This window comes from Chitinivorax tropicus (assembly GCF_014202905.1).
Lineage (GTDB): Bacteria > Pseudomonadota > Gammaproteobacteria > Burkholderiales > SCOH01 > Chitinivorax > Chitinivorax tropicus.
Window position 1 is genome coordinate 115,344 of record NZ_JACHHY010000003.1, and the last position, 56,070, is coordinate 171,413.

The 56,070-nt window shown below is 55.0% G+C and carries 59 protein-coding genes (2 of these 59 running past the window's edge); 37 read left to right on the forward strand and 22 right to left on the reverse strand.

The features are described 5' to 3' along the window. The 5 genes from trkA to tsaA all read left to right on the forward strand — a co-directional run. Positions 1-1,132, forward strand: the 3' portion of a protein-coding gene (gene trkA, locus HNQ59_RS03060) for a Trk system potassium transporter TrkA (protein ID WP_184035034.1). The gene continues 242 nt to the left of window position 1, outside the view; the window shows 1,132 of its 1,374 coding nt (coding positions 243-1,374); the start codon falls outside the window, past its left edge; its stop codon occupies positions 1,130-1,132. 6 nt (positions 1,133-1,138) lie between these two features. After that, positions 1,139-2,596, forward strand: a complete 1,458-nt coding sequence (locus HNQ59_RS03065) for a TrkH family potassium uptake protein (protein ID WP_184035037.1) — start codon at positions 1,139-1,141, stop codon at positions 2,594-2,596. 116 nt (positions 2,597-2,712) lie between these two features. Next, on the forward strand, positions 2,713-4,461 hold the full coding sequence (locus tag HNQ59_RS03070; protein ID WP_246490828.1) for a PHA/PHB synthase family protein: 1,749 nt from the start codon (positions 2,713-2,715) through the stop codon (positions 4,459-4,461). Positions 4,462-5,118: 657 nt separating this feature from the next. After that, entirely contained in the window at positions 5,119-7,140 is a 2,022-nt protein-coding gene (locus tag HNQ59_RS03075) for an NADPH-dependent 2,4-dienoyl-CoA reductase (RefSeq protein ID WP_184035040.1), read from the forward strand. A 113-nt stretch (positions 7,141-7,253) separates the two neighbouring features. Further along, positions 7,254-7,955, forward strand: a complete 702-nt coding sequence (gene tsaA / locus HNQ59_RS03080; protein WP_184035389.1) for a tRNA (N6-threonylcarbamoyladenosine(37)-N6)-methyltransferase TrmO — start codon at positions 7,254-7,256, stop codon at positions 7,953-7,955. 88 nt (positions 7,956-8,043) lie between these two features. Here the strand turns inward: tsaA and HNQ59_RS03085 are convergent, their stop codons facing one another. After that, positions 8,044-8,193 (reverse strand): hypothetical protein, encoded by a 150-nt coding sequence (locus HNQ59_RS03085; RefSeq protein WP_184035043.1) that lies wholly within the window; start codon positions 8,191-8,193, stop codon positions 8,044-8,046. 348 nt (positions 8,194-8,541) lie between these two features. Here HNQ59_RS03085 and HNQ59_RS03090 point away from each other — a divergent pair, with 348 nt between their 5' ends. Both HNQ59_RS03090 and HNQ59_RS03095 read left to right on the forward strand, forming a co-directional pair. After that, positions 8,542-9,558, forward strand: coding sequence for a Tim44 domain-containing protein (locus HNQ59_RS03090; protein ID WP_184035045.1), 1,017 nt, complete (start codon positions 8,542-8,544; stop codon positions 9,556-9,558). Between the two features lie 386 nt (positions 9,559-9,944). Next, on the forward strand, positions 9,945-12,056 hold the full coding sequence (locus HNQ59_RS03095; protein WP_184035047.1) for an AsmA family protein: 2,112 nt from the start codon (positions 9,945-9,947) through the stop codon (positions 12,054-12,056). A gap of 48 nt (positions 12,057-12,104) precedes the next feature. Here HNQ59_RS03095 and HNQ59_RS03100 read toward each other — a convergent pair whose 3' ends face one another. After that, entirely contained in the window at positions 12,105-13,298 is a 1,194-nt protein-coding gene (locus HNQ59_RS03100; RefSeq protein WP_184035049.1) for an ABC transporter substrate-binding protein, read from the reverse strand. Between the two features lie 325 nt (positions 13,299-13,623). Here HNQ59_RS03100 and mutY point away from each other — a divergent pair, with 325 nt between their 5' ends. The 6 genes from mutY (at position 13,624) to HNQ59_RS03130 (ending at position 19,367) form a co-directional block, all read left to right on the forward strand. Further along, entirely contained in the window at positions 13,624-14,676 is a 1,053-nt protein-coding gene (gene mutY / locus HNQ59_RS03105) for an A/G-specific adenine glycosylase (protein WP_184035391.1), read from the forward strand. A gap of 105 nt (positions 14,677-14,781) precedes the next feature. Further along, the gene (argJ, locus tag HNQ59_RS03110) at positions 14,782-16,008 is read left to right on the forward strand and encodes a bifunctional glutamate N-acetyltransferase/amino-acid acetyltransferase ArgJ (protein ID WP_184035051.1); all 1,227 of its coding nucleotides are present in this window, start codon (positions 14,782-14,784) and stop codon (positions 16,006-16,008) included. A 1-nt stretch (position 16,009) separates the two neighbouring features. Next, entirely contained in the window at positions 16,010-16,867 is an 858-nt protein-coding gene (locus HNQ59_RS03115) for an ATP-binding protein (RefSeq protein WP_184035053.1), read from the forward strand. Beyond that, positions 16,860-17,798 (forward strand): Nudix family hydrolase, encoded by a 939-nt coding sequence (locus HNQ59_RS03120; protein WP_184035056.1) that lies wholly within the window; start codon positions 16,860-16,862, stop codon positions 17,796-17,798. The genes HNQ59_RS03115 and HNQ59_RS03120 overlap by 8 nt, the downstream gene beginning before the upstream one ends. Further along, positions 17,795-18,184 (forward strand): hypothetical protein, encoded by a 390-nt coding sequence (locus HNQ59_RS03125; RefSeq protein ID WP_184035059.1) that lies wholly within the window; start codon positions 17,795-17,797, stop codon positions 18,182-18,184. Before HNQ59_RS03120 ends, HNQ59_RS03125 begins: the two co-directional genes overlap by 4 nt. A gap of 190 nt (positions 18,185-18,374) precedes the next feature. Beyond that, positions 18,375-19,367 carry a 2-hydroxyacid dehydrogenase gene (locus HNQ59_RS03130; protein ID WP_184035062.1) on the forward strand — a complete coding sequence of 331 codons (993 nt, stop codon included), beginning with the start codon at positions 18,375-18,377 and terminating at the stop codon, positions 19,365-19,367. Here the strand turns inward: HNQ59_RS03130 and yacG are convergent. The 7 genes from yacG to HNQ59_RS03165 all read right to left on the reverse strand — a co-directional run bounded on the left by yacG (position 19,360) and on the right by HNQ59_RS03165 (position 26,497). Beyond that, positions 19,360-19,548: a DNA gyrase inhibitor YacG gene (gene yacG, locus HNQ59_RS03135; RefSeq protein WP_184035065.1), complete on the reverse strand. Its 189-nt coding sequence runs from the start codon at positions 19,546-19,548 to the stop codon at positions 19,360-19,362. The two genes, HNQ59_RS03130 and yacG, sit on opposite strands and share 8 nt — an antisense overlap. A gap of 87 nt (positions 19,549-19,635) precedes the next feature. Further along, complete coding sequence (zapD, locus tag HNQ59_RS03140; RefSeq protein WP_184035069.1) at positions 19,636-20,394, reverse strand: cell division protein ZapD; 759 nt, start codon at positions 20,392-20,394, stop codon at positions 19,636-19,638. A gap of 82 nt (positions 20,395-20,476) precedes the next feature. After that, entirely contained in the window at positions 20,477-21,088 is a 612-nt protein-coding gene (gene coaE, locus HNQ59_RS03145) for a dephospho-CoA kinase (RefSeq protein WP_184035071.1), read from the reverse strand. Continuing rightward, positions 21,085-21,954 (reverse strand): prepilin peptidase, encoded by an 870-nt coding sequence (locus HNQ59_RS03150; protein WP_184035073.1) that lies wholly within the window; start codon positions 21,952-21,954, stop codon positions 21,085-21,087. Before HNQ59_RS03150 ends, coaE begins: the two co-directional genes overlap by 4 nt. A gap of 9 nt (positions 21,955-21,963) precedes the next feature. Further along, positions 21,964-23,190 carry a type II secretion system F family protein gene (locus HNQ59_RS03155; protein WP_184035075.1) on the reverse strand — a complete coding sequence of 409 codons (1,227 nt, stop codon included), beginning with the start codon at positions 23,188-23,190 and terminating at the stop codon, positions 21,964-21,966. 14 nt (positions 23,191-23,204) lie between these two features. Next, entirely contained in the window at positions 23,205-24,926 is a 1,722-nt protein-coding gene (pilB, locus tag HNQ59_RS03160; RefSeq protein WP_184035077.1) for a type IV-A pilus assembly ATPase PilB, read from the reverse strand. 770 nt (positions 24,927-25,696) lie between these two features. Further along, a complete protein-coding gene (locus HNQ59_RS03165) occupies positions 25,697-26,497 on the reverse strand; it encodes a cytochrome c biogenesis protein CcsA (RefSeq protein WP_184035079.1) in 801 nt (266 codons plus the stop codon). Positions 26,498-26,592: 95 nt separating this feature from the next. Between HNQ59_RS03165 and ffh the strand changes: the two genes are divergently transcribed. From ffh to xerD, 7 genes are all read left to right on the forward strand, one after another. Then, the gene (gene ffh, locus HNQ59_RS03170; RefSeq protein ID WP_184035081.1) at positions 26,593-27,936 is read left to right on the forward strand and encodes a signal recognition particle protein; all 1,344 of its coding nucleotides are present in this window, start codon (positions 26,593-26,595) and stop codon (positions 27,934-27,936) included. Between the two features lie 84 nt (positions 27,937-28,020). Next, positions 28,021-28,272 carry a 30S ribosomal protein S16 gene (rpsP, locus tag HNQ59_RS03175; RefSeq protein ID WP_184035394.1) on the forward strand — a complete coding sequence of 84 codons (252 nt, stop codon included), beginning with the start codon at positions 28,021-28,023 and terminating at the stop codon, positions 28,270-28,272. 2 nt (positions 28,273-28,274) lie between these two features. Next, a complete protein-coding gene (rimM, locus tag HNQ59_RS03180) occupies positions 28,275-28,787 on the forward strand; it encodes a ribosome maturation factor RimM (protein WP_343074194.1) in 513 nt (170 codons plus the stop codon). Next, positions 28,787-29,551 carry a tRNA (guanosine(37)-N1)-methyltransferase TrmD gene (trmD, locus tag HNQ59_RS03185; protein WP_184035083.1) on the forward strand — a complete coding sequence of 255 codons (765 nt, stop codon included), beginning with the start codon at positions 28,787-28,789 and terminating at the stop codon, positions 29,549-29,551. The genes rimM and trmD overlap by 1 nt, the downstream gene beginning before the upstream one ends. A 5-nt stretch (positions 29,552-29,556) precedes the next feature. Continuing rightward, positions 29,557-29,931, forward strand: a complete 375-nt coding sequence (gene rplS, locus HNQ59_RS03190) for a 50S ribosomal protein L19 (RefSeq protein ID WP_184035085.1) — start codon at positions 29,557-29,559, stop codon at positions 29,929-29,931. Positions 29,932-30,216: 285 nt separating this feature from the next. After that, entirely contained in the window at positions 30,217-30,699 is a 483-nt protein-coding gene (locus HNQ59_RS03195) for a methylated-DNA--[protein]-cysteine S-methyltransferase (protein ID WP_246490829.1), read from the forward strand. Next, entirely contained in the window at positions 30,671-31,573 is a 903-nt protein-coding gene (gene xerD / locus HNQ59_RS03200; protein WP_184035089.1) for a site-specific tyrosine recombinase XerD, read from the forward strand. Before HNQ59_RS03195 ends, xerD begins: the two co-directional genes overlap by 29 nt. A 53-nt stretch (positions 31,574-31,626) precedes the next feature. On the opposite strand, the gene clpA is transcribed toward xerD, so the two are convergent. The 6 genes from clpA to ftsY form a co-directional block, all read right to left on the reverse strand. Then, positions 31,627-33,921, reverse strand: coding sequence for an ATP-dependent Clp protease ATP-binding subunit ClpA (clpA, locus tag HNQ59_RS03205; RefSeq protein WP_184035092.1), 2,295 nt, complete (start codon positions 33,919-33,921; stop codon positions 31,627-31,629). A gap of 3 nt (positions 33,922-33,924) precedes the next feature. After that, entirely contained in the window at positions 33,925-34,233 is a 309-nt protein-coding gene (gene clpS / locus HNQ59_RS03210; RefSeq protein WP_184035094.1) for an ATP-dependent Clp protease adapter ClpS, read from the reverse strand. A gap of 279 nt (positions 34,234-34,512) precedes the next feature. Then, on the reverse strand, positions 34,513-35,379 hold the full coding sequence (rpoH, locus tag HNQ59_RS03215; RefSeq protein ID WP_184035097.1) for an RNA polymerase sigma factor RpoH: 867 nt from the start codon (positions 35,377-35,379) through the stop codon (positions 34,513-34,515). A 112-nt stretch (positions 35,380-35,491) separates the two neighbouring features. Beyond that, positions 35,492-36,391 carry a permease-like cell division protein FtsX gene (gene ftsX / locus HNQ59_RS03220; RefSeq protein ID WP_184035100.1) on the reverse strand — a complete coding sequence of 300 codons (900 nt, stop codon included), beginning with the start codon at positions 36,389-36,391 and terminating at the stop codon, positions 35,492-35,494. Continuing rightward, complete coding sequence (gene ftsE, locus HNQ59_RS03225; protein ID WP_184035103.1) at positions 36,388-37,041, reverse strand: cell division ATP-binding protein FtsE; 654 nt, start codon at positions 37,039-37,041, stop codon at positions 36,388-36,390. Before ftsE ends, ftsX begins: the two co-directional genes overlap by 4 nt. Further along, complete coding sequence (gene ftsY / locus HNQ59_RS03230) at positions 37,038-38,285, reverse strand: signal recognition particle-docking protein FtsY (protein WP_184035106.1); 1,248 nt, start codon at positions 38,283-38,285, stop codon at positions 37,038-37,040. The genes ftsE and ftsY overlap by 4 nt, the downstream gene beginning before the upstream one ends. Positions 38,286-38,450: 165 nt before the next feature. Here ftsY and rsmD point away from each other — a divergent pair, with 165 nt between their 5' ends. From rsmD to HNQ59_RS03245, 3 genes are all read left to right on the forward strand, one after another. Further along, positions 38,451-39,011, forward strand: a complete 561-nt coding sequence (rsmD, locus tag HNQ59_RS03235) for a 16S rRNA (guanine(966)-N(2))-methyltransferase RsmD (protein WP_184035108.1) — start codon at positions 38,451-38,453, stop codon at positions 39,009-39,011. Positions 39,012-39,085: 74 nt separating this feature from the next. Then, entirely contained in the window at positions 39,086-39,334 is a 249-nt protein-coding gene (locus tag HNQ59_RS03240) for a YfhL family 4Fe-4S dicluster ferredoxin (protein ID WP_184035111.1), read from the forward strand. Between the two features lie 125 nt (positions 39,335-39,459). Then, the gene (locus tag HNQ59_RS03245; protein WP_184035114.1) at positions 39,460-40,110 is read left to right on the forward strand and encodes a hypothetical protein; all 651 of its coding nucleotides are present in this window, start codon (positions 39,460-39,462) and stop codon (positions 40,108-40,110) included. 62 nt (positions 40,111-40,172) lie between these two features. Here HNQ59_RS03245 and HNQ59_RS03250 read toward each other — a convergent pair whose 3' ends face one another. Genes HNQ59_RS03250 through HNQ59_RS03275 form a run of 6 tightly spaced genes read right to left on the reverse strand, consistent with a single transcriptional unit; the run spans position 40,173 to position 46,020 of the window. Further along, on the reverse strand, positions 40,173-40,925 hold the full coding sequence (locus tag HNQ59_RS03250) for a LytR/AlgR family response regulator transcription factor (protein WP_184035117.1): 753 nt from the start codon (positions 40,923-40,925) through the stop codon (positions 40,173-40,175). Further along, positions 40,910-41,995, reverse strand: a complete 1,086-nt coding sequence (locus HNQ59_RS03255; protein WP_184035120.1) for a sensor histidine kinase — start codon at positions 41,993-41,995, stop codon at positions 40,910-40,912. Before HNQ59_RS03255 ends, HNQ59_RS03250 begins: the two co-directional genes overlap by 16 nt. 45 nt (positions 41,996-42,040) lie before the next feature. Next, entirely contained in the window at positions 42,041-43,276 is a 1,236-nt protein-coding gene (locus HNQ59_RS03260; RefSeq protein WP_184035123.1) for a hypothetical protein, read from the reverse strand. 3 nt (positions 43,277-43,279) lie between these two features. Beyond that, positions 43,280-44,014, reverse strand: a complete 735-nt coding sequence (locus tag HNQ59_RS03265; RefSeq protein WP_184035126.1) for an outer membrane lipoprotein-sorting protein — start codon at positions 44,012-44,014, stop codon at positions 43,280-43,282. Positions 44,015-44,074: 60 nt separating this feature from the next. Next, on the reverse strand, positions 44,075-45,292 hold the full coding sequence (locus HNQ59_RS03270) for an ABC transporter permease (RefSeq protein ID WP_184035129.1): 1,218 nt from the start codon (positions 45,290-45,292) through the stop codon (positions 44,075-44,077). Continuing rightward, complete coding sequence (locus tag HNQ59_RS03275) at positions 45,289-46,020, reverse strand: ABC transporter ATP-binding protein (RefSeq protein ID WP_246490830.1); 732 nt, start codon at positions 46,018-46,020, stop codon at positions 45,289-45,291. The genes HNQ59_RS03270 and HNQ59_RS03275 overlap by 4 nt, the downstream gene beginning before the upstream one ends. 175 nt (positions 46,021-46,195) lie before the next feature. Between HNQ59_RS03275 and HNQ59_RS03280 the strand changes: the two genes are divergently transcribed. Further along, positions 46,196-47,554 carry a cation:proton antiporter domain-containing protein gene (locus HNQ59_RS03280; RefSeq protein WP_184035132.1) on the forward strand — a complete coding sequence of 453 codons (1,359 nt, stop codon included), beginning with the start codon at positions 46,196-46,198 and terminating at the stop codon, positions 47,552-47,554. Between the two features lie 41 nt (positions 47,555-47,595). On the opposite strand, the gene HNQ59_RS03285 is transcribed toward HNQ59_RS03280, so the two are convergent. Then, a complete protein-coding gene (locus tag HNQ59_RS03285) occupies positions 47,596-47,946 on the reverse strand; it encodes a Mor transcription activator family protein (RefSeq protein ID WP_184035135.1) in 351 nt (116 codons plus the stop codon). A gap of 627 nt (positions 47,947-48,573) precedes the next feature. On the opposite strand from HNQ59_RS03285, the gene HNQ59_RS03290 reads away from it, so the two are divergent. The 13 genes from HNQ59_RS03290 to HNQ59_RS03350 all read left to right on the forward strand — a co-directional run. Then, the gene (locus HNQ59_RS03290) at positions 48,574-49,374 is read left to right on the forward strand and encodes a transcriptional regulator (protein WP_184035138.1); all 801 of its coding nucleotides are present in this window, start codon (positions 48,574-48,576) and stop codon (positions 49,372-49,374) included. 162 nt (positions 49,375-49,536) lie between these two features. Further along, entirely contained in the window at positions 49,537-49,941 is a 405-nt protein-coding gene (locus tag HNQ59_RS03295) for a M15 family metallopeptidase (RefSeq protein ID WP_184035141.1), read from the forward strand. A 2-nt stretch (positions 49,942-49,943) separates the two neighbouring features. Next, positions 49,944-50,141 (forward strand): hypothetical protein, encoded by a 198-nt coding sequence (locus HNQ59_RS03300; RefSeq protein WP_184035144.1) that lies wholly within the window; start codon positions 49,944-49,946, stop codon positions 50,139-50,141. Beyond that, complete coding sequence (locus HNQ59_RS03305; protein WP_184035147.1) at positions 50,138-50,743, forward strand: hypothetical protein; 606 nt, start codon at positions 50,138-50,140, stop codon at positions 50,741-50,743. The genes HNQ59_RS03300 and HNQ59_RS03305 overlap by 4 nt, the downstream gene beginning before the upstream one ends. Continuing rightward, a complete protein-coding gene (locus HNQ59_RS03310; RefSeq protein ID WP_184035151.1) occupies positions 50,730-50,951 on the forward strand; it encodes a TraR/DksA C4-type zinc finger protein in 222 nt (73 codons plus the stop codon). Before HNQ59_RS03305 ends, HNQ59_RS03310 begins: the two co-directional genes overlap by 14 nt. Further along, the gene (locus HNQ59_RS03315) at positions 50,948-51,331 is read left to right on the forward strand and encodes a hypothetical protein (protein ID WP_184035154.1); all 384 of its coding nucleotides are present in this window, start codon (positions 50,948-50,950) and stop codon (positions 51,329-51,331) included. Before HNQ59_RS03310 ends, HNQ59_RS03315 begins: the two co-directional genes overlap by 4 nt. A 402-nt stretch (positions 51,332-51,733) precedes the next feature. Further along, on the forward strand, positions 51,734-52,195 hold the full coding sequence (locus tag HNQ59_RS03320; protein ID WP_246490831.1) for a Gp37 family protein: 462 nt from the start codon (positions 51,734-51,736) through the stop codon (positions 52,193-52,195). Then, positions 52,192-52,383, forward strand: coding sequence for a hypothetical protein (locus tag HNQ59_RS03325; RefSeq protein WP_184035157.1), 192 nt, complete (start codon positions 52,192-52,194; stop codon positions 52,381-52,383). The genes HNQ59_RS03320 and HNQ59_RS03325 overlap by 4 nt, the downstream gene beginning before the upstream one ends. 27 nt (positions 52,384-52,410) lie before the next feature. Further along, positions 52,411-53,844 carry a phage tail sheath subtilisin-like domain-containing protein gene (locus tag HNQ59_RS03330; RefSeq protein ID WP_184035161.1) on the forward strand — a complete coding sequence of 478 codons (1,434 nt, stop codon included), beginning with the start codon at positions 52,411-52,413 and terminating at the stop codon, positions 53,842-53,844. Between the two features lie 2 nt (positions 53,845-53,846). Then, positions 53,847-54,371, forward strand: coding sequence for a phage major tail tube protein (locus tag HNQ59_RS03335; RefSeq protein ID WP_184035164.1), 525 nt, complete (start codon positions 53,847-53,849; stop codon positions 54,369-54,371). A gap of 161 nt (positions 54,372-54,532) precedes the next feature. Next, positions 54,533-54,838 carry a phage tail assembly protein gene (locus tag HNQ59_RS03340; RefSeq protein WP_184035167.1) on the forward strand — a complete coding sequence of 102 codons (306 nt, stop codon included), beginning with the start codon at positions 54,533-54,535 and terminating at the stop codon, positions 54,836-54,838. Next, the gene (locus HNQ59_RS03345; protein ID WP_184035172.1) at positions 54,813-54,920 is read left to right on the forward strand and encodes a GpE family phage tail protein; all 108 of its coding nucleotides are present in this window, start codon (positions 54,813-54,815) and stop codon (positions 54,918-54,920) included. Before HNQ59_RS03340 ends, HNQ59_RS03345 begins: the two co-directional genes overlap by 26 nt. A 71-nt stretch (positions 54,921-54,991) precedes the next feature. Then, on the forward strand, positions 54,992-56,070 hold the beginning of the coding sequence (locus tag HNQ59_RS03350) for a phage tail tape measure protein (protein WP_184035175.1). 1,339 nt of this gene lie beyond the right edge of the window; only the first 1,079 of its 2,418 coding nucleotides appear in the window; it begins with the start codon at positions 54,992-54,994; its stop codon lies off the right edge, out of view.

Here is a 56,070-nt window from a genome sequence, read left to right on the forward strand (position 1 = left end):
GGTTTGCCAGCTTTGTCGTGTGTTGTATCAAACCACCACCCGCATTGCCCGTGTACGCTCCAGTGGATTTGCCCGCTATGGCGAGGATTTCCTGCGGGAGCATTTCGGCGTCCACCGTGTCATCTGTCCGGAAGCGATCGTCACTGACTATATCGATCGTTTGTTGGATTACCCAGAGGCCTTGCAGGTGATCGATCTGGCTGGCGGCAGGCTGCGTCTGCTGGGTGTACGTGTCCGTTACGATGGGATGATGGTCGGTAAGAAATTGAGGGAAATCCGCGAGCATCTGGTCGACATCGATTGTCGGGTCGCGGTGATCTATCGAGGTGAACGGCCTATCTTCCCAAGTGGCGATACCAAGATCCAAGAAGGTGATGAGGTCTTTTTCATGGCCGCCACCGCCAATCTGGACAAGGTCTTGCGGGAATGGTGCGGCCAGCAGCGGCGGGTCAAGCGTGTCATCATCGCCGGGGGCGGTAATATCGGCTACCGCTTGGCCAAGCAGTTGGAGCGGGACTGCAATGTCAAATTGATTGAACATAACGCCAATCGTGCGACCTGGCTGGCGGAGCACCTGCATCAGGCGTTGGTGTTTCAGGGGGATGCGACCGACGAAAAATTGCTGGATGCGGAAAACATCGACGAAGCTGATGTATTTCTGGCATTGACCAATGATGACGAAGACAATCTGATGTCCGCCATGTTGGCCAAACGCATGGGAGCCAGGAAGACCATTTCGCTGATCAACCGTGCAGCTTATGTCGAGGTGGCACAGGGCAGTCGCATCGATATTGCCATTTCACCTGCGCAGCGCATGATTGGCCCGCTGCTCGCAACACTACGGCGCGGCGATGTGGTGGGGGTGCACAGCCTGCGGCATGGCTTGGCAGAGGTCATTGAGGCGGTCGTGCATGGTGATCAGAAGACATCTCACCTGGGGGGGCGGCAGATTGCGGATGTGGCACTGCCAACCGGCTGCGTGATCGGGGCGCTGGTGCGCGGCGATGAGGTGATGATGGCACATGGTGAGACTGTCATTGCAGACGGCGACCATGTCATTTTGTTTGTCGATAACCGGCGCATGATCCCGAAGGTGGAAAAACTGTTCCAGGTCAAACTTGGGTTCCTGTGATCCGCCATGCATAAGATTCTTCCGATTGCAAATGTACTGGGCAAGTTGATTGTCTTGTTCGGCACATTATTCGTCTTTCCCTTGTTGGTTTCCTATATCGCAGACGATGGGCAAGCCGCTGATTTCTGGGTTGCAATGGGGGTGGTGTTGCTGATCGGCGGCACGCTGTGGATCTGCACCCACCGCTATGTGCGTGAGCTGAAGCCGCGAGATGGATTCATGCTGGTGGTGCTGCTGTGGACTGGGTTTGCAGCAGTGGCGACGGTTCCGTTGATGCTGGCCATCGAAGGGCTGAGTTTCACCGATGCCTATTTCGAAACCATGTCCGCCTTGACGACGACTGGTGCAACAGTGCTGTCGGGGCTGGATCATCTGCCTGCTTCCATCAACTTCTGGCGACACTTTCTGAATTGGGTCGGTGGCATGGGCATCATCGTGTTGGCCGTCGCAGTGCTGCCACTGTTGGGCGTGGGGGGCATGCAGCTCTATAAAGCCGAGACACCCGGGCCGATCAAGGATTCCAAGCTCACCCCGCGCATCACCGAGACAGCAAAGAATCTATGGCTGATCTATGCGGCCCTGACCTTGTTATGCGCCCTTGCGCTGAAGCTCGCCGGCATGTCGTGGCTGGATGCAGTCTGCCATGCGTTTGCGGCCCTGAGTCTGGGCGGGTTGTCCACACACGATGCCAGCGTGGGCTATTTTGACTCCCCCCTGATCGAAGCGATACTGATCGTGTTCATGTTGCTGGCCGCCATGAATTTTGCAACACACTTCGTAGCCTGGCGCGAACGGCGGATCAGAGCCTATTGGCGGGACTACGAGGCCATGTCGATGCTGGTGCTCATTGGTATCAGCATCGTCGTGTTGGCCGTATACCTACGGTATTGGGGGCCATACGCGTATTTCCCCAATGCGTTGCGACACGTCGCGTTCAATCTGGTGTCGATTGCCACCGATTGTGGCTTTGTCAGTATGGATTATGACCGCTGGCCACCTTTCGCCCCATTGTGGATGCTGTTTCTCTCCTGTATTTGTGCCAGCTCCGGCTCGACGGGTGGAGGGATCAAGATGATCCGCACATTGATTCTGTCGCGCCAAGCCTCGCGAGAGATGTTGTCGCTATTGCATCCAGCAGTGGTGCATCCGGTCAAGATCGGCCCAGCCGTCATTCCCAACAGCGTGGTATCGGCAGTGTTGGGGTTCATCTTTGTCTATTTCATGAGCATTGCCACCCTGACATTCATGCTGACCGCCAGTGGCATGGATTTCGTATCGGCATTCAGCGCGATCATCGCATGTATCAACAACGCCGGGCCGGGTTTGGGGCAGGTTGGGCCCGCATTCAACTACCAGAGCCTGGGTGATGTGCAGACCTGGATCTGTACCCTCGCTATGCTGCTGGGGCGATTGGAAGTATTCACCTTACTGATTTTGTTCAACCCAGCTTTCTGGCGGCGTTAGGATTTGGCATCAAACAGTGCCCAAACGTCTTGGCGATGTTGCATTGCGCAAACTATGCTGAGATATGGAACTGAGGCATGACCCAGTTTGTCAACTTTGACTTTCAGGAGCCCATCATGACCGCTCGAGATTTCAACCCTGCCTGTGGCCCGCTAGACCGCGAGAGTTGTGAGCGGTTGATGTCCCTACAGCATCGGATCGGTGACGCGCTTGACCCTTTTGGCGTCTCCACCACGATCTTACGTGCGCAGCAAGCCTGGCTGGCACACCCCAAAGAGCTGACGGATGCCTGGTGGACATTCATGGCTGATCTGTCGCGGGTGCAATCGCATCTGATGGTCAGAGCAACCGGGCTGGCTGCGCCAGACGTGATCGATGTCAAACCAGACGATGCCCGATGGTCTGACCCGGTATGGGAGGAGCTGCCATTCTGGGATATCACCAAGGAATGGTACCTGATGTGCACCCACTGGCTTCAGGATGCCCTGTATCAAACTCCTGGCCTGCCGGAAGCGGAACGTAGCCGAGGCGCGTTCTGGATTCGCAAATGGTTGAATGCCATTGCACCGACAAATTTCTTTTTCCTCAACCCCGTTGCAATGCGTAAATTTTCCGAAAGCAACGGGGAAAGCCTGATCCGTGGTTTGAATAACCTGATTCAGGACATGCGGGAGGGTGACATCTCCATGACCGACAAGCGACCCTTTCAGGTGGGGAGCAATCTTGCTACCACGCCGGGCGCGGTGGTCTTTCGTAATCGGGTGCTGGAAGTCATTCAATATACCCCGACCACGGATCAAGTGCGGGCGGTGCCCTTGGTGATCATCGCGCCGTGGATCAACAAATATTACATTCTTGATCTGAACAGCAAGAAGAGCCTGGTCAAGCATTTTGTCGATCAAGGCTTCACAGTTTTCATCACCAGCTGGTGCAACCCCGGGGCAGACATGGCTGATGCCACATTTGATGACTACGTGGTGGATGGCATTGATAAGATCATCCAGGTCGCTCGCTCCGTCACCAAATCCGACCAGGTCAATGCGGTAGGGTATTGCCTGGGCGGCACAGGCCTGGCCATCTACATGGCGTGGCTGGCCAAGCGCTATGACAAGATCGATGATATGCCGGTGAAGAGCTGGACACTGTTCACGACCTTGACCGACTTTGCCCGACCGGGGGATGTCGAGGTCTTCATCAACGAAGCTGGCTTGCAAGCCATCGACCGGACTATTGACCAGAAAGGCTATCTGGATGGCAAGGAGATGGCCTTGACATTCCGCATGCTGCGCTCCAATAGCCTGATCTGGCACTATTGGGTGCACAACTACCTGTATGGTGAAACCCCGCCAGCTTTTGATGTGCTGTTCTGGAATGTGGACACCACCCGTATGCCGGGAGAGATGCACAAATATTATTTGCGGGAGTTCTATCTGCAGAACAAGCTGATCCAGCCCAATGCGTTGAACATCGCGGGGGAAAAGATCAATCTACGCGATATCCAAGTGCCTTTGTACGCCGTTGGTGCGGAGGAAGATCATATCGCGCCTTGGAAACAGACCTTTTCCTTGATGGGGCTGGTCAGCGGTCCGAAAACCTATACCCTGTCCACGTCTGGTCATATCCTGGGCATCGTCAACCCGCCAGTCAACCCACCCAAGCGCAGCTATTGGTCAGGCATACCCAAAGGAAATGAATCCGCCGATGAGTGGCGGGCCAAGCAGGCAAAAGTATCGGGTAGCTGGTGGGAGCACTGGACAGATTGGCTGACACCCCATGCGGGCGAATGGGTCAAGCCGCCAACCATGGGGAATCGTACCTACAAGAAGCTGGTGGATGCTCCAGGTACCTATGTCTTGGTGAAATAGGAAGTGATCACGAGCCCTTCAGTAAAGGGCCTCGCTGAGATCAGCGAGTTTGCTCTGATGTGGGTGCGGGCAAGCACTCGGGGTCAACCCATCTGGATGACTGTTCCATCTGGGCCAGTGATTCAAATGTGGTTGCCGATGCAGGCACTTCACATGGCGATTGCTCCCGATCTTGAATCCGCACGTATGCGGATGGGCTGGCGGTAAACCAGCTCACGGCCAAGACCGCACCAACCAGACGTAGGCCGGGGCGGGTTGAGTGAAAGTGAGATAGGCGTAAAGACCACTTCATGGGCCGGCACTTTGCCATATTTTTCTGCAATGCACAAATGAATGGTGCTAAATATATGCGACTAGGCTTTGGTGTCAGCTAACATGATGATTTTGCTTGTTGTCAATGTGGCTTCATATTTGCGAGTCCGGGTTGACATTTGCATCGTGGTGCCTTGTCTTCCCTGGTTATAATGCATATTCTGGCTTTTTGCACCGCAGCAAGAAAACAACGTTTTATGCACCCTGAAGACCAAGGTGCCGTGACAATAGCATCCAAGCCATATCGAGAATCCAGCCCTATCGATTGACAGCTTACTAACTAGTAAGTACATTTTTCTGATTGCACATCATCATTCCATCTCGTGATCGGAAAAAGGAGACACCATGTCCAACTACCCACACCTGTTGGCCCCGCTAGATCTGGGCTTTACCACTTTGCGCAACCGCACGCTGATGGGGTCGATGCATACCGGCTTGGAAGAGGCGCCCAATGGCTATGCGCGCATGGCCGCGTTTTACGCTGAGCGTGCCAGGGGCGGGGTCGGTCTGATCGTAACCGGTGGGATCGCGCCCAATGAGCAGGGTCTGGGCATGGCAGGCGGCTCCAAGCTTTCGACAGAAGCAGAAGCAGCGCACCACCGCGTCGTGACTGAGGCGGTGCATCGTGAGGGCGGGAAGATCGCTTTGCAGATCCTGCACACCGGTCGTTATTCCTATCAATTGAACCCTGTGGCACCCAGTGCGCTGCAAGCGCCGATCAACCCCTTTCCGCCCGTGGAGCTGACAGCGGAGCAGGTCGAGAAGACCATCGATGACTATGCCCACTGTGCCTGGTTGGCGCAATCGGTTGGCTATGATGGCGTCGAGATCATGGGCTCAGAGGGTTATCTGATCAATCAGTTCATCGCGGCGAAGACCAATAAGCGAACCGACCAATGGGGCGGCAGCTATGAGAACCGCATCCGGTTCGCAATCGAGATTGTCCGTCGCACCCGCGAGCGGGTCGGCCCGAATTTCATCATCATCTATCGCCTGTCGATGTTGGATCTGGTCGATGAAGGTTCGAATCTGGAAGAGGTCATCCAATTGGCGAAAGCGATCGAGCAGGCTGGCGCCACGCTGATCAATACTGGTATCGGCTGGCATGAAGCGCGTATTCCGACCATTGCGACCATGGTGCCTCGCGCCGGGTTTGCATGGGTGACCAAAAAACTCCGTGGCCATGTGACCATTCCATTGATCACCACCAACCGCATCAATACGCCAGAGGTTGCAGAGCAGGTGCTGGCGGATGGCAATGCGGACATGGTATCGATGGCTCGGCCTTTCCTGGCGGATGCCTTCTTCGTCAATAAGGCTGCAGCGGGCAAGGCAGACGAGATCAATACCTGTATTGGCTGTAATCAAGCCTGTCTGGATCATATCTTTGTGGCTAAGATGACCAGCTGCTTGGTGAACCCACGTGCTTGCCACGAGACGGAGTTGAACTACCTGCCCACCGCCAACAAGAAGAAACTGGCCGTGGTAGGAGCGGGCCCGGCAGGTTTGAGCTTCGCGACTGTGGCGGCGCAGCGCGGCCATGAAGTGACCTTGTTCGAGTCCCAATCGGAGATCGGCGGGCAGTTCAATATCGCTAAACAGATACCCGGCAAGGAAGAATTCTACGAAACCATCCGTTACTTCCGCCGTCAAGTCGAGCTGACAGGGGTCAACGTTCGGCTGAATACCCGTGTGACCGCACAACAGCTGATCGACGGCGGGTTTGATGAAGTGGTGCTGGCCACAGGCATTTCACCGCGCAAACTTGATCTGGCAGGGGTCGACCACCCCAAGGTGCTGAACTACATCGACGTGCTGCGGGACAAAAAAGCAGTTGGTCAATCGGTGGCGGTGATCGGGGCGGGTGGGATCGGCTTTGATGTGGCTGAATACCTGACGCACGAGGGCGTCAGCCCCAGTCTGGATATCGACAAATACCTGAACGAGTGGGGCATCGACCAGACCATCGAAAATCGTGGCGGCTTGAAGCGCCCACATATCGAGCAGAGCCCACGCAAGGTCTATCTGCTGCAGCGCAAGACCAGCAAAGTGGGAGATGGGCTCGGCAAGACCACCGGTTGGATTCACCGTACCTCGTTGAAAAACAAGCAGGTAGAGATGATTCCTGGCGTCTCTTACGAGAAAATCGATGATGACGGCCTGCATGTTACGGTCGGGGGCAAGTATCAAGTGCTGCCTGTGGACAATGTGGTCATCTGTGCAGGCCAGGAGCCGCTACGAGAGCTGAAAGACGCGGTGGAAGCGGCAGGCAAGACCGTTCATCTGATAGGCGGCGCGGATGTGGCCGCGGAGCTTGATGCCAAGCGTGCCATCAATCAAGGCACCCGTTTGGCGGCCAGCATCTGATCCAGGCCGACGTAGGTCAAACAACCCATGGCGTTGTGCCATGGGTTTTGTTTGACAGTATAGCCGCAGTTTCATGGGACAATATGGGCTGAATGACACTGTTCCGGCCCGCTATGCAACTCAACCTGTCCCCCATCGGGTTTATCGAAAGCTGCTTCAAAGAGAAATTCGGCATCCCCCGACAACCGGGGCTGGTCACGGCGGCGCGTGCCCGGCTCAAACTGATTGCGCCATATGATCGCGAAGAGGCGGTGCGCGGTCTGGACGGTTTTTCTCACATTTGGCTGATTTTTGGTTTTCATGGCACGGCAGAACAAGGCTGGAAGCCGACCGTGCGACCACCCAGGCTGGGTGGCAACAAACGCCTTGGCGTCTTTGCCACGCGGTCAACATTTCGGCCCAATCCGCTGGGGCTGTCGGTTGTCCGATTGTCGGCAGTGGATACAACCGCAGGCGTGGTGTTGTCGCTGAGCGGGGCTGATCTGCTGGATGGGACACCGGTGTATGACATCAAGCCTTATCTGCCCTATGCCGACATCCTGCCTGATGCAAGTGGGGGGTTTGCGCCGGATGAGCCCGATCAAAGCATGCCCATTCACTTCTCCGACCTGGCCTTGCAGCAGCTGGCGCAAGCCCGGTCGGCGTATCCAGACTTACAGGTGCTGATTGAACAGATGTTGCGCTACGACCCGCGCCCCGCTTATTTCGGGGCATCTGAGCGAGACAAGCCGTTTGGTGTTCGCCTGTATGAATTTGACGTGAAATGGCGCATTGAGGCGGGGGGGGCGCTGGTGCTGGCTGTTGAGCGTGTTTGAGTAGGCAAGGTGCCAGGGTCAAGCGGCGATCTGAAAAACAAACAGCCAAATCCGATATGCAGACTTGGCTGTCAGCAAGTATTCATGATCAACGTGACATCTTACGGCGATCGGGGTGTTTGCGCCGTTCGTGTCTGGTGTAGATGACAGTTGGCCAAGGGCTGCGCCGTTCACCAATCCGCTTGTCCTGAAGTGGCTGATTGGGGTCTGGCAGAACATGATGCCATTCTCGGGTCATGGGCTTTGCTCCTCTCTGATAGGCTGCGATCAAGCAGGGCGTGCATGCACGATGCTGTACATCGTATCAAGGTGTGATTGCCCTAACATCTTGATTTGATGTTAGTCGCTTTGTATGTATTTACAAGCGGTCTTGAAATAGGAACCAAACACCCGCATGTAATGTCTTAAAAGCTGTTTGCAAGTGGCGATGCAACCGTGATTAGGCGTCGGGCATTGCTCCGTGTCCTCGCGTATTGCATATCCGTCCCGGTGCAAGTGGGTGGCTTGTTTCTGCATGGCCATCGCTCGCGCCTTTTGCGCACAGCTTCTTAAACCATGAAATGTCATGTGCAAGGAGAGCACGTTAATGAAACCTAAATTGAACCTGTTGGTTGCTTCTTTGGCAGCTGCTGCCATGCTGGCCGCGCCTTTTGCCGAGGCCGGCAGGTTGGGTGGCGGCAAGAGCAAGGGTATGAGCCGCAGCACCACCGCACGACCTGCACCCAGCTATAATACGCCTGCGCCGCAGGCCATGCCCCAGCGCCCGATCGGGCAGCCTGCACGGGTGGCACCTGCTGCAAAAAGCGGCCCGGGCTGGGGTGGCGTGGCGGCAGGTGCAGTTGCAGGCGCTGCTGCGGGTTATATGGTCAGCGAGGCATTGAAAGATGATCCCAAGGCTGCACCGACCGCACAGCAGCCAGCAACAAGTGGTGCGGCGTTACCTGGCCCGGATACGGCACAGGCCAACCAACCCGCGCCCATTGCCCCAGCCCAATTGACCAATCCTTCTTCACCTGCTCCAAGCTCCTTCCCATGGGGCATGGCACTGCTGTTGGGTGGTTTGACCGTCGTTGGCTTCATGCTGTTCCGTCGTAAGGCGGGCGCACCGGCCATGGCAGGTGGCGCACCTTATACTCCGGCCATGGCCGGTAATGTGGGTGGCGCGGACAATCGCGTCTTCAAAATCGGTGGTGGTTTGGCACCGGCGGCGGCTAGTGCGTCGGCTGTAACAGGCCGTCTGACAGATGGCACCGAAGTACCTGCCTTTTTAAGGCAGGCCCGTGCGTCATTCATGCACCTGCAAACCCTGAACTCACCAGATAGCGTTGAAGAGTTGCGTAAGTACCTGACACCTGATCTATATGAATCAGTCAGGCTCGATGTGATGACCAACAAAGATGTGGCAGAGTTTCCGGAGCTGGATGCAGAGGTGATCGAAAGCACCATCGAATCGGGCCAGCATATTGCCACTGTCCGTTTCTATGGCCGTGTCAGCGAATCGCTGAACAGCCCAACTCAGCCGTTTGAAGAGTTGTGGCATTTTATCAAGCCGGAGCACAACAACACCGCCAAGTGGTTGGTGGCTGGTATTCAGCAGGTTTGATGGCTGTTGTATGAGCACTGGCCGTGCCGAGATCCGTGCACGGCTTGTGCGCTGAGAGGATACCGCGTAATTTTTGCCGGTCATGGATGCCATGAGTCGCAGTCTGTAAATGGCATCTGAGCGGCCCTGGAATGCGTCCGGCGCGGGTCAACACCGTGCCAACCCTGCCTGAACATAGAGAGATAGCACACCCAACCTTGGCAGTGTTGAGTTGTTCGCTACAATGACAGCTATCCAATTGATTCAACCGGCCACCCGCAACCGCTGACATGTTCGTTGGGTAGGCGGCGATCTTTGGCTGATCGCCAACGCTGGTGGCCGCTTGGCCGGACAGCGATAAAACAAGCCAATATGACCTGTTCTCATCTTCTTCTAGTGCTGTGCATTTGAAACTTCGTTCTGTCGTCTACCTCTTGATGTGTGCTGCTGGTGCTGCAACGGTTGCCAGCTGGGCATGGCCTCGCGTTGCTGATTTAAGCCGTTTTGCACCAGACCTGGCGGAAACTGTACGTGCGTCAACCAATCGCGAGCTATATGTGGGCGGGCCGATGACATTGAAACTGTTTCCGTTGGGGCTGCAGGTGGAACGTGTGACGCTGTCGGAACGAGATGGTAGTGAGGAATTCGTCAGCCTGGACAAGGCGCGCATATCCGTCCGGCCATGGGCGCTGCTGCATGGCCAGATCAGCATCAGTGAGGTGAGCGTGGACGGGCTGCGGGTCAATCTGCGGCGGATGCCTGATGACAGCAATAACTTTGATGATCTGCTGCAGATGCGTTCTGCTTCCAACATCGATTGGACATTGGATCAACTGATCGCCAAACAATCACAGCTGCGTTGGTACGACAACGATGGCAAGCCCCGCTGGGCGTTGCGCCATGCAGCGCTGCATGGTGATCGCGAAGAGGCGGATCAGCCGATGCAACTCAAGCTGGAAGGCGATCTGCTGCACCCGGGGTTTTCCGGGCGGGTGGCGGCATCAGGCTGGATGCGCCTGAATCCTCGCCTGCAGGAGCTGGCCTTGCCCAATCTGCGCCTGAAGTGGTCTGGGCAGGCAGAGCAGGCCCGGATTGGTCTCACTGTCGAAGGCAATGTGCGCTATGCCAGTGGCGTGGCTAGCTTGTCGGGTGCCAGGGTGAATTTTGACGCTCGAGCTGGCGCGATGGCCTTGACGGCCAATGGGCGAATGCCCAGTGCGCAGTGGGAAGCAGGGCGGTTCACCGCGCCAGAGCTGACGCTGAAAGGCGCGCTGAAGCAAAAGGCTGATAGCGGTGCCGTTGATATCCAATGGCACAACTTGATGGCTGAAACCAATGGCCTGAGCGCGGACAGTGTCATTCACTTCCTGGCCAAGCATGAACACTATGGCGTCAACGCCAAATTGGCCGGCCCGATACGGGTTGGAGCGGGCTTCAGTCGATTTTCGTTGCCAGAAGTCAAACTGGATGTCGGGCTGGTGCGGGATGGCGATGCCCAGCCGTTTTCTTTTCTGGAAGCCAAGGGCAGCGCGTCATTGGACTGGCCTGAACAGCTTGTCCAAGCCGAACTTGTCGGCCAATACGATGGTGGCGCGGCCAATGTCAGGCTGGCGATGCGGGACTTCTCGGCCCCGTTGTACGATTTGAATGCGGACATCGCCAAGCTGGATCTTAATCGTCTGGTGCTGGCGCCTGTCAAAGACAATAGCAAGCCCGGCGAGCAGGGCTCGGCACTGAATACCAGGATTGATCTCTCGCTGTTCCGGGACTGGACAGGTAAGGCCGAATTGCGTGTCGGTGAGCTGATTGCAGGCGGGTTAAGCTGTGGCCAGGTGCTGATGGGCATCAAAAGTGAACGAGGAGTGCTGGATATCGAGCCGTTCGCCGCCAGCATTTATCAAGGCACCTTGAGTGGGTCTGGTCGGGTGACATTGTCCGAGGTGCCCAGTTTTGAATTGCATCAACGGCTAGTTGGGCTCAACGTGCGCCCCCTGCTGCAGGACCTGATCAGCCTGGAGCGCCTGGAGGGAAAAGGCGAAGCAGAAGTGTCGCTGGCGGCAAGCGGTGACTCATTGAACGAGATCCGCAAGAGCCTGAATGGCAAACTTGCGCTCAAACTGGAGGATGGCGCGCTACGGGGCATCAACCTAGGTCGCTTGGTCGGCCACCCGGCAGGCTCGGGTCAGAACAATGCCGACGCACGCACCATGTTCAAGACCCTGCAGGCCACCTTTATGGTGGATAAAGGGGTTGCGGTGAATGATGATCTGAAGCTGGATGCGCCCATGCTGGCGGTGACGGGTCAGGGTCAGCTCGATCTGGTGAAGGATTCCATCAGCTATCAGATGGCTGCGCAATTGCCAACAGCCAGTAAGCCGACTAAAGGCAGCAAACAAAAGGCGGTGATCCCGGTCACGATCTCCGGGGCGTTGAGCTCCCCTCAATACCAAGTCGATATGCGCCCGTTGCTCGAAAAAATGGCGCATGACAGCCAGCCCAAAGCATCCCCTCAGAAATGACAATGGGCCGCGTGTCGGCCCATTTGTTTGGAAGTCAGCTGCGATGTGTCACCGCATCAGCTCACCTTCTCTGCCAATCACCGTGATATCCACAAACCTCGAACCACGACGTTCCTGGTCATTGAAATTGACGATATACCCGCCGACATCCTGGCTCTTCAAGCCTTCCAATGCCTCACGCATCTTGGCCCGACTGGTGCCGCCTTTTCTGACTGCTTCGGTGATGACCTTGGCAATGATGTGCCCTTCCATCGTCGAATAGGTCAAGGGCACATTCGGCGCAAATTCCTTCATGGTCCGCTGGTGCTCTTTCGAGACGGGCGTCAGCGAATTCCACGGCATGGGCACGACCTGCGAAATCCCAACCCCTTGTGTCTTGCTCCCCAGTGCTTTCACCAACGATTTATAGCTCACGGCTGACAAGGCAAACAGCTGCGCACCGGGGTCAACCTCCCGGTACTGTTGCACAAAAGCCTGGGCTGGTTCGCCGGTTGCAATGATCACCACGCCTTGAGGCCTGGGTTGGTTGATGGTCTTGACCGCCTCTTTGACATCACCCGTCTTCAGATTGTAGATACCCTTGGAGGCCAGCTCCAGATTGTGTTCCCGTAGGGCGGCGGAGACTGCGGCCAAGCCGGATTTGCCAAAGGCGTCGTCGGAATACAGTACGCCCATTTTCTGCATGCCCAGGCTGACGGCTTGTTTGACGATCTTGCGTGCTTCGTCGCCATAACCCGCACGGATATGGAACAGCTGTGGAACGTAGCCTTCCTGAAAGGTATCGCCTTCCAGCTTATAGTTGCCCTGTCCGGCGGCTTTTTCCTCTGTGCCAAAGGGGGCGCGTAAGCTGTCCGCACCTGTCATGGGGCCAACAAGCGATAAGTCGGCATCCTTTAATTTTTTGGTGCGAACCAGCAGGGCGACGTTTGCGGTGCCAGTGTAACCCGCCAATACCGCCACACCATCGGTGATGAATGCCTGGGTGTTCTGGAGGGTTTTGGCGGGCAAGCTGGCATCGTCTTTGACGAGCAGCGAGATTTTCCGGCCATTGACCCCACCCTTGGCATTCACGGAATCAAAGTAGGCTTTCATGCCAGCGGAAAGCTCTTTGCCGTTCTCGGCAAGCGGGCCGGTCAGCGCGACAGATTGGCCGACGACGATAGTATCGTCGGCTGCCAGGGCATGGTTGGCAAAAGCTAGACAGACTGCAAAAAGCGACGCGCGGGAAGCGTATCGGATCATATTGGGCACCACCTGTGACAAGACTAAATTCGCAAGCAAACTTGCATGATGGCGAATAAATCTACCGAATTGCAATAGCATCTTCTAAATAATTTTATGATATTAAGAGATATTTTACTAATGCATTGTTAGAATATGGTAGTTGAGAACGGCCCGTAGTGCCATGGTGTCGTGGCAAATGTCAGGCTTTTTCAGCCGCTGGCAGCGATCCTCGACAAATTTCTGTCAGATCAGGGCCAGCCTGAATGGCAGATCAAGTAAGCGACTGGTTACGTTGATGAATATGAAACGTAATCAGGCTGATTCCATACCCGATGTCTATTGCATGTCTACACAACAAAGCCCTACTTTTTCGACGCGTCTGATCGAGTGGCAGCATGTCCATGGCCGCCATGGTCTACCTTGGCATAGCAGCAACCCATACCACGTGTGGTTGTCCGAGATCATGCTGCAACAGACGCAGGTTAACACTGTTATTCCTTACTATCAGGCTTTTCTGGCGAAATTTCCAACCATTCTGACTTTGGCGGAGGCTGGCTCAGATGAGGTCATGGCAGCCTGGAGTGGGCTGGGGTATTACACCCGTGCCAGAAACCTGCACCGGGCGGCGCAGTTGATTGTGGCTCAGCATCAGGGGCAGTTTCCAGATGATGTGGAGCAGGTCATGGCGTTGCCTGGCATTGGTCGCTCGACTGCCGCCGCAATCTGCGCTTTTGCATTCGGGCAATGTCGGCCCATTCTGGATGGCAATGTGAAGCGGGTGTTGGCGCGTTGGGCTGGCATAACGGGCTTTCCTGGTGACAAAAAGGTCGAGGCCGCCATGTGGGTGCTGGCTGAGCAGCTGGTCCCCCAAGCTGATATTGAAACCTATACCCAGGCCCAGATGGACTTGGGCAGCTTGGTCTGCACCCGTAGCAAACCACGTTGTGATGTCTGCCCGGTGGCGGCGGATTGTGTGGCGCGGCAGACAGGGCGGACAACATCGTTGCCGACGCCAAAGCCCCGTAAAGCCATTCCAACCCGCGCCACCACCATGCTGCTGATCTGGCGTGGTGATAAGCTGTTGCTGCAAAAGCGGCCAGATCGGGGAATCTGGGGTGGGCTATGGTGCTTGCCAGAGGTGGATACCAGCCTGGATGCCGAGGCGTGGTGTGCCCGGCACGGCATGGCTTTGGAGTCCACAACTTGTCTGCCAGCGTTTGAACATGTCTTCACTCATTTCAGACTGACCATCAGCCCGGTGGCTTGTGAGGTGAGTGGCCCTGGGCTCACTCCAGATGAACAGTGGCAATGGTTCGATCACAAGTCGGCGCTGGCGGCGGGTATTCCCCAGCCGCTCAGGCGTTTGCTGACCAACCGGCAGGCAGTTTTATTGTAGAGGCGGGCCCAATTGGGTGTCGCTGTCATGGCGGATCATGCGGCGGCCATGTTCTGCGGTAAAATGCCGCATCATTTTGCAGCCCGTTTCGACAAAGGATTTGTTATGCCAGTCAATCTGCCCGCCCTTGATCCTGCTCACCTGTTTCCCGTGCCTGGCGTCGAGCTGGGTTATGCCTGCGCAGGCATCAAAAAGCCGAATCGCAAAGATGTCCTGCTGTTCCGTCTCGGTGCCGGTGCGACGGTGGCTGGGGTTTTCACCCAAAACCGCTTTTGCGCGGCACCAGTAATCCTCTCCAAAGATCATTTGTCGCACGGTGATATTCGTGCGCTGGTGATCAACACAGGTAATGCCAATGCGGGAACGGGTGAAAAAGGATTGTTGGATGCGCGTGCAGTGTGTGAGGCGGTAGCCAGCCAGTTGGGCGTCAAATCGGCCCAGGTGCTGCCTTTTTCGACGGGCGTGATTCTGGAGCCCCTGCCTGTGGAGAAGATCTTCGCGGGGCTGCCGCAGGCCAAGGCTGATCTGAAAGAGGACAATTGGGCGAACGCGGCAGAGGCGATCATGACCACCGATACGCAGCCCAAGGCGACATCTCGCCGGGTCGTGATCGCTGGACAGACCATTACCATCACCGGTATTTCCAAGGGTGCTGGCATGATCCGCCCGAATATGGCGACCATGCTGGGCTTTGTCGCGATGGATGCCGCCGTGCCACAGGCAGTGCTGCAGGAGTTGGTCGGCTATGCTGCCAATCGTTCATTCAACCGTATCACGATTGATGGCGACACCTCGACCAATGATTCCTTCATCATGATGGCCTCTGGTCGGGTACAGATACCGGGCTTTGCCGATACCAGCAGTGCGGAATTCCAAGCACTGCGGGACGCTGTGACCGAAGTATCCACCTGGTTGGCGCAAGCCATTGTGCGGGATGGAGAGGGGGCGACCAAATTCATCTCGGTGCAGGTCGAAGGCGGACGTGATGAGGCTGAATGCGCCGCAGTGGCCTATGCGATTGCACATTCACCGCTGGTCAAGACAGCATTTTTTGCCTCTGATCCGAACCTGGGCCGTATTCTGGCGGCGATAGGGTATGCGGGGATCGGTGATCTGGATGTCAGCAAGATCGATCTGTACCTGGACGACGTGTGGGTGGCCAAGCAAGGTGGGCGCAACCCGGATTATTGTGAGGAAGATGGCCAACGTGTGATGAAACAGTCCGAGATTACCGTGCGGGTGCTGCTGAATCGTGGCGATGCCCGCACAACTGTTTGGACATGTGATTTTTCTTACGACTACGTTCGCATCAACGCAGATTACCGTAGCTGACATGACTGATATCGCTGCCATACTGACCCGCACCGAGCAGTTGTTGACACGGCTGGAGGCCATGCTGCCTGCCCCGACCCCTGCAACCGATTGGCAGGCTGAGGCGTTCCTGTGGCGTAGCCACCAGGGGCGCGGCTATCTGCAGGCGGTGCGGCACCCGCACCGGATTCACCTTGACGATTTGCACAATATCGAGCCGCAGAAGGCGCGAGTTGTCCAGAATACCCGCCAGTTTGTCGAGGGCAAGCCTGCAAACAATGTGCTGTTGACAGGCGCCAGAGGCACCGGTAAGTCATCCTTGGTCAAGGCGGTATTGAATGCGTTTGCAGATTATGGCCTGCGTTTGATTGAGGTGGATAAGGCTGATCTGGTGCACCTGCCCGACATCGTCGATCAGATCGCAGACCGCCCAGAGCGTTTCATCATCTTCTGTGATGACCTCTCGTTTGATGAGGGCGAGGCAGGGTATAAGGCGCTCAAGTCTGCATTGGATGGCTCCATCGCGGGCGCGGCGGACAATCTGCTGTTGTATGCCACCTCCAATCGTCGGCACCTGTTACCAGAGTATTTCCATGAAAATGAGCGGACCCGTTATGTAGGTGAGGAGATCCACCCAGCGGAAGCGGTGGAGGAAAAAGTCTCTTTGTCCGAGCGCTTCGGGTTGTGGGTGTCTTTCCACTCATTTGATCAAGCGCAATATCTGCAAGCGGTGGGCCACTGGCTGCAGCACTTTGGTGTGCCTATGCCGTTGACCGAGGACATGACGCGCGCCGCACTGCAATGGGCGTTGTCGCGCGGCATGCGTAGTGGTCGGGTGGCGTGGCAGTTTGCACGGGACTGGGCGGGGCTGCATGGCTGATCGCATTGTGGATGTGGTGGCAGGGGTGTTGTTGCGGCCAGATGGTGCTTTTTTCATGGCCAGCCGCCCCGAGGGTAAGGTTTACGCCGGGTACTGGGAATTCCCTGGCGGTAAGGTCGAGCCAGGCGAGGCACGCTATGCGGCATTGGTTCGCGAATTGCATGAAGAGCTGGGGATCGAGGTGCAGCGGGCGACCCCTTGGCTGACTCAGGTGTTTGCCTATCCTCACGCGACAGTGCGTTTGAATTTCTTTCTGGTGCACCACTGGCTGGGAGCGCCTCACCCAAAAGAAGGTCAGCAATTTGCGTGGCAGACGGCAGGCGATCTGTCTGTCAGCCCGGTGCTACCGGCCAATACACCGATCTTCCGTGCGTTGGCGCTGCCAGCGTATTACGCGATCACCAATGCGGGTGAGCTGGGGGTGGATGAACAGCTGAGGCGTCTGGATTCGGCGCTGTCCAATGGCGTGCGGTTGATTCAGGTTCGCGAGAAGCAGCTTCCCATGCCTGAACGATTGACGTTTGCCAAGGCTGTTGTCGCTCTCGCTAGGCCCCATCAAGCCAAGGTCTTTTTCAATGGCAGCCTGGAGGAGGCATTGGAAGTCGGCGCGGATGGCTTGCATTTGACCAGCACTGCATTACATCAATACACAACCCGACCCGCTATTGAATGGGTTGGCGCCTCTTGCCACCACGCCGCAGATCTCCTCCAGGCCAAACAGCTGGGTGTTGACTACGCGTTATTAGGCTCAGTGCTACCCACGTTGTCCCATCCGGACGGCCAGGTTTTGGGATGGGATGCATTTAGGGCGTTGCATGCGGAGGGGTGGCCGCTACCCATCTATGCCTTGGGTGGTATGACACCCACCATGCTGGCTGACGCCCAGGGGTATGGCGCACATGGGGTTGCCATGCAAAGGCAGATCTGGTGAGGGCAATTGGCCTGGCTGGATTGCTGCTGTTGGTGCTGGCTGGTTGTGGTAAGGACACCATCCCCGTCGTGGCCTGCCCCGATCTGACGCAAGGGTGTCGCTTCAGCATTGCGGATCAAGCTGTGCAGGCAGAGGCAAAGGGGCCGATTTCCACCTTTCGTCCATTTGATCTGACGATTCGTACCGCTCCGGCGGCCCAAATGACCGTGCAGTTTTCCATGTTAGGCATGGAGATGGGGCCAGGCCGGTATCGCTTACAGCAGTCCTCGCCCGGTATATGGGTCGGGAAAATCATGCTGCCTGTGTGTATTCAGGGGCGGCGTGATTGGCAGATGCTAGTGGATATGGACGGCAAGCAAGTCCTCGTGCCATTCTCCAGTTCCTGAGCGACGGCTGATGGATATCAAGATGTTGTTCACCAGAACGCGTTAAGCTCTACTCGACAATCGGGTAGTCGATATCTAGTGGCAGCTGGCCCCCACTCCAGACCATGCCTTGTCTATATTGTGTTGCTTGAGGTGGTATCAGGCTTTCTGTCGGGCTTGGTCGCCTCGGGCCACTCTATCTGGAGCGCATATGAAAATTGCAGTCTTTGATACCCATTCCTATGATCGTGACGCACTGACACTGGCAAATCAGCAATTCGGACATGAATTGCATTTCTTCGAGGCTCGATTGACGGCGCAGACGGCTGGGTTGGCGAGTGGTTTCGAGGTGGTATGCCCATTTGTGAATGACAAGCTGAATGCGGAAACCCTGGCGCAGCTATATCAAGTGGGGGTGCGCCTCATTGCACTGCGGGCCGCCGGGTATAACGCCATCGACGTACCCGAGGCCAGGCGGCTCGGCATGCGCGTGGTCAGGGTGCCCGCTTATTCACCTCATGCCGTGGCTGAACATGCCTTTGCCTTGCTGTTGAGCTTGGTACGCAAGACACACCGCGCCTATAACCGGGTGCGTGATGGCAACTTTGCTTTGGATGGCTTGGTAGGCTTTGATCTATATGGCAAGACCGTTGGTGTCATTGGTACAGGTCGTATCGGGCAAGCTGCCATTGGCATCGCACGTGGGTTTGGTTGCCGCGTATTGGCCGATGATCTGTATCCGGACACCGCTCTGGCTCAGGCAATGGGCTTCGAATATGTCCCCCGTGAAGTGTTGTTGGCGCAGTCCGACGTGGTCTCGCTGCATTTGCCCCTGACCCCGGACAGTCGCCATCTGATCAATCAGGATTCCCTACACGGCATGAAACACGGTGCTATTCTGATCAACACAAGTCGGGGTGCCCTGGTCGATACGATGGCTTTGATCCAGGCGTTGAAGTCAGGCAGGCTCGGTGGGGTGGGGCTGGATGTCTATGAGCTGGAGGAGGGTGTCTTTTTCCAGAACCTCTCTGACAAGCCGCTGCAGGATGATCAGCTGGCCAGATTGCTGACCTTCCCGAATGTGCTGATCACCTCACATCAAGGTTTTCTGACCCGTGAGGCATTGGGCAATATCGCCCAGACAACCTTGGACAACGTCAGCGCATACGAAAGTGGCAAAAAGCTGGAAAACGAAGTCAGTTGAGCATGTCGTCAATGGTCGGGGCTTCGTCCTTGCATGGGATGCGGTAGGCCTCGTTTGCCCATTGCCCAAGATCAATCAGTCGGCATCGCTCTGAGCAGAAAGGGCGATGCGGGCTGGCGGACGACCAGGTAACCGGCGTGCGGCATTGCGGGCAGGGGACTTGTTTGGGCGGCTTGAACATCGTGATGGTGCTCTCGATAGGGATTCACTCAGGCCGTATTATCGCATGCCTAGCCCCTGATGCTGCATATCAGGCCTAATCAGGGGGTTACAGATTACAGTAGGTGAGGTTGAATTCAACGTCGCCTTCGAACTGCCTTGGTTTGTCCTGACCAGTGACAGGGTGTGTGAATCGGACGTTGATCGCGTATTTGTTGGCAGACAGCTCCGGTACGCAGGCATACGACTCTTCCAGCGAAACCTTCAGCAATTGCACGATCTTACCGCCCGACATTTGCTGGAAGACGCCATTCCTGGCGGTATAGTGCATCGCTTTACCACTGTCCCGAAGCAGGTGCAGCACGATGGCAAAGCCATCCTGAAGCGGTGTCAGCGGGGCAATCCAGTCACGCAGGTCCGCTTGGCGTGCGTCGGCTGGTTTGCGCTGCCAATAATAATAGGACGGCAGATCAAATTCACATGCTCCGCCAGGAATCGACGTGCGCTGTTTGATGCTCATCAGCCATTCGTTATCACGCAGATATTGGCCAATCCGCCCAACCATTTCCAGCAGCTTGGCCGAGGCATGCTCAATATCGTTCAGGATCTGATCCAGCGCATCCTCTGCTATCTGTGGGTTGTTGCGGAGTGCTTCAAGGGTGTGCTTTTGTCGCTCAAGCTCTTGAATCAGATCTGATTTGAGATCGGCCCTGCTGGCCACTTCCATGATCTCAAACATCACCATCAATGCAGCATGGTGATCGTGCGATTCTTGCTTGTCGGCAAAGTGATCGAAGCGGGCGAACAAATCCTCCAGCCGTAACATGGTACGGATGCGTTCGTTCAATGGAAACTCGTAACTGATCACTGGATCTGCCGTTGATCGAAATAATCCATCAATTCTGAGGGATAAAGGCGGAATTGACAAATGTCACTCGAAGTTTCATTGGTTACTGATTGATTTGTCTGGATAATTCATTATAGAGCGTATCCAGCGTGTCAACCTGAGATTGTAATGAATCAGATGTGCCATCATTGTTGATCACATCATCCGCAAAGGCAAGACGGGCTTTCCTCGATGCCTGTTTGAGCATGATGGCTCGCACCTCGGCTTCAGTCAGCTTGCTGCGAGCCATGACGCGATGTATCTGTGTCGCCTCTTCGCAGTCGATGACCAGTACGCGATTGACCATTTTGAGGTAGGTTCCGGTTTCGACCAGCAGGGGTACGGCCAGCAAGGTATAGCTTGCGCTGATGTGTGCAAGTTCTTCCAATACGGTCTCGCGGATCAGTGGGTGCAACAACTGTTCCAGCTTGTTTTTGGCTTCAACGTCTGCGAACACCAACTCCCGCATCGTTTTACGATCCATTGCGCCATTGATATCAATAAATGATGCGCCAAATGCTTGTCTGATGGGTTCAATTGCCCTTCCCCGAGGCTGAGTCAGCCGATGAGCAATTTCATCCGTATCAATCAAACCTGCTCCGTGTGCAACAAACAAGTTGGCTACGGTTGATTTACCTGAGCCGATGCCGCCAGTCAATCCAACCAGGAACGTCATATACGAATACCCAACAGACCGGCAATTTCCGGGCCCCACAACATGGAAACCATACCAGCCATGGCCAGGTAAGGGCCAAAGGCAAAACGGGACTCAAGGCCTCGTTGGGCCATGATGTTGGTGATGATGCCACCTATGACACCCAACACCGAGGAGATCAGAATGATTTGAGGCAGGGCAAGCCATCCTAGCCAAGCTCCTAGCGCTGCCAACAATTTGAAGTCGCCATAGCCCATTCCTTCTTTGCCGCGGATCAGCTTGAATAGCCAGTACACGCTCCATAGGATCAAATAGCCCGCCATCGCACCGACGATGGACTCTTTCAGTGGTAAACCCAACCAGCCGTTCAGGTTGAAGAAGATACCCAACCACATAAGTGGTAGGGTGATGTCATCAGGCAGAAGCTGCTTGTCGAAATCGATGAAGGTCAGCGCAATCAGCGCCCAGCTGAACAAGAGTGCTCCCGCCGTGAGCGGGCCTGGCCCAAAACGAAAACCAATATAGCCACTGACTAAGCCCGTGAGCAATTCAACCAGCGGGTAGCGAATGCTGATCGAGGCTTGGCAACCTTTGCATCGACCTCGCAGCAGTAAAAAGTAGCTGATCAGTGGGATGTTGTCGATTGCCCGAATCTGATAGCCACAATGCGGGCAGGCAGAGCGAGGCGCAATCAAGTTGTATTTGGGCAGTGGTGGCGGTGTTTCGCCCTGAAGTAGCTGGCATTGTTCTTGCCAATCGCGTTCCATCATGATCGGAAGGCGATGGATGACGACATTCAGAAAACTGCCTACCAGCAAGCCCAATACCAAACAAACGCCCGCGAAGGTCGCGGGCGATGTCGAAAATATGAAAAGGAGATCTGCCATTCTGGATACTTAACCGACTGCTTGGCCCATTTTGAAGATGGGTAGATACATGGCAACCACAATACCACCAATCAATGTGCCCAGCACGACCATGATGATCGGTTCCATCAAACTGGAGAGGGCCTCGACTGCATTATCAACTTCTTCTTCGAAGTAGTCAGCAACCTTGCTCAGCATGGAGTCCAGCGCGCCAGACTCCTCGCCAATGGCTGTCATCTGCAGCACCATATTCGGGAACACATCCGCATTTTGCATGGCAACCGTCAGGCTGGTACCAGTTGAAACTTCCGCTTGAATTTTCTTGGTTGCATCGGTGTAAACCTGGTTGCCCGCTGCGCCACCTACAGAGTCCAATGCTTCCACCAGTGGAACGCCGGCGGCAAACATGGTGGACAATGTCCGTGTCCAGCGGGCAATGGTGGCTTTGCGGATGATGTCACCAAATACGGGCGCTTTCAAAATCCATCGATCCATGGCGATTTGCATGGCTCGTGATCGTTTTTTGGCTTCGATGAATCCAAATACACCACCGAAAATACCACCAAAGATCAGCCACCAATATTCAACGAAAAATTCAGAAATGGCCATGACCATCAAGGTCGGACCTGGAAGATCAGCACCAAAACTGGAGAACAGATCCTTGAAGGCTGGGATCACGAAGATCATGATCACTGCCGTGATGACAAAAGCGGCCACAATCACGGCTGTGGGGTAGAACATTGCGGACTTGATCTTGGATTTGACTGACAGAATCTTTTCTTTGTAGGTTGCCAGTCGGTCTAACAGCCCTTCCAAAATACCTGCCTGTTCACCCGCCTGCACCAGGTTACAGAATAAATTGTCAAAATACAGGGGACGTTTTCGAAAGGCAGCGGTCAGGCTCATCCCAGTTTCGACGTCTGATTTGATATCGAGCAATAAGCGGGTCACTGCGGGGTTACTATGGCCTTTCGCCACAATATCAAAAGACTGTAGCAATGGCACCCCCGATTTCATCATCGTGGCCATTTGCCGGGTGAACATCGCAATATCTTTCTCGGTGATCTTCCTGCCTGTGCTGGTCCGTTGCCGCTTGACCCGTGCGACACGGATACCCTGCCGACGTAGTGTGGCTTGTACCTGTGCCTCTCCTCCGGCGCTCATTTCACCTTTGACACGCTTGCCATAGCGATCCTGTCCTTCCCAGGCAAACATGTATTGCTTGGTCTTGGGCTGACGTCGAGTTGCTACTGCCATTTATTATCCCCAGATTATTCGTTGGTTACCGACTCGACCTCTTCCAGAGAAGTCATGCCCTGCTTGACTTTCAAAAGGCCTGATTGGCGCAGATCCTTGACACCTTCACGCTGTGCCTGGTCTGCAATATCCATGGCAGTGCCATTGCTCAGAATGATCCGCTGTGTTTCCTCTGAGATCGGCATGACTTGATAGATGCCTACCCGGCCCTTATAGCCTGAACCTTTGCAGGTGTCGCAACCGACAGGCCCATAAGGTTTCCAGGAGCCATCCAGATCTTCTTCGCTGAAGCCGGCTTGCAACAAGGCATCGCGGGGTAGGTCAACTGGCTTTTTACAACCAGAACAAAGTCGTCGAGCAAGGCGCTGTGCGGTGATCAAAATCACGGAGCTGGCAATATTGAACGGCGCAACCCCCATATTCATGAGCCGCGTCAGTGTTGTAGGAGCATCATTGGTGTGCAATGTCGAAAACACCATGTGCCCCGTCTGCGCGGCTTTGATGGCAATATCAGCCGTTTCCAGATCCCGGATTTCACCAACCATGATGATGTCTGGATCTTGGCGTAGGAAGGATTTCAATGCCGCAGAAAATGTCAGCCCTGCTTTTTCATTGACGTTGACCTGATTGATGCCGGGCAAGTTGATTTCGGCTGGGTCTTCTGCTGTCGAAATATTGATACCTGGTTCATTCAAGATGTTGAGACAGGTGTATAGCGATACGGTTTTACCGGAGCCCGTTGGCCCTGTGACCAAGACCATGCCATACGGTCGGCGGATGGCACTCATCAGCGCTTCTTTTTGCGCGGGCTCATAGCCGAGTGCGTCGATCCCAAGTGTTGCGCTGGATGGATCCAGAATACGCATGACGATCTTTTCGCCGAACAAGGTTGGTAGCGTACTGACACGAAAGTCGATTGCCCGGGTGCCGGACAATTTCAATTTCATGCGGCCATCCTGTGGTACACGTTTCTCCGAAATATCCAGGCTGGAAATGACCTTGATCCGTGCGGCAATCTTCTCTTTCAGCGCCAGGGGGGGTTGTGCTACTTCTTTGAGCATGCCGTCTACCCGGTAGCGAACCCGATAGAATTTCTCATATGGCTCAAAGTGGATATCCGATGCGCCAGCGTTGATCGCGTCTAGCAGGACTTTCTGGACATAGCGAACAACCGGTGCGTCGTCTACATCGACATTGGTATCTGACTCCGCAGGCTCCTCTGCCGCTGCTGTGGTATCCATATCCAATGCAATGTCATCGTCAACCAATGACTGCAAGTTTGCGCCGCTGGCCTCAACGGTTTTCTCGATGTAGATACCGAGCTTATTGTCCTCCACCACGATGGGATCGACCGCCAGACTGGTCTGGAACTTTGCTTCCTCCAAGGCTTGCAGATTGGTCGGGTCGGAAATCGCGACAAATAGCTTGTTTCCGCGTTTATACAATGGCAATACACGTCGGCTGACCATCAGTTTGTGATCAATCGCCTTGGTCGGGATGCTGGCGAGATCAACTACATTGAGATCAAGCAATGGAAAGCCAAAAGTCTGGGAGGCAAACTCTGCAATCTGATAAGCGTTGAGCCGTTTACTCAGCAATACCTGCTGGATGAACGAAATCCCTGCTGTGTTTGCTTGAGATTGCAAATTGTCGGCATCGGTCTGCGGAAGCAGATTGTGCTGAACAAGCGCACGTGCGAGCCCGGATAGTTGTGTGGAGGAAGGCGATGCGGCCATGGTTGCAGCAGTCTGTTTATTAGTAACCGTTAAAATTCACAAATAATGCACTCGACATGAAACTTTGTAAAGCGTATGAGCTATGTCTGATGCGGTTTGAATGATACTTGCTCGTGAATCGTACTTGGGCGCCCATTCCCAAAAAGTGCTATTCACTCGCTTCAGTCTAGGAAGCTTTCGATGGAAAGTAAATTTCGGTGGTTTTCATCATTGCGATCCGATGGTTGTTGGGTTTTCGCATGCCGGTTACCGCTTGTGTGGACAATTTTCCACGCAGTAGATAACTTGTAGAAAAACTGTGTTACGGTCCGTCTGATCGCTCCTGGGGCCAATCCGCGCAAACTTGCACTTGTTTCTGGGTTCGTTTGTCGTTGGGGCCATGTTCTCTCTGCCGTGTCTCATGGCAAACGGCCAGTTTGTAAACAGCCTTATCTGATGTTAGCAAACATAATTAATCAAGTTCGGGCTGTGGTTAGCTTGAGCTGATCTGCCGCAAGTTTGCAAAAATCCGACGTATGTCGGAAAGATCATTGGCGGCAATACACCGTTATGAAAGATATGGCTTGAGGAGGTGCTGTCTGATCTGGCTCCCGCCTTTGGTGCTATAGCCGGTATTATGACGTTACCCCATCAAGGGTAAGCTAACTGAACATATCCGAGCAGCGCGTATTTTGTTGTGTGTAATTTCCAACATGTATATTGACTCGAATATTTGCATTAGACATAGGGGATTGATGTATTCCTCTGCATTGCCCAGAGAGAGGTTATCGTCAACGATGCAAAACCACCTCAAGTACGAATTTGCTACCAAGATAGGCCAGCAGCAGCAAGCTGAAGCCAGATAGCGTCCAACGCACGGCAATCCGACCTCGCCATCCCATCACAGAGCGGCCAATCAGAAGTGCCGCAAAAACCAGCCATGCAATGACGGTAAAGAGATTTTTGTGATTCAGCTTGAATGGTTGATGAAAAATTTCTTCCGAAAACAACAGGCCACTCAACAAGGTGACAGTCAAAACCAGAAAACCACTCAGCAACACCTTAAACAGTAGCGTTTCCAAACTCAATAAAGGCGGTAACAGCGGGCCCTTTGTGCTTGCCGCATGGTGATGCAGGCGCTTGTCCGCCACATTCATCAGCAGTGCAATGATAGCTGCATTGGTCAGCAGGCCATAGGCGAGCATGGCGGATAGGACATGCGCACGAAAAGCGAACAGTTCAGTCCCCTGAAAGCTGTGCTGCGGGGGCATCAACATGGCAGCAACAATACTGATGGCTGCGCCAGCCAGTAGTGGCGGCTGTATGCTGGCCAAAGGATAGACAAACTGCCCTAACCAAAAGATCAAGACCGAAAGAAATAGTGTGATCGACAGGGCCGTACCCACTCCTAGCCCGACCACATTGCTGTGCCAGATGGCATCAATCAACGTCGAGCCATGTAAGATGACCGAGCCCAACAACAGGCCCTGTACCAGTGACTTGGGCCAATGACGATCCAGGCGATTGCTTCGCCAGAAATACCAAGCGAGGCCGCAATATGCAGCAATACTTAATAGGGGCAGAGTAGGCACGTTAACTCATGTAGAATCTAGGTTTCGACACTAGTCTACATCATCTCGGATCATGCGGGCAGGCCGCAGATGGCCGGGATATAGAGGAATGCAGCATGTTTGAGAATCTATCCAATCGACTCTCTGGCGTTGTCAAGACGTTACGTGGCCATGCCCGTTTGACAGAGGCCAATATTCAAGATGCATTGCGTGAAGTGCGCATGGCATTGCTTGAGGCGGATGTCGCATTGCCGGTTGTGAAATCATTCATCAATGACATCAAAGCGCGCGCACTGGGTAAAGATGTCATCGGCAGTTTGACACCAGGTCAAGCGTTGATCGGTGTAGTGTATGAAGAGCTGGTCAAGTTGATGGGTGAGCACAATGACGCACTCAATCTTGCAGCTGTTCCTCCCGCCATCATCTTGATGGCGGGTTTACAAGGCTCCGGTAAAACGACCACCACTGGCAAGTTGGCCAAGCTTCTCAAGGAAAAGCAGAGAAAGAAAGTACTGCTGGTTTCGTGTGACGTATATCGTCCAGCTGCAATTGATCAGTTGAAAACACTGGCGCAGCAGCTGGAAGTTGAGTGGTACCCATCTGATGTCTCGCAAAAGCCAGAGGCCATTGCCCTGGCTGCACTGGACTACGCAAAACGACATTTCCACGACGTGTTGATTGTCGATACAGCGGGGCGACTGGCCATTGACGAGCAGATGATGGCCGAGATCAAGTCATTGCATGCATCGCTGAACCCGATTGAGACATTGTTTGTCGTGGATGCCATGCAAGGCCAGGATGCAGTCAATGTGGCCCAGGCATTCAACGCAACGCTACCGTTGACCGGTGTGGTGCTGACCAAGCTGGATGGTGATGCTCGGGGTGGCGCGGCTCTATCTGTACGGAATGTGACCGGCAAGCCGATCAAATTTGTCGGGGTTGGTGAAAAACTGACAGGTCTTGAACCATTCTACCCAGACCGGATGGCTTCCCGAATTCTCGGTATGGGGGATGTGCTCAGTCTGATAGAAGACGCCCAGCGCACCGTTGACCATGAAGAAGCACAGAAGCTGGTCAAGAAGATGAAGACCGGCAAAGGTTTCGATCTGGAGGATTTCAAAATGCAAATCCAACAGATGCGGAAGATGGGCGGTATGACCTCATTGCTCGACAAACTACCCGGGCAGGTCAGCCAGCTTGCGCAGGGGCAGATTGATGATAAATTGATCAACAGAATCGAAGGGATCATCAATTCCATGACTCCGCAGGAGCGAGCCAAACCTGAGATCATCAAAGCCTCTCGCAAACGGCGGATTGCCGCAGGAGCCGGCGTTTCGGTGCAAGAAGTCAATAAACTGTTGAATCAATTCGAGCAGACGCAGAAGATGATGAAACAATTCAGTAAAGGCGGGCTGACAAAGCTGATGCGCGGCATGAAAGGAATGTTTCCGGGAGTGTAAGGGTGGCCCAGAAATTTCTTGTCAAATTTCAAAGCAATAACATACAATCACGGTCTTTTTCCTGTTTACGAGATAGGTATAGAAATGGTTGTTATTCGTCTGGCCCGCGGTGGCGCTAAAAACCGCCCGTTTTTCAATGTTGTGGTTACTGATTCCCGCAATCGCCGTGATGGCCGTTTCATTGAGCGCGTAGGTTTCCATAACCCCGTTGCCAAGGAAGGCGCTGAAGGCACACGTTTGGCGTTGGATCGTATTCAGTTCTGGCAAGAGCGCGGCGCGCAGGTTAGCGACGCTGTTGCCAAGCTGATCAAGCAATCCGCCAAAGCAGCTGCTTAACCTTGGTAGAGAAATCTGGCGACATCATCGTCATGGGGCAAATTGGCGCTCCCTTTGGTGTTCGCGGTTGGGTTCATATCTATGCAGATACCGAATATCCAGACAGCTTGATGGATTATCCGGTATGGCAGGTTGGCATGCCAGGAAACTGGCGGGCTGTCCCCATTGAAGATATTGAGCTTCACGCCAAGAGTATTGTCGTTAAATTTGAAGGTGTTGCAGATCGTGATGCTGCGGCCTTGCTCCGGAATCTCCAAGTCGGGATATTGCGTAGCGAGATGCCCGAGCCTGATGAGAATGAGTACTACTGGACTGATTTAATTGGGCTTGCAGTGATCAATTTGCAAGATGAGCACCTGGGCACAGTAACCCAGCTCTTCGAAACCGGCGCAAATGACGTGCTGGTGGTAAGAGATGGCGAAACTGAGCGACTCCTGCCATTTGTGGCAAGTGTTGTCCAATCAGTCGACTTATCTGGTCGTAAGATCGTTGTCGACTGGGGGCTTGATTACTGATGCAGTTTGATATTGTCACGCTGTTCGCGCCCATGTTTGACGCGATCACGCAGCACGGCATCTCTCGCCGTGCTTTGGAGCGTGGTGTATATGGTCTGCACTGCTGGAATCCACGTGATTTCGCATCAGATAACTATCGAACTGTTGATGATCGGCCATATGGTGGTGGGCCTGGCATGGTCATGCTGGTGGAGCCGCTTGAACTTGCTTTGGAAGCCGCGAAAGCACGCCAAAATGCAATGGGCGTCCATACGCCGAAAGTGGTTTACCTCTCGCCGCAAGGACAATTGTTGAATCATCAATTGGTCATGTCGCTGCGGGACGAGCCTGGATTGATATTGTTGGCCGGGCGCTATGAGGGCATAGACGAAAGGCTCATTGAACGACAAGTCGATATCGAAGTGTCGGTGGGTGATTATGTGCTGTCGGGTGGGGAGTTAGGTGCCATGGTGTTGATGGATGCAATTATCCGTCAGCTGCCTGGTGTGCTGAATACCGATGCATCCGCCGAGCAAGATTCATTTGTAAATGGCTTGTTGGATTGCCCTCACTATACCCGCCCTGAAGAGTATCAAGGGATGCGGGTACCGGATGTGTTGCTATCTGGCAATCATGCCGAAATCAATCGCTGGCGTTTGAAACAGGCTCTGGGGCGTACTTGTTTGCGTCGCCCGGAGATGTTGGCAAATCGCCAGTTAACAAAAGAGGAATCTCGGCTTCTGGCTCAGTACCAGAAGGAACAAGATTCCAATAAACCGGAGTAAAAGAAATGAACCTGATTCAACAACTTGAGCAAGAAGAAATTGCCCGCTTGGGTAAATCTATTCCTGAGTTTGCACCTGGTGACACTGTTGTCGTACAGGTCAAGGTAAAGGAAGGTAACCGTGAGCGTCTGCAGGCATATGAGGGTGTGGTGATTGCTAAGCGTAATCGCGGCCTGAACAGCTCCTTCATCGTTCGTAAGATTTCCTCAGGTGAGGGTGTTGAGCGTACGTTCCAGACGTACTCTCCAGTTGTTGCATCAATCGAAGTGAAGCGCCGTGGTGACGTACGTCGCGCTAAGTTGTACTACTTGCGTGAGCGCTCTGGTAAGTCCGCTCGCATCAAGGAAAAACTGCCTACTCGTAAAGCAGAAAACGCATAAAGCGGTCTATGACTGCTTGATCAAAACGCCGCGAATTCGCGGCGTTTTTTTTCGTGGGCTGCTATGTTGCGAAGTGATGCTTAATCAGATGGATTTCATTCCAATGATGTGGGTTCATCAAGTCAAACTGGGATTTCTGATCAGTAATCAGGTCTTAGTGGGCGCCCTCTCTGCTTTGGGTTGATCGCCAATCAATGTTGATCGAAATCAGGTACTCAACGGCCTCCATTTTTTCGGTATCTGGCATGCCGCTTACTGAGTGCTTTTCTCCGAATGTGTTGTGTTATGTCTGACACGATCTATCAAGCAATACTCCGCCTGGATGGCGCATGTGTAGGTGTTAAGACCGCGAATGACAAATTGATCGGTCTGGATTTCCTAGCGATGGACATGCAACAGGACTGTACCAATAGGCTGGCTGAGCAAGTTTGCCAGCAGTTGTTGAGGTATAGCGCTGACCCCTGCTTCAGGTTCGATGTGCCGATGTTGTTGAGAGGTACGCCTTTTCAATTGCGTGTCTGGGCGGAGTTGCAGTGTATTCTACCCGGACAGTTGTTGACCTATGCTGCCTTGGCCGGACGCGTGGGCAGTGTGGCTCGTGCGGTAGGACAGGCTTGTGGGGCCAATCCCATTCCGATCATCGTGCCATGCCACCGTGTTGTTTCACAGAGTGGGCTGGGTGGATTCAATCATGAAGAGGATGGTGAGATGTTGAACATTAAACAATGGTTGATTGGACATGAAGGACGAGCCGTATTTTCTGGATGATTTTATCGATAGCCTGCTGATGGAAGAAGGTTTATCGAGTAATACATTGCAAGCCTATCGGCGTGATCTCACATTGTTTCTGAAATGGGTGCAGACACATGGTAAACAGGATTTGATGAGCGCGGCAGATGAAGATCTTGAGGCATATGTTGTTTATCTGAACAGTGTGAAGCATGCCAAGCCAAGTTCTGTTGCGCGCTTTGTCTCAAGCGCCAAACGCTTTTACCGGTATTGTGTGCAGCATGGGCGTATAACGTGCGATCCGACCCTGAGGATCGGCGCACCCGTGAATCCGCGAGCCCTGCCGGATGTTCTGTCGGAGCAGCAGGTGGATGCCCTTTTGTCGGCACCTGATGTATCGGATGTGCTGGGTTTGCGTGATAAGGCTATGTTTGAAGTCATGTATGCAACGGGTCTTCGCGTATCAGAGTTGGTTGGCCTGCAGCTTGCCCATGTCTCACTGAATGAGGGTACGGTCATCACAGTTGGGAAGGGGGATAAGCCGCGCTTGGTGCCACTTGGAGAGGAAGCAATTCATTGGGTGCAATGTTATCTGGCTGACGCCAGAGGGCTGTTGGTTACGCCGGGTGGGGCGCCAGCCTTATTCTTGACGGTGCGTGGTGGGGCCATGACACGGCAAATGTTCTGGGTGTTGGTGAAACGTTATGCAAACATAGCCGGGATTGCACCGCGTCTGATTTCGCCGCACACCATTCGTCATGCTTTTGCCACCCATTTGCTGAACCATGGCGCAGATTTGCGTGTTGTGCAGATGTTACTTGGGCACGCTGATATCTCGACAACACAGATTTATACACATGTCGCAAAAGAACGGCTGAAGCTATTGCATGCGCAGCATCACCCAAGAGGGTAAAAGAAAAGGCCGCAATGTACTTGCGGCCTAGCAGAAAGGCAGACGAATCAGGATCAGGAGTTGGTGGGCACGGGTTCTGATTCAGCAGTTGATTGAATATCCAGTTTCACTTCACCGCTTTCCTCGATATCCACCGTGACGCTGCCGCCACCGGCCAAGCGGCCAAACAGCAACTCATCAGCCAATGCTTTGCGGATTGTGTCCTGAATCAGGCGCTGCATGGGGCGGGCACCCATCAGCGGGTCAAAACCGTGCTTGGCCAAGTGCTTGCGCATATTGTCTGAGAAATGGATCTCGACTTTTTTGTCATGCAATTGTGCCTCAAGTTGTAGCAGGAATTTATCCACTACGCGCAAGATAATCTCTTCATCCAATCCGTTGAAGTGGATGATGGCATCCAGCCGATTGCGGAACTCAGGCGTGAACAAGCGCTTGATATCCTGCATCTCGTCACCAGCCTGCTTCTGCGTGGTGAAGCCCATGGTTGGTTTTGATAGGGACTCCGCACCAGCGTTGGTGGTCATGATGATGATCACATTCCGGAAGTCGGCCTTCCGACCATTGTTATCTGTCAAGGTGCCATGATCCATGACTTGCAGCAGCACGTTGTAGATATCCGGGTGGGCTTTTTCGATCTCATCCAGTAACAATACCGAATACGGGTGTTTGGTAATCTGCTCTGTAAGCAGACCACCTTGTTCAAAGCCCACGTATCCCGGAGGTGCGCCGATCAATCTGCTGACGGCATGACGCTCCATGTACTCCGACATATCAAAACGGATCAGCTCGATGCCCAGAATATATGCGAGTTGACGCGCAACTTCTGTCTTGCCGACACCGGTGGGGCCGCTGAACAGGAAGTTACCAATGGGTTTTTGCGGGTTGCCCAACCCCGAGCGCGCCATCTTGATTGCGGCGGCCAAAGCATCAATCGCTTTGTCCTGGCCAAACACGACATTTTTCAGATCGCGATCCAGTGTCTTCAACGCATTGCGGTCATCCGACGACACGTTTTTCGGCGGAATTCTCGCAATCTTGGCGATGATCTCTTCGATTTCTGTCTTGCCAATCGTCCTTTTTTGCTTGGATTTGGGCAGGATGCGTTGTGCGGCACCTGCTTCGTCGATCACATCAATGGCTTTGTCCGGCAAATGGCGGTCATTGATGAACCGGGCGGACAGCTCTGCTGCGGTGGTCAAGGCTGAAGCGGTGTATTTGACCCCATGATGTTCCTCAAAGCGGGACTTGAGCCCTTTGAGGATCTCAACGGTCTGATCAACGGTCGGTTCATTGACATCGATCTTTTGAAAACGCCGGGAGAGCGCATGATCCTTCTCGAAGATCCCGCGAAACTCGTTGTAGGTTGTCGCACCGATACAGCGCAGCGTGCCATTGGACAAGGCAGGTTTCAGCAGATTGGATGCATCCAACGTGCCGCCAGAGGCCGCACCCGCACCCACCAAGGTATGAATCTCGTCTATGAACAATATGGCATGTGGATCAGAAGTCAGCTGTTTGATGACAGCTTTCAGCCGTTGTTCGAAATCCCCACGGTATTTAGTGCCAGCCAGCAGGGCGCCCATATCCAGCGCATAAACAGTTGAACGAGACAGTACTTCTGGCACCTCGCCTTCAACAATGCGTTTGGCCAGGCCCTCCGCAATGGCTGTCTTGCCCACGCCTGCTTCACCGACCAATAGCGGATTGTTTTTCCGGCGGCGGCATAATACCTGAATGACACGCTCTACTTCGGTTTCACGGCCAATCAAAGGGTCGATCTTACCGGCGGATGCCTGGGCATTCAGATTTTGGGTGTAGTTTTCCAGGGCGCCAGAGGTGCCGCTTTCCTGTTCGGCTTCCTGCTCGGTTTCCTGTTTTCCGCTGCTGGCAGAGGGCGCTTGGTCTTTCCCACTATTGGCCTTGGTGATGCCATGTGAAATGAAGTTGACCACATCCAGTCTTGTCACACCTTGCTGATGAAGGAAGAAGACAGCGTGGGAGTCCTTTTCACCGAAGATGGCGACCAGCACATTGGCGCCATTCACTTCTTTCTTGCCAGAAGATTGCACATGCAGGATGGCACGTTGAATCACGCGTTGGAAGCCAAGCGTTGGCTGTGTATCGACTTCCTCACTGCCGGAGACAATAGGGGTATGTTCATTGATGAACTGGGTCAGGCTCTTCTTCAGCTCATCCATGTTGACAGCACAAGCACGCAACACCTCAGCTGCTGTCGGGTTGTCCAGCATGGCTAGCAGCAGGTGCTCCACTGTAATGAATTCATGGCGTTTCTGCCGTGCATCCATGAACGCCATGTGCAACGTGACTTCAAGTTCCTGGGCAATCATTGATCAGTTTTCCTCCATTACACACTGCAGCGGATGCTGGTGTTCTCGTGCATACTCCAGCACCTGATCGACCTTGGTCGCGGCGATATCCTTGGGGAAGACCCCGCAGATGCCACGCCCCTCGGTATGGACTTTGAGCATCACTCTGGTTGCTTGTTCGCGCCCCATATGAAAAAACTGCTGCAAGATCAGAACGACAAACTCCATCGGTGTGTAATCGTCGTTGAGAAGCACCACCTTATACATCGCCGGTGGCTTGAGCTTGCTTTTCTCGGGGGCAAGCAGGGAATCATCATTGAACTGGGTCGACATGACTGCAAGTACTACCGGGCTGGGTATTAACTTATCACATTATGCTACATGCATGCGAAAGAAAAATCGATGTCGGAACCAGCACAATATATTCGTGCCCACTCATTTTCTATTTTGGCCCGACAGGCCGAATTTTCAAGGAAGTTTTGCAAATATAAATATTTGTCAAAACAAGGATTTGTGCTAATCATCTGATTCTAAACAGAGTGTCTGGCACAAGCAATCCTGGTAGAAAACAAAGGCGGGGTACTGCCCCGCCTTTTCTGCTATGTTGCAAGCTTACGCAAAGCTAGGCAAGGCTTGCAAGGCAGTTTTCATCTTTTGGAGGGCTTTGACTTCAATCTGGCGGATGCGCTCTGCCGAGACGCCGAATTCAGCGGCCAGATCATGCAAGGTCTTGCTTTCACCTCCCTCTGCCAGCCAGCGGGCTTCGACGATCCGACGGCTACGATCGTCCAGGCTGTTCAGGGCAATCTCCAGGCCATCACCTTGCAGGTGATCCATGGCCATGCGCTCCATCTTGCGAGTCGGCTCGCTTTCCTCATCAGCCAGCCAATCAATGGGGGCGTAGGCTTCTTCGCTGTCGTCGTTGGTGTTTTCGAGTGCGACGTCCTGACCGGACATGCGCATTTCCATCTCCATGACTTCTTCGGGTTTGACGCCCAATTGCTCGGCAATGTCGCGCGCTTCTTTATGGGTCAGGCTGTTGAAGCTCGATTTCAGGCTGCGCAGGTTGAAGAAGAGCTTACGCTGGGATTTGGTGGTGGCAACCTTCACCAAGCGCCAATTCTTCAGGATGAACTCATGGATTTCTGCTTTGATCCAATGCACGGCAAACGAGAACAGGCGTACACCGCGATTGGGTTCGAAGCGTTTTACTGCTTTCATCAGGCCAATATTGCCTTCCTGGATCAGGTCGGCTTGCGGCAGGCCATAACCAGCGTAGCCACGGGCGATGGTGACGACGACGCGGAGGTGGGACATGACCAGCTGGCGTGCGGCGCTCAGGTCACTGTCGCGCTGCAGACGCTCGGCCAGCTCGGTTTCTTCCTCCTGCGACAGCATCGGGATGCTGTTAACAGTCTGGATATAGTGTTCCAGGCTGCTTGCGTTGGATAAAACGGGCAATGCCAATGTTGCGGTCATGGTTGAGATTCCTCCTGAAACACAGTTTAGCACTCTGCGTGTGAGAGTGCTAATGTAACGCTAAAGTTCAATGAGTGCGATTGAAATTATCAATACTGCATATCGGTCCAGGCTATGTGGGATTCAATTGTCCCAGAAACCGGTTGACCGACCAGACCGCACCCGCCCAACATAACAGTGCAGTCAAGACGATCGACATGATCAGGTGTAAGGAGGGGGGCATGCTCAGTGTAAATGTGCTGCCATAGCTTTGGGCAATCTCGATGACGGAGGGTTGGAAACGACTGACGGCCAGCGCCACGATGCCGCACCCGACAGCACCGCCCAGCGTGCCTTGCAGCAGTCCAAAATATACAAAGGGTCGTCGGATGAATTGATTGGTTCCACCTATCAGCTTGGTGATTTCAATTTCTTCGCGCCGTGTCAGCACCTGCATGCGTATCGCATTGCCTGTCAAAATGACCAGGGCTGTGGCAAGGGTGGTTGCCAACATCCAGGCGAAACGTTCTCCAAACTGGATGGCGGCAGCCAGGCGACGTGTCCATTCTGCGTCGTAAATCAGGTGTTCGACGGTGGGCTCGGTTTTTAACTGGGCCAGCAATGCGTCCAGTGTTTTGTTGTCGGCGGTGTTGGGTGTGAGGTGAACCACATTCGGGAAAGGGTTGCCCGGTAAGGCGTCCAGCACATCGCCCAGTCCACGTTGTTTCATATCGGACAGCGCCTGGTCGCGGCTGACGATGTCCACTTTTGCCACCCCCGGGAATTGGGCAAATCTGTTCTTGAGCGTGTGCTCAACTTGGTCGATATCTTGTTTCAGATACAGGGTGATGCGATTCTGCTGAGGCAGGTTGCCACCCAATCGGGCGGCGTTGTGCAATAGCGTGTAAAGCCCAAGTGGCAGGCTGAGTGCAATACCAATGACCAAGGTGTTCAGCAGGGTGCTCAACGGTGCTCGATACATTTGTCTGAGCGCTTGGCGCAGGGCGCTCATCTGGGTGCTAAAGCCGTTCATTGGCTGAGTCCCCCATTCTTCAGGCGAAGGATGCGATGCGGGCGATGTTTGAGAAAGCCCTCGTCATGGGTGGACAAGACGATGGTCACGCCAACCTGATTGAATGATTCGAACAGGTCCATGATGTCTTCAGCGTAGGCATGATCGAGATTGCCGGTGGGCTCGTCTGCCAGCACGATGCTTGGTCGATGTACGATGGCACGGGCAATGCACAGTCGCTGCTGTTCGCCACCCGAGAGGTGGATCGGGTTGACTGCTGCGCGATCAAGGAGGCCCACCCGCTCCAGCGCAGCGCTTGCGCGTTTGATGGCATCCTGCTGCTTGAACCCGATGATGGCCAGCGGTAGCAGGACGTTGTCCAGCACACTGCGATCAAACAGCAGTTTGTGATCCTGGAAAATGAGGCCGATATTCCTGCGCAGATAGGGCAGGGCGGCCTCCTTCAATTGACCGACATGCTGGCCATTGACAATGACATTGCCGCTGGTGGGGCGCTCGATGCCGGCAATCAACTTCAGCAGTGTTGATTTGCCAGCACCTGAGTGGCCAGACAACAACACCATTTCGCCATTGTCGATTTCGAAGCTGATGTTCTTGAGTGCCTCGTAGCCACCGGGGTAACGTTTGACGACTTGGCTGAACTGGATCATTCGTTGAACATCGCTTCTGAGTAGTCACGGGCCGAGAATGGGCGCAGATCGTCGATCTGCTCGCCGACCCCAATGAAACGGACAGGTACGGGGCGTTGCTTGGCGATTGCCGCGATCACGCCGCCTTTGGCTGTGCCGTCCAGTTTGGTGACAACCAAGCCGGTCAGGCCCAATGCATCATCAAACGCCTTGACTTGATTGAGGGCATTCTGACCAGTGTTGGCATCCAGCACCAGCAACACTTCGTGTGGGCCGGTCGGGTCTGCCTTTTGAATGACACGTTTGACCTTGCGGATTTCCTCCATCAGGTGCAGCTGTGTCGGCAGTCGGCCAGCTGTGTCAGCCAGCACGATATCGATACCGCGCGCCTTGGCTGCATTGATGGCATCGAAGATGACGGCGGCGGAATCGCCGGACTCCTGGGCAATCACCGTCACATTATTGCGCTCTCCCCACGCAATCAATTGTTCCCTTGCCGCAGCACGGAAGGTATCGCCGGCAGCCAGCAATACTTTTTTGCCTTGGGATTGATAGTACTTCGCCAGTTTGCCGATAGAAGTGGTTTTCCCCGCCCCATTGACCCCCGCCAGCATGATGATGAATGGCTTGGCGGTGGAGACATCCAGCGGCTTCTCCAGTGGTTGAATCAATTCGGTGAAGGACTGCTGTAGCGCATTGCGCAATTGCTCTGCGTCATCCAGATTCTGCTTGGCCACCCGGGTGCGGATGTCTTCGAGCAGGTGTGAGGTGGCATCGATGCCGACATCACCTGTCAATAAGATGGTTTCGAGCTCTTCATAAAGCTCATCATCGATTTTCCGCCCACGGAACAGCGTCGTGAATTGTTTGCCAAGCTGGGTGCGCGTTTTTGACAAACCTTGCTTGAGCCGATCCAGCCAGCTGGTTTTTACTTCAGGTGCAGGTGCAGGTGCAGGTGCAGGTGCAGGTGCAGGTGCAGGTGCAGGTGCAGGTGCAGGTGCAGGTGCAGGTGCAGGTGCAGGTGCAGCAGCTGTCTCAACGGGCGCTTGGGCAACAGGGGCAGGGGGGGGGGCTTCAAGCGGCCCGATGGGCGCGGTATTCACCGCAGGTGTTTCAACGGCAGGTGCGGCAGTCGTTGGGGTATCCGGCCCTGCCGCCATGGGTTGGGGGGGCGATGTGGTGTCCGATGGTGCGACGGGCTGCACAGGCTCGGGCGGGGTGGCTTTGTTTTTATCGCGTTTGAAAAAATCGAAGAAGCGTTGCATGGCATTCTGCTGGTTTGAGTCGGGTATAATTTTACCCTGTTATTGGGATTGATCCCATGCTGGGATGATCCCGCAGGTCTTTTTCGATTGATTCTACCTTGTTCTGCATTGTTTTTCTTTTGTAAATCAAATTGATGGGGGTTGGCCGGCAGCGGCGGAAATCACATGTATCGCAACAAAGTTCGGATTATCGGCGGTGAGTGGAAGCGCCGACAGCTTGCTTTTCCAGATCAAGACGGCTTGCGCCCAACCTCTGACCGTGTTCGAGAAACCCTGTTCAACTGGTTGGGGCAGGATTTGACAGGTCTGTCCTGCCTGGATGTGTTTGCCGGAAGCGGTGCCCTGGGTCTGGAGGCTGCATCGCGTTTGGCCAAGCGGGTGCAGATGGTCGAGATGTCGCGGGAGGTGGTACAAGCGATCCGCCAAAACGTGCAATGGTTGTCGGCCAATAATGTGGAAGTGGTTCAGGCGGATGCAGTACGGTTTTTGACGCAATGCCGTGATCAGTTCGATGTGATCTTTCTCGACCCCCCCTTCAAAAGCGACCTGCTGGCCAGGACATTGCCTCTGGCCGCCGCCTGTGCCAAACCAGAGGGGGTGATCTATGTGGAAAGCGCGACAGTGCCGGATTTGCCGACAGGTTGGCAGATTCGTCGACAGGGTAAGGCTGGCGCAGTTCATTATCTGCTTTTGGAACAAAGAGATTCAGCAGAATCAACAGCATAGATTAGTAATGACCCGGTTTGCACTTGTGCGCTGGGCATGACACAATGCAGATATGAATAGTTGAGGAATTTACTATGGCTTTAATGATTACTGATGAGTGCATCAATTGTGATGTATGTGAGCCGGAGTGCCCGAACAGCGCCATTTCGCAAGGGCCTGAGATTTATGTCATCGACCCGAACCTGTGCACTGAGTGTGTCGGCCATTATGATGAGCCGCAATGCCAACAGGTCTGCCCGGTCGATTGTATTCCGCACAGCCCGGATCATGCGGAGACGCAAGATCAACTGATGGCGAAATATCAACGCATTCATGGCGGCTGATCTGGTGGTGGGGCTTTCCTGTTGAGTGGCGGGTGGGGTCTGTCCCTGCTCGCCGCCTCATCCTTTTGTCTGGCGTGAAATTTGCAAGGCTGTTTGCACTTCTTAACTTACAAGAGGTCACGGTCATGCAAGTTCAAGCTACATCATCCAGATCCATTCTTGCCTATCGCAATCAGGCTGAAACAAAGGCATCGAAACCAGCTGCTGATGTGTCCCATCGTGGTATTGCAGTGGGTGAGCCTGTCTCCATCAGCGTGGAAGGGCATGCACGCCATATCCAGAGCCAGATTGCCGAACTCCCGCCAATCGAATTTCCCACCCCTGATTCTGTTGCCAAGCGCCTGAAAGACCTTGGCGAAATGCTCAAATACAAGATGCAGCAGGCTGGTATCCCTACGCAGGCCAAGTTTTCGCTGCAGGTGCGGCCTGATGGGGCGATCAATGCTACCGGCCACTATGCGCAGGAAGTTGATCAGCTGTTGAAGGACAACCCCAAGCTGAGAGATGAATTGCGAACCGCCATGGCGCACAGCAGCACCCTGGCTTCAATGTCTGTTGCGGCGGCGGGCACTGAAGCCTGGCAGCGTCTGGGTGACCGGGCGGTGGGTGAGGTGGCGGATCGTTGGTTGCAGTTCATGCAAAATGCCTTCAGGCAGATTGACGGAATGGGCGGCCAGCTGGATTGGGATGGGAACCAGATGTCGTCTGCCACCATGGCCAAGGCGCGGGAAATTCTTGCCTCTGCGCCTGCAGATCTGGGCTTTGTTGCCGCTTGATATGGCAAAAATTTCCTTGTCTGGCAGTTCGCATATAGAGCTTGCCAGGCAAGGAATATTGGTTACATCTGTTTGAATAGGTGGGCAAATGCCCGGCTGACGGCCAATTTTTCATCCCGATCTTTCAGTCTGACCGTCAGCTTGCCCAATAAGTCCCGGCTGGCTTCTCGGATCTGGCGGACATTGACGACTGTCCCTCGGTGTATCTGCCAGAAGTGTTCGGTGTCCAGTTGGTCCAGCAATTCCTTGAGTGGGGTGCGGATCAGGTACTCGCCCTCTCGGGTGACCACGGCGGTGTATTTGTCACTGGCCTGGAAGTAGGCTACGTCATCGACTGCGACCAGGCGGATATCATGGCCGATGCCCGCCCGTATCCAGCGTAGCTTTTCTGCTCTGGCGTGGGGGGAAATGGCCTGCTGCAATTGTTGCAGCAATGAGCCAAGCTCTGGTGGGGCTTGCCGGGCTACCAGGCGTTGCTTGAGGCGGGTGATGGTCTGGCCAAGCCGTTCATCGCTGATGGGCTTGAGCAGGTAATCGACCGCATTGTGCTCGAACGCTGTGACAGCGAATTCCTGAAATGCGGTGATGAACACGCAGTGGCAGTGCGCTTGTTCGGCTACCTGTAGGCCGGTCAGGCCGGGCATCTTGATATCCAGAAAGGCGATGTCCGGCTGTCGAGCGACCAGCCATTCCTGTGCTTCCAGGCCATGATGGGCAATGCCGACCAGCTCCAACTCTGGCCAGAGTGTGGCCAGACGTTGTGACAGGTAGTTGGCCAGATGGGGCTCGTCGTCTGCGATCAGTGCGGTGGGCATGAGGTGGCACCTAAAGGCATGGTCAGGGTGACGGCCACCCCAGGGTTGTTGGATTGCAGCTGCAGGCTGGCCTGGTCGCCAAAGCGCGCCTGTAGCCGCTCCCGTATATTGTGCAACGCGACGCCGTGCCCCGGGCTCGATGGGTTGTGATCCCATCCTAAGCCGTTGTCGGTTACTGACAGAATCAGTTGATCATGCATCCGGCGGACTTGGATCTGCACGGTTCCTCCCTCGATTTTGGGCTCCAGCCCATGGGTAATGGCGTTTTCCACCAATGGTTGCACCAACATGGGTGGGAAGGGAAGCCCAAGCAGTGGCGGCGGGCAGTCGATCTGAAATTGCAGCCGCGCACCCATGCGGATCTGCAGGATGGACAGATAGTGGCGGATCAGATCCAGCTCGTCCGACAACGTGGCATCATGGGCGCGGGTGCGCTGCAGGCTGGCCCGCAGGTAGTTGTTGAAATGTATCAGAGCGGCTTTGGCTTGATCCGGCGAGTAGTCGATCAAGCTGATCACATTGGCCAGGGTGTTGAACAGAAAATGGGGCTCGATCTGGGCCTGCAGCATCTTCAACTGGGCTGCGGTTGCACGGCGCTCGATGTCTGCCTGTTCGGCTTGCTTTTGCTGGAAAGCCAGCTGCACATCACGCAGGCGGTCGCGTACTGAAAACAGCAGCACCAGCGGCACAACGATGCAAAACGATATCACCAGCGTATGCGCGAGCGCGCTGGGGCGATGGATCAGCGCATCGTACCAGCTTGGTAAAAGTAACCACATATTCAACCCGACGCCAAGAAAGACGCCGATGGTGGCACCCACTGTATAGGTCAGCCACACAGGGGGGCGATAGGCTTTCAGTGCCATGAACGTCAGATTCAATGTCAGGAACTGGCTCCAGCCAAAGACATGACTGATGGCCATATTCCGCAACCAATCCCCAAGCATGATGGAAAAGATGACCCCAGCGATGGTGTTGATGGCAAAGGTATTCCGGACATAGCGCCAACATTGGTGACGGGATAGGGTGTATGGGTCGTTGCGGGTGGTCATGTCAGTATTCAATGGCATAGATGGCTCCTGTAAGGATACCGACTTTGCGGCGGGCGTTGCGTATCATCGGAAGCGATATTGCAAGCCGGTGGTGAGGCTCCAGCCCAATAGTTGTCCGAAATCGCTGTGCCGATGACCATGGCGGATCGTTCCGTAGTTGAACCATTGCAAGTGATCTGCCAGCTCAATGGTGAGGCTGGGAATCCACTCACCGCTGCCATCGTTCAGATTGCGAGTGTAGCGCATGAAAAGCTCGACTTTGTCATGGCTCTGGTTATCCAGCCACTGTAGAGTCAAGTAGTGGCGGCCCTGCCCGCTGCGATGGTGGGTCAGCGCTTCGCCCAGCACCTGCGTTCCCAGTCCGCTGATCGGTGTGGCTTGCTGGGCCAGTTCCCATGCGCGTTCCAATAGCATGTGTTTTGCTGGGTCTGGGTGTGCCATGCCATGGCCGTTATGGCGATATTCGATGGAGGCGGTGCGCCCACCCTCAGTGGTGTAGCTGCCGCCTGCAATGAGCTGAACGGCTCGTTGGCTGGCGTGGTGCGTAGTGCGCCAAGTTGCCCCTAGCGGGTTGTTTGCCGCCGTGACCACTTGCCGAGCTGGCCCGGTGGCATAACTCGCCTCGAAGAACAACAAAGCCGCATCGCTAGCCGTGAGTTGCCCATACGCACCGACATGGGCGGCCTCGCCTTGGCGGTGGGCGGCGACCAGGCTGGCGCTGGCCGTGTTACCGATCCAGTCCAATTTGATGGCTTGCTGCGCGGCGAAGCTGGCTTCGTCATGGGCTGTTTTCAGTCTGGCCATCAGATTGAGCGACCAATGGTCGTCCAGGTTGATCAAGCATCGGGCAAATCCCTTGCCGGTCAGTTGATCCAAGGGATTGCGGCGGCTGTTGTCATAGTCAAACGGGTTGCTGGGTGAGGCTGTCAAACCCGGCCCCCATTGCAAGACCTGCTTGCCCAGTGAGAGACGCCAATCAGCAACAGGACGCCAATTGACAGCCCATTCCGCCATGCGGGCAGTCAGGGTTTCATCATGGCCGCCCTGCTTGGTCTGCCGCTCGCCACTCAGCGTTGGGTTCAGCCGCCATTGCCAGTCGCCCTGGCTGCCCTTCAACGTGGGGCGCCACTGCCAGGCAAGCGACTGCGTGGCCAGATTGAAATGGTTGCTCGGGTTGAGGGGGCTGTCGGCACGCCATTGCTGGTCGGTGTGCGCTACCAGCAGATCGGCTTCCAGTGTCCAATCCATGGCATGGCTGGCAGACATGGCCAGTGCCAGCAGGGCAGGCAGGATGCGCATTGGCTATTCCGTGTACAGATCTGGGTTGAACAAGGCGGCATCGACAGCCTTCTGGCTGAATTGACTGTAACGCATCTCGGTTTGCGATTGCGTATTGACGGCATCGGTGATCACCATCTTGCTGATGAATGGCTGCGCCTTGCCCGCCACCAGCAGCTTGTTGCCATATTCAAAGGTGGCTGTTTTCAGCAGCTTGCCGGTCAGCGCGTAGAATTCGGCCTGCATGCCCAGAGGCCGCTGTTTGGCCACCCAATACACGATACGGTCGTATGTGACGGCCTTGTCATTGGCACGCAGGTCGAACACATAGCAGGGCTCGCCATTGAGGGTGTCCTCTCGCAGCAAGCTGGGGGTGTAGTCGTCTGCATAGCGGGTCGATGCGATATCACCATTGGCAGCCTCGCCAAACAGGCGTTGTCTGGGTGAGATCGGGATCGGTTTTTTCACGCCGGGGCGGATATACCACATGTTTCGCCCACGTTGCAGCACCTTATGTCCGCTGACTTTGCTGGGGGCGGTGAATTCGACCAAGGTGCCAGGCGTGCTGATCTTGATTGCCAATTCGCGGGTCTTTTGTTCCCCCTCACTGGTCGAGGTCATGCTGATCTGGCCCTCCATGCCGCTTTCGGCATAGCTTTTGGCCTGATCTGCCTGGCGGACGATGTCTTGCGGGCTTGGGCTGGCAAAGGCATGGCTGGCCAGCGTGAGCAGCCCAGTCAATACGGTGATTTTGAACATGATGATTTCCTATGTTGAACTTGTCGCCTGGGTGGCAGGCGACAAGGTGGATCGGGTGGGTCAGATGTGGCCCAGGGCATCGACAATTTCGAGGCGGGCCGCTTTCATGGCGGGGAAGAAGGCTGCGATCATGGCAATCAGGGCCAGCACCAGCCCTGCTGCCAGCTGGGTATTGGGCAGCAACATGACTGTGAACGGCACGGGCTGCACATAGCCCGGCGGGACATAGGTCAGGTGTGCATGGTTGATGGCCAGCGTCAGCCCAGTCGTCACCATGGCCCCAACCAGGCAGCCCAGGATGCCCAGCATCGAGCCCTCGATGGAAAACAGGCGGCGGATACCAGCACGATCCATACCGATGGCGCGCAGGGTGCCGATTTCACGTACCCGCTCCATCACCGTGGCGCTCATGGTGTTGATGATGCTCATCAAAACAATCACCAGCACAATCAATGAGATGAATAGGAAGATGGTGTCGAACATTGCCTTGACTGGCTTGTAGGAGTTCGACAAGTCCTGCCAGGTCTTGATTTCCAGCGACAAGCCCTGTGCCTGGAAGCGCGCGGCCAGCGCTGCCTGGATACGGGCGGTGTCTGCGGTATTGGCCAGCAGCAAGGTCACCCGGTCGGCACCATCGGTATCGAGCAGTTGGCGGGTGAAATCCAGCGAGAGCTGCAGCAGCTTGTCATTGGTCTCGACGATGCCGGTGTTGACAATGCGATCAGCAGTCAGATCCAGTGCGTTGGTCTGGCCATCCACCGTGGCGGCCAGCAGCGTCAGGCTGTCTCCGGCTTTGATCTCCAGGTTGGTCGCCAATCCCTCTGCCACGGTGCCGGTATTGGCTTGGGGGGTGACCGTCTGGCCAGGGCCGTGGTGGATCAGCTCACGGTCGGCGGGGACCTCGCCCATGCCGATGAAGATGGTGGAAACCTTGCCATTGGAGGCCAGCCCGGATACCGCCAGCCGTGGTGTCGCCAGCAGCACCCCCGGCTCGGTGCGGCTGGCGTGCAAGATCTTCTGTAGTGTGGGCTGATCCAGCAGATATTTCTTGGGGTTCATGCCGCCGGCCTCAAAAAAACCAGCTCTGGCGATGGTGAGGTGCCCCAGCCCCTCATGGTGGATGGCGTTCAGCTGGATGCCGCGATACACATTGGCAATGTATCCGGCAAACAGGTTGATGGCGGTGAAGCCGATGGCGATCGCCAGCAAAGTGACAAATGACCGGCGTTTCTGTTTCCACAGATTGCGGGTCGCGAGTGAGATCGGTTGGCGCATCATGCAGCCTCCTCGGTGGGTTGCAGGCGGCCATCGGCCAGCCGGATCAAGCGATCGACAGCGTGAATCAGCCGTGGGTCATGGGTGGAAAATAGAAAGGTGACACCGCGTTGGCGGTTGATGTCCCGCATCAGCTGGATCATGGCCTCGCCGGTGGCCGCATCCAGATTGGCGGTGGGCTCGTCTGCCACGACCAGGGCGGGCTCGATGACCAAGGCCCGAGCCAACGCGACCCGCTGGCGCTGGCCACCGGACAAGGCATCAGGGCGCATCGACAATTTGCTGGCGAGGCCGACCTGCTCTAGCGTGACAGCTGCCTTATCTTGAGCCTGCCGACGTGACATGCCCCGCATGCTCAAGGGCAGGGCAACGTTTTCGAGGGCAGACAGCACAGGGATCAGATTGAAGTGTTGAAACACATAACCGATGCTGTGATTCCGCAAACGCGCCCGGGCCCGGTCGTTCAGCCGTGCAGGGTCCTGTCCAGCCAATTTGAGCTGACCGCCGGTGGGGGTGTCGATCAGGCCGATGATATTGAGCAGCGAGGTCTTGCCACTGCCGGATGGCCCCCACAGCGCCGCGAATTCGCCCGCGCCGATGGTCAGCTGGATGTCATGTAATGCTGCGACAGTGACCTGTCCCAGTCGATAATGTTTGTGAATGCCGTTCAGCTCGACCACGGCGGCTGACGGGGGGCTCAGGTGCATGGTGAGTTGTGGATCGGGGTGCATCGTGTGGCTCCTGATGGCTGTCTGGATGCACACAGACTAGCGATGTGGGCGCCAAGGCAGTATCGGATTGAGATGAATCAACGTTTTCGTAGCACGAGATGCACGCCGCATGGATGAGTGGTAAATGAGAGAATCCAGATTGCACCATGCGTGATCAAGCAGGAAGGTAAGGTAGATGGCAGGTAGACGTTGGTTGTGGATAGGGCTGTTCAGCCCACTATTGGTTGCGGCTTGGCTGTTGTATGACTGGCCGACGGTGCCCCTGGCCTACGTCTGTCGGACAGCCAGCGCGACAGATGAACAAGCATTGATCCGTTTTCTGTTGCAGCTGGTGGCCATTCTGGCGGTGTCGCGCCTGTTGGGCCGCGCCTGTCGGTGGATCGGACAGCCGCAGGTGGTCGGTGAAATGGCGGCAGGTATCCTGCTGGGGCCGACCTTGTTCGGGCAGTGGGCGCCTGCGCTATCTCATTGGCTGTTTCCTGCCGCCAAACTGGCATCACTCAGCGCAGTCAGCCAGGTTGGGCTGGTGCTGTTCATGTTTGTGATCGGGTTGGAGATGGATCTACGCGCATTGCGTGAAACCTCGCGATCTGCCTTGGTCGTGGCCATCGGAGCGCTGACCCTGCCTTTTGCATGTGGTGTTGCGCTGGCTCATTTCCTGTACCCGATCTATGGCAGCGCCAGCGGCGGCTTCCATGGCTTTGCATTGTTCATCGGCATCGCGTGCAGCGCGACGGCCTTTCCGGTGTTGGCCCGTATATTACGTGACGCCGGTTTGACCAGGGCAGCGGTTGGGACGATGGCCCTGTCCAGCGCTGCAGTGATCGACATCGTGGTGTGGATCGCACTGAGCGTGGTTGTGGCCATGATCAATGCCAGATCGGACGGCCTGCCGGTCTGGGGCACCATCGGCGGTGCATTGATCTATCTGGCCGTGATGTTGATGATTGTCCGCCCTGGCCTGTCGTGGATTGCCCATCGGCGGGCTGGCGTGGCGGAATTCACCCATGACTGGTTGGCGTTGGTCCTGGTGCTGTTGTTCTGCTCGGCCATCGCCACGGAATGGCTGGGCATTCACGCCTTGTTTGGTGCATTTGTGGCCGGCGTGGTCATGCCGCGTAGCCATGGTCAGGCAGAGGGGCTGGTCGAACGGCTGGAAGACCTGACACTGGTGCTGTTCGTACCGATCTTTTTCGTGTTCACCGGCCTGCGCACCGACATCAACGCCTTGTTGGATGTTGGCACGTGGCCGGTGGTGCTGGGCGTGATTGGTGTGGCCACCTTGGCCAAGGTGGTCGGCGCAACCCTGGCGGCCCGGTTGTCCGGCGTCATGGCGCGGGATGCCTGGGCCTTGGGCGTTCTATTGAATACCCGAGGGTTGGTCGAGTTGGTGATCCTGAACATCGGGCTGGACATCGGTGTGATCTCGGCACCTTTATTCACCATATTGGTGTTGATGACCATCGTCACCACCTGCATGACCAGCCCGATCCTGCGCCGCCTGGTGGGCAGGCAGCCTGTCAACGACGCCTGAGCACGCGCCGTATCATACGGCGCCACACTCCGCCTGTCCGCTTATTGCAAGGTTGGTGGCCGTTTTGCGGCCAATTCCTGCTCCCGTTTGTTTTTGACGATCTTGTAAATCCACTGCAACGACACGCCATATTTACGGGCCAGCTCGGCATGATTGCTACCGGTGAATTCGCGGTAGATCTGGTCATCCCGGTCGGATGTCCGCTGGGTCAGCCCCATGGGGAAATAGATGTTCTGGCCACCCCAGTGGTTGGCCATGCGGTCGGCAATGACACGTCCAACCTGTTCCGAGCGATCTTTGTCCAGCTTCGCCAATTCAACCAATGAGGCAGCAACGTGTTGTGCGAGGTCAGTCAATAATTCGGGCCCTTTGCTGCGGAAGGTTTCCTTCATGTGTGTTCCTTTTTTATCTGTTTCATGTGTTTGCATGGCGTGAAAAACCATGCAGCGTGTTCAATTTCGCTGACCGCCCGGTGGTAATGTGTGAGCCAGTACAGGCGTTGGCAGCGCCCGCACTGGCAAACCAGGCAGGTACGGCAAAGCAAATTTGTGCTGCACGGGTGCCAACCCGGGCAGGGGTACAACGGTCAATGAATGTCGTCAGGGTGGGCTGGCCAGGGTGAAAAGACGTCCCGGTTTTGACCACAAGGCGATCGGAGGTGACGTTTCATCTGGTTCGGCGCATGCCCTGGCGGTTAGAGGTGGTTCAAACCACCCATCGCATGGGTTTATATGGAAAGCATTTGCGAGCGTGCAATCCGTCAACGGATAATGATGTTGTGATACGAATGCTGCCTCGTCAGCACTTGGTCTGAATGGTTGGAATGAGCCGTTTGCCTTGGTTTGGCCTCGCAGTGACGCGAGAGGGGAATCATGGAGATATACAGTAATGATGAGCCTTTCTGTTGTTAGGGTTTGAATTGATCAAGTATCTGTTATTGCTTACGAAAAACGTTGTCTTTCGATGGTGTAATTATATGCCACAAATTAGAGGCATGTCAAAAAATACAGTAGTTTTTCATGGCGATTGATCGAGCTGATATTGCAATCCGCATGGTCGAAGAGCGGGCTCGCATCGGCTATAGCCAAGCGGACTTTGCACGCAAACTGGGGATCAGCCGGGAGACACAGCGTCGCTACGAAATCGGTGAGAGTGGTTTATCGGGTGAGATGTTGGCACATGCTGCCTTGTTTGGTGTGGATGTGCAATATGTGCTGACGGGCATCCGTTCATTGAATGCCCAGGCGGCGCAACAGGCTGTGATGGAGCAAGGCAGTGACGCGCTCACGACCATCTCGCGCGATGCGCTGACCATGCCTAACGGCACCACGGTGAATATCGTGACCACGCAACACGTCACCCATGTCAAGGCGCTGGTCAAGCCTGGCACAGATCATATCAGCGAGGCGCAAGCTGCGCAGCTGACCGCATTGGTGAATGAGATCGTCGAGCTGGAAACACGTCTGCAGAAGGAACCAAAAGGCTATCGTGCGGTGTGGGGTGCGTTGAATGCGCATTGCCGGGTGACGCGCTACCGGTTGATTGCCGCTGTGGATTACGACAAAGCCGATACCTATCTCAGGCAGTGGCTGCTGCGCCTGAACAGCCTAGCCAGCAGCCCGCGCAAGGAAAATGAACGCTGGCGCACGCGCAAGCTGGCGTATATCAAGATCAACACGCAGCAAGATGCGGCCTGGTTGGGTGCATTCCTTTATAAACATTTCAAAAGCGAGTCCTTGACCGACTTGTCAGACAAAGCCCTGGAAAAGACCTACCGGGCGGTGGCAAGCCGTCGCCGTAAGGTGTCGTCCGCCAAATGAGGCGGCGACGGCCTCGCCAACTTCCTCCGCTCAGCCAGACCGAATACGCATGCTGCAATGGCCTGTGTCGTGATCCGTTCAATTCAATCGCTAAACCAGTTTAAAAGACCCACCTGGGCGCCATCCCGATAATAGCTATTCGTTCGTATAAGGGAGGGCGTCATGCCAAGCCGTCTGATTGAAGATCTGCACCCGGATCTGCAACCACTTTGCCGGGAATTCTTGAAGCGATGCCAGGCGGCGGGCCTGGACATCCTGATCACCTGCACCTATCGCAGCCGCGCCGAGCAGGACCAGCTTTATGCGCAAGGGCGGGATGGCAATACCGGCGCAAGGGTCACCAATGCGCGTGGCGGGCAGTCCGCCCACAATTTCACGCTACAGGGCCGACCCGCTGCCCGTGCGTTTGACATCGTGCCGATGGTGGGCGGCAAGCCGATGTGGCGTGCTACTCACCCGGCCTGGCAGCAAGCCGGGGCTATTGGCATGACATTGGGCCTGAATTGGTATGGCAGACCGGGTGCACCATTTCGGGAGTACCCGCACTTTGAGCTGGCGAGGGGCTGACCATGCTACGACGTTATCGTTGGTTGGCCTGCAAAACCTTGTGGCTGAACGCGTTGGTTGCAGGCACCGTGGCGCTTGAGGCCGGTTGGGGCTTGTTACAGCCCTTGCTGCCTGTGGATTTCTACACCTTGGTGGCAGTGGCGTTGCCTGTTGCCAATGCCATCCTGAGAGTGTTGGCCTCAGCCAAGGAAGCGACATGAACCTGCTGTCCCTACCCAGGCCAGGGCTGTGGTACATGGCGGCAGCCGTGCTGCTGTCAGCAGGTGCAGGTTTCACGATGGGCTACCGGCAAGGTAAACAACACGCTGAACACGCCCTGATCACGCTGCAGAAACAGCATGCCGATGCGCTGCTGGCCGCGACGCAGAACGCCCTGGCAGAGCAGACCCGGCTGCATGCAGAGGCCGACTGGCTGCAGGCCGCTCTGTCGAAAGCACAAGTCAAACATGCCAGCCAAGCGCAATACGTCAAGGAAAGGATCAACGATGTTACACAAGTATATCGCCCAGCATTGGCGCAGGTTGATACCCCGCAGCCTCGCTGTGTGTTTACCCGTGGCTTTATGCGCCTGTGGAACCGCGCCATCGGCGCAGATCTGCCTGCCACCCCCTTTACCGACGAACCTGCTGACCCGACCGATGCCGCCGACGCCGTTGACGCCGGGTTACAACCAGCCGACCTCCTCGCGCACCTTGCCGACTATGGGCAGTACTGCCGCAACTTGGCAGCGCAGACCAACGGGTTGATTGACTGGACACTCGAAACGAATCAAAAAAAGGATGTTTTTCATGGATCTGATTGATCACGCGGCCATGCGTGAAGAAGCGTTCCGCGATGCGGCGCTGGCCCGCTTTCACCATGCATCGCAAGGCCCCTCTGCCGAATTCTGCCAGATGGATCACTGCGGCGAGCCGATTCCCCAGGCCCGCCGTCTGGCGGCACCTGGCTGCCAATATTGCATCGACTGCCAGCAGATGCTGGAACATGACAACGGAAGGAGGTTGGGATGATGCTGCAGATCGAGTTCTGGCAGCTGCTGTCGATGCTGTTTTCACTGGCGGGCGTTGCATTTGCTGCGGGCAAGGTACTGCTGGTGCAGATGGATCGTCGGTTGGAGCAACGCTTTAGCGCACTCGATTCTGCACGGGAAGTGTCTTCCCGGCACTGGGACGATAAATTCACGGGTCTGCTTGAGCAGATCCGCCGCGAAACTGAGGGTTGGAAGACGCTGGAACGTGAGTTTTTGCGTTTCCAGGCCGATCTGCCGATCCAATATGTCCGTCGGGAAGACTATGTGCGCAACCAGATGGTGATCGAAGCCAAGCTCGATACCCTGGCCATGAAAATTGAAAATCTGCAATTGATGCGAACAGATCGGCCTGCTGCCTGAATAAACTACCGGCTTTGCAATGCAGCTATATTCACTTCAAATAATGATGTGAATAAAGGCCCTGGTGATTGAATCATCAGGGCCTTTTTATTTGTATTTATTTTGGCAATTAATCGTTAAAAATCAGTGTATTGAATTTTTTATTTTTCGCCTGATTTATGAAACTAGTTTAAAAGACCCGCCGGCCATAATAAGCGAAGATAACGTCATGCATACAGCGCAGCCCATCAAGGGCGGTGCTGGCTGAATGCAATTCAGCACTGGATGACGACTGAAAACCAACCGGAAAAAAACCGGAACCTGCAGGCGGAATCGAGTGTGTTTTCCACCCCGGCTGGGGCATCGGGCGGCCAGAGAAGACGGCAGCGTGCATACCAGCCCAGACCATGCAAGGAATTGCTGATGCAGACACTGCAAATGACCGAAGCCATCGTGGCACGACTGAAAACCAGCTTGCCACATCTCGCCGTGGAACATTGGCCTGGCAACACGGCGGATTACCGCTTGAGCCATGCGACCGGCGCTGTCTTGGTGAGCTATCGGCGCAGCACCTTCAAACACAGCATGGATGCGGCCAATGTGGTGCAGCCGCGACGCGTGCGGTGGTTGCTGACCGTGTGGCTGCGGGTGCCGGCAGGCCGGGGTGGCGAGCTGGATGTGCTGGATCAGGTGCGGAAGGCTTTGGTGGGCTACTGCCCGCCAGGTTGCCGCAAGCTGCATGCCAAATCAGAAAAGATTGTGGGTGATACCGCCGGCCAGTGGCAGGCACTGGTCGAGGTGGCCTGCGAAGCCCTGTTGGTCGAGGACATCAGCCTGCCCGATGTCATCCGACTCAACACCGTCAATTACAAGGAGATTCAATGAAGTATCTGTACTGCGGCCCGGTGCCCAGCAGTGTGTCGCTGATTGTTGGCGACGACCGCCTGTGCCAGGACGTGTTGATGCTCCCGGGCATGGAAGTGGAGATGCCTGCGGAACACGAGTACACGCGCACCTTACTGGCGCTGGCATACCTGATGCCCTTGATGCCGCATTCTCAAACGATTCATTAACGCGATATACAACAAGAAAGGAAACACATGCCTGCAAACTATCTGCACGGGGTCGAAACCATTGAAGTTGAACGTGGCCCGCGCCCGGTGCGCACCGTCAAATCAGCAGTCATTGGCCTGATCGGCACGGCTCCCACAGGGGCAACCAATAAACCGACGCTGGTACTGTCTGAAAAGGATGCCGCCGTTTTTGGCGCACAACTGCCAGGCTTCACCATTCCCCAGGCACTGGATGCCATTTATGACCACGGCGTGGGGACGGTGATCGTCATCAACGTGTTTGATCCAGCCATCCACAAATCGAGTGTGGCAGCGGAAGATCTGAAGTTCGATGCCCAGACCGGCATCGCCAAAACAACCAAGCAAGGCTTGCTGACCCTGCAACTGAAAAGTGCCGATGGCACGACAACCTATGCGGAAAAGACTGACTATACGGTGGATTTGCAGAGTGGCACGCTCACCCGTGTCAAGTCCGGCAAGATTTCCGCCAGCCCTGCAACCTTGAAGGTCAGCTATGACTACGCTGATCCGAGCAAGGTCACCGCGGCGGACATCATGGGTGGTGTCAATGCACAAGGGCAGCGGACTGGCATGAAAGCACTGAAGGACACCTATAACCAATTTGGATGCTTCGCCAAGATTCTGATTGCGCCGGTGTATTGTGAGCAGAGCGCCGTAGCCAGCGATATGGTGGCGGTTGCAGAGCAACTGGACGCGATTGCCTATATCGATGCACCAGTTGGCGCCACCTTCGACCAGGTGCTGCAAGGCCGTGGCCCGAATGGCACCATCAATTTCAATACATCAAGCGACCGGGCTCGCCTGTGCTACCCCCGTGTTCGTGTGTATGACCCGGTTACCAACAGCGAGCGTCTGGAGCCATTGTCCACCCGCGCGGCTGGCTTGCGCGCCAAAGTCGATCAGGACAAGGGTTTCTGGTGGTCAAGCTCCAACCAGGAGTTGGCAGGCGTGATCGGCGTCGAGCGTGCTTTGTCAGCCATGATCGATGACCCGACATCTGAAGTGAACATGCTCAATGAGCAAGGCATCACGACGGTGTTCTCAAGCTTTGGCTCAGGCTTCCGCTTATGGGGCAACCGCACCGCCGCCTGGCCTACTGTCAGCCACATGCGTAACTTCGAGAACGTGCGCCGCACTGGGGATGTGATCAATGAGTCCATCCGCTATTTCAGTCAGCAATACATCGATATGCCTCTGAACCAGGCCACCATTGATGCGCTGGTGGAGTCGGTGAATGGCTATGGCCGCAAACTGATCGGTGATGGGGCGCTGCTCGGCTTCAAAGCTTGGTTTGACCCTGCCCGTAACCAACAGACCGAACTGGCAGCTGGCCACCTGCTGATCAGCTACAAGTACACACCACCGCCCCCCATGGAACGCTTGTCGTTCGAAACCGAGATCACCTCGGAATATCTGCTCAGCTTGAAAGGAGGTAACTGATCATGGCAGGCAAGATCGCAATCAACCGTATTACCAACGCCAATATCTATCTGGATGGTAACTCCTTCCTGGGTCGGGCCGACGAAGTCAAATTGCCAGATGTCTCGGTCATCATGCAGGAGCACAAAGCCCTGGGCATGATCGGCAAGATCGAATTGCCCGCAGGGTTTGACAAACTGGAAGGCGAGATCAAGTGGAACTCGCTATACAAAGAAGTCGCCCAGCTGATGGCCAACCCATTCAAGGTCATCAAATTGCAGTGTCGCTCCAACGTCGAGGTATATACCTCGGAAGGCCGTTCGGAAGAAGTGGCCCTGGTGACGCACTTGAATGTGATGTTCAAGAAAAACCCGCTGGGTACCTACAAGCAGCACGAAAACGCTGAGTTCACCTCGACCTTCACAGCGACTTTCGTCAAGCAGGTACTGGATAGCGACACGGTATTGGAGCTGGATTATCTGAACAATATCTTCCAGGTTGCCGGTGAAGATCTGTTATCCAATTACAACGCGAACGTGGTCGGCTAAACAAGACTGAGTATCGCAACAGCAACCCGCCATCAAGGCGGGTTTTTCATAGGCTGAATCAGCGATTTTTAAACAGTTTTCCTAAACTGGGTTAAAAGCATATCAACTGGCAATCTGTGAAAATAAACACCTGTCCAACATATTTAAACGAGAGAAAAGACATGGAACTGACACTTAAATATCCATTCGTGACACCTGCAGGCGAAACCATCAATAAATTGACCATGCGTCGTTTGAAAGTACGTGATATCAAGGCGATCACCCAGCAATCCGGCGGAAAGGTTGCCGAGATGGAATTGATTGGTATTGCACGGATGACAAGCTTGATTCCAGAAGATCTGGAAGAAATGGATGCAGCAGATTATCAGGTCCTGAAAGACCGATTTCTCGACATCCTGGGTTTCGGTGGAAACGATCTGGGACGGAGCGGCGCTGCTGGCGATGTGGTTCCGGTTTCAGCCGAGTGAAATCGATCGGCTGAGTGTCGCCGATTTTATTCAATGGCTGGAATTGGCCTCCCGCCAAATCGAGCGTGAAACACAGGTATGAGTAGACGGCGATGGTAAACAATAAACCATCGCCGTTTTTTATTGAAGGAGCGGAATGAAAAGGATGAAAAAATGGCAATTGAAACGCTGGCAGGGCTAGCCCTGGGCAGTGCCTTGGAGGGCACGACCAGGTGGGTTAAGCAGCTGACATCCGCAAAATCGGCAATCAATCAATTGGAAAAGGCTTTGACGCCACTTTTGACTCAGCAGGAAGAGCTCAAGAAGAGCATGGCAAGCCTGATTAGATTCAATGGGCCGCAGCGCGAAGTCAAACAGTTGGAACGTGAAATAGAGAGTGTCGGGGAATTAATCCAGGAATTGACCGATAAGCAAAAGCTGTTGAATAAACACCTCAAACATTCGGAAGAGCTGAGCGAGAAATGGGGCAAATCGCTGGAGGCTGTGAAAAGTAGTTGGAGCGGCCTAGTCGAGAAAAGTGGCCCCTTTGTGGTGGCTGCTACAAATTCTGCAACCCATCAAGATACCGTGCGGGATTTGGGTATTGCAGCAGGGTTGGATAGTCGTCAGGAGTCCGCTGCAGACCGCTCGATCCGCGAGTCAGCCGCCAAGACGCGTCACGGTCTGGCTGATATGACAACGGGCGCCAAGGTCCTGATGACAGAGGGCGGCGTCCAGGATCGTACAAAGCTTGATGAGTTAGGCCCCATGACCGAGCTGATGGGCAAGCTGGCGACGGCAAATAATACGGACACCACCACGGCTGCCAAGTTGATGATCAGTCTGCGTGACAATCATGGCATCGGTAATGATGTGCAGAAGATGACGACGGCGGTGAATAAACTACTCTACGGCGCGCGGATGAGTACCACCGATCCCGCCCGATTCACCGAGGCATTCGAACAGATCGATGAGGCGATGAGCCAGCGTGGCGAAACCGATGTTGCCAGTATCAGCGCGGCGTTGGGTGTGCTCGGTACAGATGATGCGGCTGTCGGGGACATCAAGCAATGGCTGTCTCGAATGGATACGGATGATCAGAGAAATGCCTACCTGAAGCAGAACATCCATTACAACACCTCCATGCAGAATTTGACCGGCAAAGGCCACAGCAAATTCGAGGCCAGCTTCATGGCCGTGGATGCGGTGCTCAATAAGCAAAGTAAGCCATTTCAGGATGCCTGGAATCAAGC

What these genes read in the sequence shown, in the direction of transcription:
- HNQ59_RS03345 (WP_184035172.1), top strand. Translation starts at nt 54,813, where the DNA reads ATGTGGTTCCGGTTTCAGCCGAGTGAAATCGATCGGCTGAGTGTCGCC.
- HNQ59_RS03195 (WP_246490829.1), top strand. Translation starts at nt 30,217, where the DNA reads ATGTCTGACACGATCTATCAAGCAATACTCCGCCTGGATGGCGCATGT.
- HNQ59_RS03155 (WP_184035075.1), bottom strand. Translation starts at nt 23,190, where the DNA reads ATGGCAGTAGCAACTCGACGTCAGCCCAAGACCAAGCAATACATGTTT.
- HNQ59_RS03260 (WP_184035123.1), bottom strand. Translation starts at nt 43,276, where the DNA reads ATGCGCATCCTGCCTGCCCTGCTGGCACTGGCCATGTCTGCCAGCCAT.
- HNQ59_RS03330 (WP_184035161.1), top strand. Translation starts at nt 52,411, where the DNA reads ATGCCTGCAAACTATCTGCACGGGGTCGAAACCATTGAAGTTGAACGT.
- HNQ59_RS03115 (WP_184035053.1), top strand. Translation starts at nt 16,010, where the DNA reads ATGACTGATATCGCTGCCATACTGACCCGCACCGAGCAGTTGTTGACA.
- HNQ59_RS03270 (WP_184035129.1), bottom strand. Translation starts at nt 45,292, where the DNA reads ATGATGCGCCAACCGATCTCACTCGCGACCCGCAATCTGTGGAAACAG.
- HNQ59_RS03265 (WP_184035126.1), bottom strand. Translation starts at nt 44,014, where the DNA reads ATGTTCAAAATCACCGTATTGACTGGGCTGCTCACGCTGGCCAGCCAT.
- rpoH (WP_184035097.1), bottom strand. Translation starts at nt 35,379, where the DNA reads ATGACCGCAACATTGGCATTGCCCGTTTTATCCAACGCAAGCAGCCTG.
- HNQ59_RS03065 (WP_184035037.1), top strand. Translation starts at nt 1,139, where the DNA reads ATGCATAAGATTCTTCCGATTGCAAATGTACTGGGCAAGTTGATTGTC.
- HNQ59_RS03325 (WP_184035157.1), top strand. Translation starts at nt 52,192, where the DNA reads ATGAAGTATCTGTACTGCGGCCCGGTGCCCAGCAGTGTGTCGCTGATT.
- HNQ59_RS03340 (WP_184035167.1), top strand. Translation starts at nt 54,533, where the DNA reads ATGGAACTGACACTTAAATATCCATTCGTGACACCTGCAGGCGAAACC.
- HNQ59_RS03100 (WP_184035049.1), bottom strand. Translation starts at nt 13,298, where the DNA reads ATGATCCGATACGCTTCCCGCGCGTCGCTTTTTGCAGTCTGTCTAGCT.
- argJ (WP_184035051.1), top strand. Translation starts at nt 14,782, where the DNA reads ATGCCAGTCAATCTGCCCGCCCTTGATCCTGCTCACCTGTTTCCCGTG.
- yacG (WP_184035065.1), bottom strand. Translation starts at nt 19,548, where the DNA reads ATGTTCAAGCCGCCCAAACAAGTCCCCTGCCCGCAATGCCGCACGCCG.
- HNQ59_RS03275 (WP_246490830.1), bottom strand. Translation starts at nt 46,020, where the DNA reads ATGCACCCCGATCCACAACTCACCATGCACCTGAGCCCCCCGTCAGCC.
- ftsX (WP_184035100.1), bottom strand. Translation starts at nt 36,391, where the DNA reads ATGAACGGCTTTAGCACCCAGATGAGCGCCCTGCGCCAAGCGCTCAGA.
- HNQ59_RS03070 (WP_246490828.1), top strand. Translation starts at nt 2,713, where the DNA reads ATGACCGCTCGAGATTTCAACCCTGCCTGTGGCCCGCTAGACCGCGAG.
- rplS (WP_184035085.1), top strand. Translation starts at nt 29,557, where the DNA reads ATGAACCTGATTCAACAACTTGAGCAAGAAGAAATTGCCCGCTTGGGT.
- tsaA (WP_184035389.1), top strand. Translation starts at nt 7,254, where the DNA reads ATGCAACTCAACCTGTCCCCCATCGGGTTTATCGAAAGCTGCTTCAAA.
- clpS (WP_184035094.1), bottom strand. Translation starts at nt 34,233, where the DNA reads ATGTCGACCCAGTTCAATGATGATTCCCTGCTTGCCCCCGAGAAAAGC.
- rpsP (WP_184035394.1), top strand. Translation starts at nt 28,021, where the DNA reads ATGGTTGTTATTCGTCTGGCCCGCGGTGGCGCTAAAAACCGCCCGTTT.
- HNQ59_RS03305 (WP_184035147.1), top strand. Translation starts at nt 50,138, where the DNA reads ATGAACCTGCTGTCCCTACCCAGGCCAGGGCTGTGGTACATGGCGGCA.
- HNQ59_RS03255 (WP_184035120.1), bottom strand. Translation starts at nt 41,995, where the DNA reads ATGCCATTGAATACTGACATGACCACCCGCAACGACCCATACACCCTA.
- HNQ59_RS03085 (WP_184035043.1), bottom strand. Translation starts at nt 8,193, where the DNA reads ATGACCCGAGAATGGCATCATGTTCTGCCAGACCCCAATCAGCCACTT.
- HNQ59_RS03320 (WP_246490831.1), top strand. Translation starts at nt 51,734, where the DNA reads ATGCAGACACTGCAAATGACCGAAGCCATCGTGGCACGACTGAAAACC.
- HNQ59_RS03280 (WP_184035132.1), top strand. Translation starts at nt 46,196, where the DNA reads ATGGCAGGTAGACGTTGGTTGTGGATAGGGCTGTTCAGCCCACTATTG.
- rsmD (WP_184035108.1), top strand. Translation starts at nt 38,451, where the DNA reads ATGTATCGCAACAAAGTTCGGATTATCGGCGGTGAGTGGAAGCGCCGA.
- ffh (WP_184035081.1), top strand. Translation starts at nt 26,593, where the DNA reads ATGTTTGAGAATCTATCCAATCGACTCTCTGGCGTTGTCAAGACGTTA.
- HNQ59_RS03295 (WP_184035141.1), top strand. Translation starts at nt 49,537, where the DNA reads ATGCCAAGCCGTCTGATTGAAGATCTGCACCCGGATCTGCAACCACTT.
- HNQ59_RS03285 (WP_184035135.1), bottom strand. Translation starts at nt 47,946, where the DNA reads ATGAAGGAAACCTTCCGCAGCAAAGGGCCCGAATTATTGACTGACCTC.
- trmD (WP_184035083.1), top strand. Translation starts at nt 28,787, where the DNA reads ATGCAGTTTGATATTGTCACGCTGTTCGCGCCCATGTTTGACGCGATC.
- HNQ59_RS03130 (WP_184035062.1), top strand. Translation starts at nt 18,375, where the DNA reads ATGAAAATTGCAGTCTTTGATACCCATTCCTATGATCGTGACGCACTG.
- HNQ59_RS03240 (WP_184035111.1), top strand. Translation starts at nt 39,086, where the DNA reads ATGGCTTTAATGATTACTGATGAGTGCATCAATTGTGATGTATGTGAG.
- HNQ59_RS03250 (WP_184035117.1), bottom strand. Translation starts at nt 40,925, where the DNA reads ATGCCCACCGCACTGATCGCAGACGACGAGCCCCATCTGGCCAACTAC.
- pilB (WP_184035077.1), bottom strand. Translation starts at nt 24,926, where the DNA reads ATGGCCGCATCGCCTTCCTCCACACAACTATCCGGGCTCGCACGTGCG.
- HNQ59_RS03150 (WP_184035073.1), bottom strand. Translation starts at nt 21,954, where the DNA reads ATGGCAGATCTCCTTTTCATATTTTCGACATCGCCCGCGACCTTCGCG.
- HNQ59_RS03310 (WP_184035151.1), top strand. Translation starts at nt 50,730, where the DNA reads ATGGATCTGATTGATCACGCGGCCATGCGTGAAGAAGCGTTCCGCGAT.
- HNQ59_RS03300 (WP_184035144.1), top strand. Translation starts at nt 49,944, where the DNA reads ATGCTACGACGTTATCGTTGGTTGGCCTGCAAAACCTTGTGGCTGAAC.
- HNQ59_RS03245 (WP_184035114.1), top strand. Translation starts at nt 39,460, where the DNA reads ATGCAAGTTCAAGCTACATCATCCAGATCCATTCTTGCCTATCGCAAT.
- HNQ59_RS03315 (WP_184035154.1), top strand. Translation starts at nt 50,948, where the DNA reads ATGATGCTGCAGATCGAGTTCTGGCAGCTGCTGTCGATGCTGTTTTCA.
- xerD (WP_184035089.1), top strand. Translation starts at nt 30,671, where the DNA reads ATGAAGGACGAGCCGTATTTTCTGGATGATTTTATCGATAGCCTGCTG.
- HNQ59_RS03335 (WP_184035164.1), top strand. Translation starts at nt 53,847, where the DNA reads ATGGCAGGCAAGATCGCAATCAACCGTATTACCAACGCCAATATCTAT.
- HNQ59_RS03090 (WP_184035045.1), top strand. Translation starts at nt 8,542, where the DNA reads ATGAAACCTAAATTGAACCTGTTGGTTGCTTCTTTGGCAGCTGCTGCC.
- mutY (WP_184035391.1), top strand. Translation starts at nt 13,624, where the DNA reads ATGTCTACACAACAAAGCCCTACTTTTTCGACGCGTCTGATCGAGTGG.
- HNQ59_RS03075 (WP_184035040.1), top strand. Translation starts at nt 5,119, where the DNA reads ATGTCCAACTACCCACACCTGTTGGCCCCGCTAGATCTGGGCTTTACC.
- ftsY (WP_184035106.1), bottom strand. Translation starts at nt 38,285, where the DNA reads ATGCAACGCTTCTTCGATTTTTTCAAACGCGATAAAAACAAAGCCACC.
- clpA (WP_184035092.1), bottom strand. Translation starts at nt 33,921, where the DNA reads ATGATTGCCCAGGAACTTGAAGTCACGTTGCACATGGCGTTCATGGAT.
- ftsE (WP_184035103.1), bottom strand. Translation starts at nt 37,041, where the DNA reads ATGATCCAGTTCAGCCAAGTCGTCAAACGTTACCCCGGTGGCTACGAG.
- coaE (WP_184035071.1), bottom strand. Translation starts at nt 21,088, where the DNA reads ATGACGTTCCTGGTTGGATTGACTGGCGGCATCGGCTCAGGTAAATCA.
- HNQ59_RS03120 (WP_184035056.1), top strand. Translation starts at nt 16,860, where the DNA reads ATGGCTGATCGCATTGTGGATGTGGTGGCAGGGGTGTTGTTGCGGCCA.
- HNQ59_RS03290 (WP_184035138.1), top strand. Translation starts at nt 48,574, where the DNA reads ATGGCGATTGATCGAGCTGATATTGCAATCCGCATGGTCGAAGAGCGG.